The sequence below is a fragment of the Streptosporangium sp. NPDC023825 genome (assembly GCF_040639575.1).
Classification (GTDB): domain Bacteria; phylum Actinomycetota; class Actinomycetes; order Streptosporangiales; family Streptosporangiaceae; genus Streptosporangium.
Genome location: NZ_JBFAAE010000055.1, coordinates 1 through 55703, shown reverse-complemented (window position 1 = coordinate 55703; position 55703 = coordinate 1). Strand labels below are relative to the sequence as shown.

Annotated in this window: 49 protein-coding genes, 4 tRNA genes and 4 pseudogenes (1 of these 57 running past the window's edge); 23 read left to right on the top strand and 34 right to left on the bottom strand. The window is 69.4% G+C overall.

The annotated features are described in order from the left end of the window. From AB0G15_RS33660 to AB0G15_RS33640, 5 genes are all read right to left on the bottom strand, one after another. Positions 1-474, bottom strand: partial view of a response regulator transcription factor gene (locus tag AB0G15_RS33660; RefSeq protein WP_362847695.1) — the 5' portion only. Its footprint begins 204 nt before the window's first position; only the first 474 of its 678 coding nucleotides appear in the window; the start codon lies at positions 472-474; its stop codon lies off the left edge, out of view. After that, the gene (locus AB0G15_RS33655) at positions 471-1751 is read right to left on the bottom strand and encodes a sensor histidine kinase (protein ID WP_362847692.1); all 1281 of its coding nucleotides are present in this window, start codon (positions 1749-1751) and stop codon (positions 471-473) included. The genes AB0G15_RS33660 and AB0G15_RS33655 overlap by 4 nt, the downstream gene beginning before the upstream one ends. 74 nt (positions 1752-1825) lie before the next feature. Next, complete coding sequence (locus AB0G15_RS33650; protein WP_362847689.1) at positions 1826-2611, bottom strand: ABC transporter permease; 786 nt, start codon at positions 2609-2611, stop codon at positions 1826-1828. 56 nt (positions 2612-2667) lie between these two features. Next, entirely contained in the window at positions 2668-3588 is a 921-nt protein-coding gene (locus tag AB0G15_RS33645) for an ABC transporter ATP-binding protein (protein WP_362847686.1), read from the bottom strand. A 560-nt stretch (positions 3589-4148) separates the two neighbouring features. Further along, positions 4149-4817 carry a helix-turn-helix domain-containing protein gene (locus tag AB0G15_RS33640; protein ID WP_362847683.1) on the bottom strand — a complete coding sequence of 223 codons (669 nt, stop codon included), beginning with the start codon at positions 4815-4817 and terminating at the stop codon, positions 4149-4151. A gap of 124 nt (positions 4818-4941) precedes the next feature. Between AB0G15_RS33640 and AB0G15_RS33635 the strand changes: the two genes are divergently transcribed. Then, on the top strand, positions 4942-5577 hold the full coding sequence (locus AB0G15_RS33635; RefSeq protein WP_362847681.1) for a dihydrofolate reductase family protein: 636 nt from the start codon (positions 4942-4944) through the stop codon (positions 5575-5577). A 34-nt stretch (positions 5578-5611) separates the two neighbouring features. Here AB0G15_RS33635 and AB0G15_RS33630 read toward each other — a convergent pair whose 3' ends face one another. Together AB0G15_RS33630 and AB0G15_RS33625 are read right to left on the bottom strand one after the other, a co-directional pair. Next, the gene (locus tag AB0G15_RS33630) at positions 5612-6922 is read right to left on the bottom strand and encodes an FAD-binding oxidoreductase (protein WP_362847678.1); all 1311 of its coding nucleotides are present in this window, start codon (positions 6920-6922) and stop codon (positions 5612-5614) included. Continuing rightward, entirely contained in the window at positions 6919-7818 is a 900-nt protein-coding gene (locus AB0G15_RS33625; RefSeq protein WP_362847675.1) for an LLM class flavin-dependent oxidoreductase, read from the bottom strand. Before AB0G15_RS33625 ends, AB0G15_RS33630 begins: the two co-directional genes overlap by 4 nt. Positions 7819-7883: 65 nt before the next feature. Here AB0G15_RS33625 and AB0G15_RS33620 point away from each other — a divergent pair, with 65 nt between their 5' ends. Continuing rightward, on the top strand, positions 7884-8237 hold the full coding sequence (locus tag AB0G15_RS33620; protein ID WP_362847672.1) for a helix-turn-helix domain-containing protein: 354 nt from the start codon (positions 7884-7886) through the stop codon (positions 8235-8237). A 179-nt stretch (positions 8238-8416) separates the two neighbouring features. Next, complete coding sequence (locus AB0G15_RS33615; protein ID WP_362847669.1) at positions 8417-9343, top strand: hypothetical protein; 927 nt, start codon at positions 8417-8419, stop codon at positions 9341-9343. Between the two features lie 276 nt (positions 9344-9619). On the opposite strand, the gene AB0G15_RS33610 is transcribed toward AB0G15_RS33615, so the two are convergent. Continuing rightward, the gene (locus tag AB0G15_RS33610) at positions 9620-9823 is read right to left on the bottom strand and encodes a hypothetical protein (protein ID WP_362847667.1); all 204 of its coding nucleotides are present in this window, start codon (positions 9821-9823) and stop codon (positions 9620-9622) included. An 80-nt stretch (positions 9824-9903) separates the two neighbouring features. Between AB0G15_RS33610 and AB0G15_RS33605 the strand changes: the two genes are divergently transcribed. After that, positions 9904-10206 (top strand): hypothetical protein, encoded by a 303-nt coding sequence (locus tag AB0G15_RS33605; protein ID WP_362847665.1) that lies wholly within the window; start codon positions 9904-9906, stop codon positions 10204-10206. Between the two features lie 63 nt (positions 10207-10269). On the opposite strand, the gene AB0G15_RS33600 is transcribed toward AB0G15_RS33605, so the two are convergent. Continuing rightward, positions 10270-10665 carry a GNAT family N-acetyltransferase gene (locus tag AB0G15_RS33600; RefSeq protein WP_362847663.1) on the bottom strand — a complete coding sequence of 132 codons (396 nt, stop codon included), beginning with the start codon at positions 10663-10665 and terminating at the stop codon, positions 10270-10272. Positions 10666-10751: 86 nt separating this feature from the next. Here AB0G15_RS33600 and AB0G15_RS33595 point away from each other — a divergent pair. Then, positions 10752-10991 (top strand): annotated as a pseudogene (locus AB0G15_RS33595) (transposase family protein); the annotation flags it as partial. 482 nt (positions 10992-11473) lie between these two features. Here the strand turns inward: AB0G15_RS33595 and AB0G15_RS33590 are convergent. After that, positions 11474-13330 carry a serine/threonine-protein kinase gene (locus tag AB0G15_RS33590; RefSeq protein WP_362847661.1) on the bottom strand — a complete coding sequence of 619 codons (1857 nt, stop codon included), beginning with the start codon at positions 13328-13330 and terminating at the stop codon, positions 11474-11476. 608 nt (positions 13331-13938) lie between these two features. Here AB0G15_RS33590 and AB0G15_RS33585 point away from each other — a divergent pair. The 3 genes and pseudogenes from AB0G15_RS33585 to AB0G15_RS33575 form a co-directional block, all read left to right on the top strand. Continuing rightward, positions 13939-14214 (top strand): annotated as a pseudogene (locus AB0G15_RS33585) (transposase family protein); the annotation flags it as partial. A 206-nt stretch (positions 14215-14420) separates the two neighbouring features. Then, entirely contained in the window at positions 14421-14645 is a 225-nt protein-coding gene (locus AB0G15_RS33580; RefSeq protein WP_362847658.1) for a type II toxin-antitoxin system VapB family antitoxin, read from the top strand. Continuing rightward, complete coding sequence (locus AB0G15_RS33575; protein WP_362847655.1) at positions 14642-15043, top strand: PIN domain nuclease; 402 nt, start codon at positions 14642-14644, stop codon at positions 15041-15043. Before AB0G15_RS33580 ends, AB0G15_RS33575 begins: the two co-directional genes overlap by 4 nt. Before the next feature lie 385 nt (positions 15044-15428). Here AB0G15_RS33575 and AB0G15_RS33570 read toward each other — a convergent pair. From AB0G15_RS33570 to AB0G15_RS33555, 4 genes are all read right to left on the bottom strand, one after another. After that, positions 15429-15502, bottom strand: a tRNA-Phe gene (locus tag AB0G15_RS33570). 28 nt (positions 15503-15530) lie between these two features. Continuing rightward, positions 15531-15605, bottom strand: a tRNA-Asp gene (locus AB0G15_RS33565). A 103-nt stretch (positions 15606-15708) separates the two neighbouring features. After that, positions 15709-15781 (bottom strand) — tRNA-Glu (locus tag AB0G15_RS33560). A gap of 92 nt (positions 15782-15873) precedes the next feature. Continuing rightward, positions 15874-17376 (bottom strand): metallophosphoesterase, encoded by a 1503-nt coding sequence (locus AB0G15_RS33555; protein ID WP_362847653.1) that lies wholly within the window; start codon positions 17374-17376, stop codon positions 15874-15876. A 34-nt stretch (positions 17377-17410) separates the two neighbouring features. Between AB0G15_RS33555 and AB0G15_RS33550 the strand changes: the two genes are divergently transcribed. Then, a complete protein-coding gene (locus tag AB0G15_RS33550; RefSeq protein WP_362847650.1) occupies positions 17411-17761 on the top strand; it encodes a metallopeptidase family protein in 351 nt (116 codons plus the stop codon). A 168-nt stretch (positions 17762-17929) separates the two neighbouring features. Beyond that, the gene (locus AB0G15_RS33545) at positions 17930-19225 is read left to right on the top strand and encodes an MFS transporter (protein WP_362847647.1); all 1296 of its coding nucleotides are present in this window, start codon (positions 17930-17932) and stop codon (positions 19223-19225) included. Position 19226: 1 nt separating this feature from the next. On the opposite strand, the gene AB0G15_RS33540 is transcribed toward AB0G15_RS33545, so the two are convergent. Beyond that, positions 19227-19673 (bottom strand): PspC domain-containing protein, encoded by a 447-nt coding sequence (locus tag AB0G15_RS33540; protein WP_362847645.1) that lies wholly within the window; start codon positions 19671-19673, stop codon positions 19227-19229. 153 nt (positions 19674-19826) lie between these two features. On the opposite strand from AB0G15_RS33540, the gene AB0G15_RS33535 reads away from it, so the two are divergent. Beyond that, positions 19827-20984, top strand: coding sequence for an acyl-CoA dehydrogenase family protein (locus AB0G15_RS33535; protein ID WP_362847641.1), 1158 nt, complete (start codon positions 19827-19829; stop codon positions 20982-20984). A gap of 8 nt (positions 20985-20992) precedes the next feature. On the opposite strand, the gene AB0G15_RS33530 is transcribed toward AB0G15_RS33535, so the two are convergent. Next, the gene (locus AB0G15_RS33530; protein WP_362695556.1) at positions 20993-21616 is read right to left on the bottom strand and encodes a 3'-5' exonuclease; all 624 of its coding nucleotides are present in this window, start codon (positions 21614-21616) and stop codon (positions 20993-20995) included. Positions 21617-21732: 116 nt separating this feature from the next. Between AB0G15_RS33530 and AB0G15_RS33525 the strand changes: the two genes are divergently transcribed. Next, positions 21733-21805: transfer RNA gene (locus AB0G15_RS33525), tRNA-Lys, on the top strand. A gap of 91 nt (positions 21806-21896) precedes the next feature. Here the strand turns inward: AB0G15_RS33525 and AB0G15_RS33520 are convergent. Further along, entirely contained in the window at positions 21897-22121 is a 225-nt protein-coding gene (locus AB0G15_RS33520) for a tyrosine-type recombinase/integrase (protein WP_362847638.1), read from the bottom strand. 320 nt (positions 22122-22441) lie between these two features. On the opposite strand from AB0G15_RS33520, the gene AB0G15_RS33515 reads away from it, so the two are divergent. Further along, positions 22442-22630, top strand: a complete 189-nt coding sequence (locus AB0G15_RS33515) for a hypothetical protein (protein ID WP_362847631.1) — start codon at positions 22442-22444, stop codon at positions 22628-22630. A 145-nt stretch (positions 22631-22775) separates the two neighbouring features. Here the strand turns inward: AB0G15_RS33515 and AB0G15_RS33510 are convergent. Continuing rightward, a pseudogene (locus AB0G15_RS33510) lies at positions 22776-22925 on the bottom strand (DUF3027 domain-containing protein); the annotation flags it as partial. A 78-nt stretch (positions 22926-23003) separates the two neighbouring features. On the opposite strand from AB0G15_RS33510, the gene AB0G15_RS33505 reads away from it, so the two are divergent. Beyond that, on the top strand, positions 23004-23405 hold the full coding sequence (locus AB0G15_RS33505) for a VOC family protein (protein ID WP_362847627.1): 402 nt from the start codon (positions 23004-23006) through the stop codon (positions 23403-23405). 132 nt (positions 23406-23537) lie between these two features. On the opposite strand, the pseudogene AB0G15_RS33500 reads toward AB0G15_RS33505, so the two are convergent. Further along, positions 23538-23633: pseudogene (locus AB0G15_RS33500) on the bottom strand (tyrosine-type recombinase/integrase); the annotation flags it as partial. A 405-nt stretch (positions 23634-24038) separates the two neighbouring features. On the opposite strand from AB0G15_RS33500, the gene AB0G15_RS33495 reads away from it, so the two are divergent. The 3 genes from AB0G15_RS33495 (at position 24039) to AB0G15_RS33485 (ending at position 26042) form a co-directional block, all read left to right on the top strand. Continuing rightward, on the top strand, positions 24039-24326 hold the full coding sequence (locus AB0G15_RS33495; RefSeq protein WP_362847624.1) for a hypothetical protein: 288 nt from the start codon (positions 24039-24041) through the stop codon (positions 24324-24326). Between the two features lie 454 nt (positions 24327-24780). Continuing rightward, positions 24781-25320, top strand: a complete 540-nt coding sequence (locus AB0G15_RS33490) for a DUF6461 domain-containing protein (RefSeq protein WP_362847622.1) — start codon at positions 24781-24783, stop codon at positions 25318-25320. 107 nt (positions 25321-25427) lie between these two features. Next, positions 25428-26042 (top strand): TetR/AcrR family transcriptional regulator, encoded by a 615-nt coding sequence (locus tag AB0G15_RS33485; protein WP_362847620.1) that lies wholly within the window; start codon positions 25428-25430, stop codon positions 26040-26042. Positions 26043-26390: 348 nt separating this feature from the next. On the opposite strand, the gene AB0G15_RS33480 is transcribed toward AB0G15_RS33485, so the two are convergent. From AB0G15_RS33480 to AB0G15_RS33460, 5 genes are all read right to left on the bottom strand, one after another. Continuing rightward, on the bottom strand, positions 26391-28133 hold the full coding sequence (locus AB0G15_RS33480) for a biotin carboxylase N-terminal domain-containing protein (protein ID WP_362847617.1): 1743 nt from the start codon (positions 28131-28133) through the stop codon (positions 26391-26393). A gap of 171 nt (positions 28134-28304) precedes the next feature. Further along, a complete protein-coding gene (locus tag AB0G15_RS33475) occupies positions 28305-29057 on the bottom strand; it encodes a 4'-phosphopantetheinyl transferase superfamily protein (protein WP_362695514.1) in 753 nt (250 codons plus the stop codon). Positions 29058-29146: 89 nt separating this feature from the next. Further along, positions 29147-29794 carry a response regulator transcription factor gene (locus AB0G15_RS33470; RefSeq protein ID WP_362695512.1) on the bottom strand — a complete coding sequence of 216 codons (648 nt, stop codon included), beginning with the start codon at positions 29792-29794 and terminating at the stop codon, positions 29147-29149. Further along, a complete protein-coding gene (locus tag AB0G15_RS33465; RefSeq protein WP_362847615.1) occupies positions 29781-30884 on the bottom strand; it encodes a sensor histidine kinase in 1104 nt (367 codons plus the stop codon). Before AB0G15_RS33465 ends, AB0G15_RS33470 begins: the two co-directional genes overlap by 14 nt. Positions 30885-31215: 331 nt before the next feature. Further along, positions 31216-32895 carry a 2-isopropylmalate synthase gene (locus tag AB0G15_RS33460; protein ID WP_362847613.1) on the bottom strand — a complete coding sequence of 560 codons (1680 nt, stop codon included), beginning with the start codon at positions 32893-32895 and terminating at the stop codon, positions 31216-31218. A gap of 346 nt (positions 32896-33241) precedes the next feature. On the opposite strand from AB0G15_RS33460, the gene AB0G15_RS33455 reads away from it, so the two are divergent. Beyond that, on the top strand, positions 33242-34171 hold the full coding sequence (locus tag AB0G15_RS33455) for a UbiA family prenyltransferase (RefSeq protein ID WP_362847611.1): 930 nt from the start codon (positions 33242-33244) through the stop codon (positions 34169-34171). A 16-nt stretch (positions 34172-34187) separates the two neighbouring features. Here AB0G15_RS33455 and AB0G15_RS33450 read toward each other — a convergent pair whose 3' ends face one another. The 4 genes from AB0G15_RS33450 to AB0G15_RS33435 form a co-directional block, all read right to left on the bottom strand. Further along, complete coding sequence (locus tag AB0G15_RS33450) at positions 34188-36947, bottom strand: AAA family ATPase (RefSeq protein ID WP_362847608.1); 2760 nt, start codon at positions 36945-36947, stop codon at positions 34188-34190. Between the two features lie 212 nt (positions 36948-37159). Further along, complete coding sequence (locus tag AB0G15_RS33445; RefSeq protein ID WP_362847606.1) at positions 37160-37447, bottom strand: DUF5988 family protein; 288 nt, start codon at positions 37445-37447, stop codon at positions 37160-37162. 66 nt (positions 37448-37513) lie between these two features. Continuing rightward, positions 37514-38317 (bottom strand): ABC transporter permease, encoded by an 804-nt coding sequence (locus tag AB0G15_RS33440; protein WP_362847603.1) that lies wholly within the window; start codon positions 38315-38317, stop codon positions 37514-37516. A gap of 56 nt (positions 38318-38373) precedes the next feature. Continuing rightward, on the bottom strand, positions 38374-39219 hold the full coding sequence (locus AB0G15_RS33435) for an ABC transporter ATP-binding protein (protein ID WP_362847600.1): 846 nt from the start codon (positions 39217-39219) through the stop codon (positions 38374-38376). Positions 39220-39425: 206 nt separating this feature from the next. Between AB0G15_RS33435 and AB0G15_RS33430 the strand changes: the two genes are divergently transcribed. The 5 genes from AB0G15_RS33430 to AB0G15_RS33410 all read left to right on the top strand — a co-directional run bounded on the left by AB0G15_RS33430 (position 39426) and on the right by AB0G15_RS33410 (position 45303). Then, positions 39426-40139: an ABC transporter ATP-binding protein gene (locus tag AB0G15_RS33430; protein WP_362847597.1), complete on the top strand. Its 714-nt coding sequence runs from the start codon at positions 39426-39428 to the stop codon at positions 40137-40139. Next, positions 40139-40861 (top strand): ABC transporter permease, encoded by a 723-nt coding sequence (locus tag AB0G15_RS33425; RefSeq protein WP_362695496.1) that lies wholly within the window; start codon positions 40139-40141, stop codon positions 40859-40861. The genes AB0G15_RS33430 and AB0G15_RS33425 overlap by 1 nt, the downstream gene beginning before the upstream one ends. Further along, positions 40858-42078, top strand: a complete 1221-nt coding sequence (locus tag AB0G15_RS33420; protein ID WP_362847595.1) for a sensor histidine kinase — start codon at positions 40858-40860, stop codon at positions 42076-42078. Before AB0G15_RS33425 ends, AB0G15_RS33420 begins: the two co-directional genes overlap by 4 nt. Positions 42079-42081: 3 nt before the next feature. Continuing rightward, positions 42082-42720, top strand: coding sequence for a response regulator transcription factor (locus AB0G15_RS33415; protein WP_362695492.1), 639 nt, complete (start codon positions 42082-42084; stop codon positions 42718-42720). A gap of 105 nt (positions 42721-42825) precedes the next feature. Continuing rightward, a complete protein-coding gene (locus AB0G15_RS33410) occupies positions 42826-45303 on the top strand; it encodes a PEP/pyruvate-binding domain-containing protein (protein ID WP_362847592.1) in 2478 nt (825 codons plus the stop codon). Between the two features lie 135 nt (positions 45304-45438). On the opposite strand, the gene AB0G15_RS33405 is transcribed toward AB0G15_RS33410, so the two are convergent. The 6 genes from AB0G15_RS33405 to AB0G15_RS33380 all read right to left on the bottom strand — a co-directional run. Then, positions 45439-46416, bottom strand: coding sequence for a methyltransferase (locus tag AB0G15_RS33405; RefSeq protein ID WP_362847589.1), 978 nt, complete (start codon positions 46414-46416; stop codon positions 45439-45441). Positions 46417-46476: 60 nt separating this feature from the next. Beyond that, entirely contained in the window at positions 46477-47217 is a 741-nt protein-coding gene (locus AB0G15_RS33400; protein WP_362847586.1) for an alpha/beta fold hydrolase, read from the bottom strand. Beyond that, positions 47214-48248 (bottom strand): Gfo/Idh/MocA family oxidoreductase, encoded by a 1035-nt coding sequence (locus tag AB0G15_RS33395; protein WP_362847583.1) that lies wholly within the window; start codon positions 48246-48248, stop codon positions 47214-47216. The genes AB0G15_RS33400 and AB0G15_RS33395 overlap by 4 nt, the downstream gene beginning before the upstream one ends. Continuing rightward, a complete protein-coding gene (locus AB0G15_RS33390; protein WP_362847580.1) occupies positions 48245-49318 on the bottom strand; it encodes a saccharopine dehydrogenase NADP-binding domain-containing protein in 1074 nt (357 codons plus the stop codon). Before AB0G15_RS33390 ends, AB0G15_RS33395 begins: the two co-directional genes overlap by 4 nt. Next, positions 49315-54705, bottom strand: coding sequence for an amino acid adenylation domain-containing protein (locus tag AB0G15_RS33385; RefSeq protein ID WP_362847577.1), 5391 nt, complete (start codon positions 54703-54705; stop codon positions 49315-49317). The genes AB0G15_RS33390 and AB0G15_RS33385 overlap by 4 nt, the downstream gene beginning before the upstream one ends. Further along, a partial coding sequence (locus tag AB0G15_RS33380) for a non-ribosomal peptide synthetase (protein WP_362847574.1) occupies positions 54702-55703 on the bottom strand: 1002 nt, incomplete at its 5' end. The genes AB0G15_RS33385 and AB0G15_RS33380, both read right to left, overlap by 4 nt.

Sequence of the window (55703 nt, the reverse complement as noted above, 5' to 3'; positions counted from 1 at the left end):
GCTGAGCAGTTGCGGGGCGGGTGTCCTGACCCGGTTCATCAACCGGGCGGCCACCGAGGGAGAGAGGACGCTCTCACCCTTGGCGGCGGCCCGCGCACCGCGCAGCAGGTCCTCCCGGGGAGAGTCCTTGAGCAGGTAGCCGGTCGCGCCCGCCTCGATCGCCGGCAGTACGTGGGTGTCGGTGTCGTAGGTGGTCAGAACCAGCACGCGCGCGGTGACGCCGAGCCTGCTCAGCTCGGTGATCGCGGCCAGCCCGTCCATGCCCGGCATGCGCAGGTCCATCAGGATCACGTCGGGCCGGAGCTCCTTGGCGAGCCGCACGACCGCGGCGCCGTCCCCGGCCTCGCCCAGCACCTCGAATCCGGGCGCGGAGGCGAACATGCTGCTCAGCCCGTCCCTGACGATGGGATGGTCGTCCGCGATCAGCAGCCGGATCGGGATCTCGGCTGTGGGCTCGGCCCTGTGATCGGTCATGCGTGGCTCCTGGCCGGCAGGATGGGGACGCAGGCCGAGATCCCGGTGCCGGCGCCGGGTTCGGACTCGATCCGCAGGCTCCCGGACAGCCCTTCGACGCGCTGTCGCATGATGGTCAGGCCGAACCCGCCGGCGGGGGACGGCGGCCGCGGCGCGCCGTTTCCGGCCGTGCCGGCGTCGAGACCCGCGGGTTCGAAGCCCCTGCCGTCGTCGCGCACGTCCAGTGCCACCTCGTGTTCCAGATAGGACAGCGTCACTCCGACCCTGGTCGCGTGCGCGTGCTTGGCCACGTTGGCCAGCGCCTCCTGTGCCGTGCGCAGCAGCGCGAACTCGGTCTCCGGTGTCATCGGCCGTACCGTGCCGGTCGTCGTGACCTGTACGGCGAGCCCGTGCAACGTCGACCACCGGTCGGCGAGTTCGGTGAGCGCGTCGCTCAGGCGCGCGGTTTCCAGCGGCTCGGGCCGCAGCGCGTCGACCGAACGCCGGGCCTCGGCCAGGCTCTCCCTCGCCAGCGTCTTGACGGCGGCGAAGGGCCGCCGCCACGGCGCCGGGACCTCGTGCATCTGCTCGGCCGCCTGGAGCTGCGCGATGATGCCGGTGAGCCCCTGCGCCAGGGTGTCGTGGATCTCGCGGGCCATCCGCCGGCGCTCGTCGAGCACGCCCGCCTCCCTGGCCTGGGCGAGCAGCTGGGCGTGCAGGCCGGCGTTCTCGGCGAGTGACGCCTCCAGCAGCCGGTTCGTCCGGCTCAGCTCTTCGAGGGTCTGCTCGCGCCGCTCCTCCTCCTTCTCGGCGAGCCGCAGGACCCAGGCGCAGCCGCACATCATGGCGATGTTGAAGGCGACGACGGTCACGTGCATCGCCAGGCCGAGCGCGTCCTCCTTCGGGACGCCGGACGCCTGCGCCGTACCGGCCAGGACCGCCGTGGCGGCCACGCCCAGCAACCGCCACGGCCAGCGCAGGACCGTGAAGGAGTAGATGTAGGCGGCGGGGGTGAAGAGCCCGAAAACGGGGTGACGGGCCACCAGGACCGCGGTGATCACGAGCAGCCCCGCGATGAACACCCCCATGACCCGCGGCCGGTCCCACCAGCCGGGACGCAGGGTGAACATGCCGAGCATCCACGCGGCCGCCAGCCCGCACAGGCCGAGGTCGATGAGCAGGGAGCCGCCCGCCCAGTCCTCCACGATCATCAGGATCGCGACGAGGAGCACCAGCAGCGCGTACGGCACCACGTTGACCAGAAGGAACGGCGGCTGTTGCGAAGTCTTCCTGCTCAAGATTCTCTCTCCCCGCGAGATTCTATTCCCGGCGTCCATTGCGGGCATCTGCTCCCGGCGTCCATCGCCGGCGTCTATTCCCAGCGGAACCAGCGGACCGCGACGAACGCGCACACCACCGCGTAGGCCGCCAGGGTCAACAGCGGCACGGCGGACGGAAAGTGGCCCAGGTACGCGTCCTGGAACGCCCCCATGCCCGCGCCGAGCGGGGTGTAGGGGGCGATGTTCCGCAGCAGCGGCGGCATCTGCGAGATCGGCACCCAGAGTCCGGCGAAGAACATCAGCGGGAAGAACAGGACCGTGCCGATCGCCGTGGCCGGGCCACGGCCGGGCGCGAGCGCGGTGATCAGCAGGCCGATCGCGAGCAGCGCGGCCGCCGCGAGCAGCCAGGCGAGGGCGAAACCGGGAAGGTGCTCCGGCAGGCCGACGCCGAAGCCGAATCCGGCGACCGCGAGGAACAGGGCCATCGCGACGACCGCGATGGCGAAGTTGGCCACGAGCTGGGCGGCGAGCACGCGGGCCGGGCCGACCGGCGTGGTCCGCATGCGCCGCAGCACGCCGTTCTCCCGGTACCCCGCGAGCGTGGTCGGCAGGGAGGCCGTGGCCAGGATGGCCAGATTGAACAGGATCAGAACAGGGACGTAGAGGTCGAAGTACGTCAGGCCGCCGTCGGCCTCCACGGGCTCCCGCAGATCGGAGACGCTGCCGAGGATGATCAACAGGACCAGCGGGAAGCCGATACCCCAGAGGGGGGCGACCTTGTCCCGGACGCACAACGTGCTCTCGGCCTTGATGAGCCGCCACGTCGCGAAACCTCGCTCGGCGGTGACGGGGGATACGGCGGTGCGCGGGGATGGCATGGGTATGAGGTCCTCTCTGCGATTCGTTACCGGGGGCCGGGTCTCTCTGTGATCCGTTACCGGGGGCCGGATTCGAGGCGCTTGCCGGTCAGCTGGACGAACGCGTCCTCCAGGCTCGCCTGCTCGACGCGCAGCCGTTCGGCCACGATCTGGTTGCGGGCCAGTACGGCGGTGACGGCGTTGAGCGCTTCGCTGTTGCCGTTGACGATGACCAGCTCGCCCCGGCGGGTGACGCCGGAGACTTCGGGCAGGCTCGTCAGCAGCTCGTCGTCCATCTGCCTGGACGGGCGGAACTGGATCCGTTGCTCGATACGGGCCCGCTCGGCCAGGCCGGCCGGGGTGTCCACCGTGAGGACGCGGCCCGCGTCGATCAGCGCGAGCCGGTCGCACAGCCGCTCGGCCTCCTCCATGAAGTGGGTGACCAGCACGATCGTCACCCCGCGGGAGCGCACGCCCTCGATCAGGTCCCAGGTGTCGCGCCGTGCCTGCGGGTCGAGACCGGTGGTGAGCTCGTCGAGGATCGCCACCCGGGGGCTGCCGACGAGCGCCAGCGCGATGGAGAGCCGTTGCTTCTGGCCGCCGGACAGCTTGGCGTACCTGGTCTTCGCCTTGTCCGCCAGGCCGAGGCCGTCCAGCAGCGCGCGCCAGTCGGCGGGCTGGGGGTAGAAGGAGCTGTAGAGTTCCAGGGCCTCGGCGACCTGTAGCCGCTCGGGGAGGTGCCCGGCCTGCAGCTGGACGCCGAGCCGCCGGGTCAGCTCGGCGTGGTCCCGGCGGGGATCGAGCCCGAGGATCTTGATCTCGCCCCGGTCCGGCACGCGGAGTCCCTCGATGCACTCCACGGTCGTCGTCTTGCCGGCACCGTTCGGGCCGAGGATTCCGAAGATCTCACCCTCCTGGACGGTGAGCGAGACGTCCTCGACGGCGACCTTGTCCTCATAGCGCTTGTGGAGGTTGCGTACCTCTATGACTGGCGGCATGCGCGTGTCCTCTCGGCCTCGGGCCCGTCAGCGGCTGGCTATGTCCACCCTTCTACGGCGGCACTCGTTCGACCATTGACCGGTGGACGGGACCTGGCCGCCGTTCGGCGGGGAGATCGGACCCATCGGGTGGTGGTCGCCATCCACCGATCGGTTGATCGCGGGCCGGGCGAGCCGTCATCACGGTCACTCGTGACGGGGCGGCGGTTCTCGGCCTCAGCGTCGATGCTCCCGACGACCTGCCGGAAACGCTCAGGCGGGCCGAACAGCTCGTGGAACAGTTTCGGCGACTGTTCTCCGCCCCGGCCGGACTCGCGGGAGCCGAGCCGCCTCCGGCCGCAGAGCGCTCCGAGTGGCACGAAGAAGGTCTCGTACGGCTTCGCACGGGCGAACTCCCCACACCTTGATCCGGCCATCCGCCGTCTGATCAGCGGGGAAGGGCGGACGCCTCGTCAATGACGTCTCGCCCTGGGGTCGATCCGGTTCGGCGGAGCGTTGGTTTCGGGTCGGGGTCGGCTCCGTGGCCCGGCTGTCGTGTTCCGGTTCGCGCGCCGGACAGGTCAGGCGCGCGCCGCCGCGGAGTAGGGCACGGTGAAGGTGGCGACGAACGGGACGAGCAGGGCGGGGTCGCCGTCGAGCTCGACCACGCCGTTCGCGACGGCCGTCCCCGGGTCGAGCACACCGGCGAGGAGGTCCCGGAACCCCGGGCCGCCCGTGATCACGAGGTCGGGTGCGGGGTGCTCGCCCGGGGCGACCTCGACGGTCCGGTCGCGTGTGATCGCGTGGGCGACGGCGCCGCCGACCCTGACCGTGTACGCCAGTCGTCGCCGATCCGGTGCCGCGCCTTTCCCGGCCGCCACGCGCAACGCGGTCACGAGGGACGCGGTCGTGACGATTTCGCCCTCACGAGGCGTGTGCATCCCGGCCGCGCCCCAGCAGGCGAGGGCGTCGAGTGCGGGTGCGAGCTCGGCGCCCCGTGGCGTCAAGGCGTAGACGATCGAGCGGTCGGGGCCGCTGCGGGCCTCACGGGTCACGAGGCCGTCCCGCTCGAGCTCCTTCAGGCGGGTGGCGAGCAGGTTCGTCGGGATGCCGGGTAGTCCGGCGACCAGATCCGAGTATCTTCGCGGCCCGACCAGCAGATCGCGCAGGACGAGCAGCGTCCATCGCTGCCCGACCATCTCGGCGGCGCGTGCCAGCCCGCAGAACTGTCCGTACTCGCGTGTTCGCATGGTTCAACGATAATACTTGACTTGAAAAATTAAAGTGTGCTTGAATAAATGAAGTATCCGGAAGGTCTGGCGCGGTTGCCACGACGGAATCGCCGGGCAAGGACGGAAAGGGTTGCCGTTCGTCATGCGCAAGCTCGTTCTCTTCATTCACAGCACCTTGAACGGAGTCGTCACCGGCGATCCGAGCAAGGACAAGACCGACTTCGCGGCCTGGACGCGCGCGGGCAACATCATCAAAGAAGGCCCCGAAAACAATCTGTTGAAAATACTCGACACGGTCGACACCATTCTGCTCGGACGCGGCACCTACGAAGATCTCGTCCGTAAGTGGCCCTCCGTGAAAGGCGCGCCCGGCGGCGGAGTGGTCTCGCGCCTGGCCGATAAGATCAACAATGCCCGTAAGCTGGTTGCGATCGGCGGGCATCCGGTCGGCGAACTCAAGTGGGGTGATTTCGCCGCTGCCGAGCAGTTGGCCGGAGACGTCGAAGAGCGGATCAGGGATCTGAAGAACGGCGACGGTGGCGATATCGTCATTTTCGGTAGTCCGAAGCTCGTGCGATCGCTTACCGACGCGAACCTGATCGACGAATATCACATACTGGTGCATCCGGTCGTGGTCAACGTGGGCGAGCGGCTGTTCGACGACCTGGCGGCGCAAAAAGATCTCCACCTCGTGGATGTGAAGCCGCTCAAGGAGGGTGCCATCTTGGTGACGTACCGGCCCGCCTGGACCGTGCCGCCCTCATCCGCGGCCACCTGACCGGGGGACTCACCCCAACCGCCCCGATGGCGGGTCATGCCCAGAAGGCGCCGAAGACGCCGTCGGGATCGTAACGCCGCCACACCTCGGACACGCGCTCGCCGACCGCGCCGGGGTAGACGCGCGCGAACGCCTGGCGGCCCGGACGGCTCTCGAATCCCACGTACTCACCCTCGACACGCAGGGCGAGGCCGCGCCAGGCCGCGTCGAGTGCCTTGGCACCCCCGGGCGGGAACATGTTGCCGATGAGGAGGGCACCGTGGCGCCGGTGCGCGAAGGCGGTGACGTCGGGCGGCACGTCGCTCACCGCTCCGCCCATGGAGCGCAGCTGGATCAGGGGGCGGTGCGGCCCCACCGCGGCCCGCGTGATCGCCGCCGCGTCCTCGTCGGTCATGGTGGGAAGGAACCCGCTGGTCGTGACGACGGGCTGCTGACCGACGTTCGCGTGCAGGTGCGCCGTGGAGACCAGCGCCGGGTACGGGATGATCTGCGCGCTCTGATCCAGCAGGTTGACGCCGAGGCCGAGCAGCGGTTCCACGGCCGCCCGTATGCGACGGGGGCTTTCCGAGGCGACCACGGCGGCGATCGAGAAGGCGAGCGAGTTCCCGTACGGCATCAGCATGGTCGCGGTGGTGAGCTCCCTCGGAGCCGAGGCCATGAGGTCGGCCCACCGCCGCAGCGTGCGGCCGTCGCGGTCGACCTCGACGACGATCTGCACGTACCCGACGTTGCGCAGCTCCATCGCCTCGATCTCGAACGCCACGAGGATGCCGGCCCTGGCGCCGGCGCCCCGGACCGCCCAGAACAGGTCCGGCTCGTTGTGCTCGTCGGCCCGCACGACCCTTCCGTCCGCCAGCACCATCTCGACGGCGCGGATGTGGTCGATGGTCAGACCGTACTGCCGAACCATCCAGCCGATGCCGCCGCCGGTGGCCAGGCCGCCGGCGCCGACGTTGCCGTGGTCGCCCGAGCTGATCGCCAGCCCGTACGGCGCGAGGGCCGCCGCGACCTGCGCCCAGCGGGCCCCGGCCTGGATACGGACCGTCCTGGTGCGCCGGTCGAGCACCTCGATGCCGTTCATGGCCGACAGGTCGATGACGAGGCCGCCGTCGTTGGAGGCGCGTCCGGAAAGGCCGTGTCCCCCGCTTCGTACGGCGAGGGGCAGGCCCCGCTCGCGGACGAAGCGGAGCGCGGCGACCACCTCCTCGGTGGTCTCGGGCACCAGGACGGCCGCCGGCCGGGAGACCTTGACGTACGTCGACCTGAGCATGCCGTACCGGCGGTCCTCCGGGGTGACGATCTTGTCTCGCAGCTCGCGGGGAAGCGTGGAGAGGTCCGGTTTCATCGCCGTCCCCTGATCACGCTCACGCGCTCGCGCACGGCGGGAACGACCTCGGCGGCGAACACGTCGAGCTGTGCCCGGGCCTGGGTCAGCGGCCAGAACACGAACGTGTCGAAGCCGAGCCCGACCGCCCACTCGGTGAGCGTGTCGACCCACACCTTCGCCTCGCCGACCAGGCCCTGCCCACTCCGGAAGGGGCCGATCGCGCCGATGACGTTGTAGACCCGGCGGACCGACCGGGGATCGCGCCCGGCCTCCTGGGCCGCCTCGTCGATGATCTGCTGCCGGGCCGGCACCGTGTCCGGAGGCACGTAGATGTTGAGGGGGGAGACCCAGCCGTCGCTGTGGCGTCCGGTGACGGCGAGCATGCGACGTCCCTGGCTGCCGAGCCAGACCGGCACCGGCGCCGGGGGGACAGGCCCGGCGAGGTATCCGCCGATCTCGTGCTGGTCGCCGTGGAAGCTCACCGTGCCGCCCGCCAGCGCCCGGCGCATGATCTGCAGGGCCTCCTCGGTGAAGGAGACCATCTCAGGGCCGTTCCTGCGCACGCCGCCCATCGAGGCGATGCCGTCGGCGGTCGCACCGCCGCCGACACCGAGGACGAACCTGCCCCCGGTGAGCGTGCCGAGCGATGCGGCGGCCTTGGCCAGGATGGTCGGCGGGCGCAACTGCACATCGGCGACGTCGGTGAAGAAGGAGATGCGTTCGGTCACCGCGGACAGGTGGCTGACCAGCGTCCAGGTGTCGAGGTGGCCCGGCTGGTAGGGATGGTCCTGGACGGCCAGGTAATCCAGTTCGGCGTCGGCGGCGGCGCGGGCGAGCGATCTGGTCTCGGCGAGCCGGTCGAGACCGGGATCGAGGCTCAGTCCGAAGGTGATGGGGTGTCCGTAATCGGTCATGCGTCAATCCTCCGGCGGCCCTTCTCACCTTGGCAATTCGCCCATTAGCTACTAACTTTGGGTAAGTGGTTAATCAAGCACTGCCGGGGCATCCGGATATCGACGAGGCCGGCTGCCGGACCTTCCCCGACGCGCTCGAACTGGTCGGCCGCCGGTGGACGGGGGCGATCCTGCTCGCCGCGCTACGGGGCGCCCGCCGGTTCGGCGAATACCGGACGACGGTGGTCGGGATCTCCGACCGTTTGCTCTCCCAGCGGCTCAAGGAGCTCGAGGCGGACGGGTTCATCGACCGCACGGTCATCCCGAGCACGCCGGTGCAGATCCTCTACACGCTGTCTCCGGACGGCGAGGAACTCATGTCCGTCCTGCAGCCGCTGGTCGACTGGGGCGCCCGCCGCCAGGCGAAGAGCCACAGGTAGCCCAGGAAGGCGTCTTGTCGTTCTCAAGCTGTTCAGCGGCGACTACCAATAGAGGTCGCTTATGTGTCCTGCTTCGGTTGATGCTCTACAGGCAGTCTCGCGCCTTGTCCCATTCACCCCGCGTCCGAACAGGGACGAGCGAGGCGAACCGATCGGCTGGGAAGCGACGTCTATGAACTATGAAGCTTTCCACGTCGATCGCTCTCGGCCTCGCGGCGGCCGGGGTGTGCGGGGCGGCCGTGCTGCTCTCCGGAGCGGTCGGCGAGTCACCGCCCGTACCGGCCACCTGCCCGCAGCGCTGGGACAGCGACGCCATCGGCGGCTGGGTGCCGGCTGCCGCCGACATCGATGGGGTGGAGAAGTCGCTTGTCCCCGGTTCACCGGTGAAGGCTCTTATCTGCGCCTACCCCGGGGACAACACGCGTCCGGGTGGTGAGCGGCTGGCCGGTTCGCGGACGCTGACGGACCAGGCGGCGGCGATGGCCCGTGACCTCGCCTACTTCCCGGTGGCCGGCGCCGACGTGGACCGTATGTGCACGGCGGTGGGGGGACCGATGACCAACTACCTCATCCGGTTCGCCTACGCCGACGGCCGTGCCCTGTGGGTGGGCAGCGCCGAGGAGGTCAACCGCTGCGTGAAAACCACCAACGGCACGGCCGACAGCAACTCGTACGCCGGACCCGCCATCACCACCGCCTACAGGGACGGGATCTGGCGGCCCGTACCACCCGGGGACCCCTGCCGGGGCCCTGGCGACCGCCGAGGGCAGGACGAGCTGATGGTTCCTGGACGCCCCGGCCGACTCACCGTGTGCAGGGACGCCACGTACGCGAGGCCGCCCTACCGCAAACGGCACAACAGGGACATCGCCCGCGCACTGGCCGTGACGCTGAACTCCCTGGACACCGTGCCGAGCGACAACACCTGCAAAGGACTCGGAGGCGCCACCCAGCGCGGCATCCGGCTCATCTTCGACTATCCACAGGGACCGGCCGCCGCGGTGAACATCTCGATGGACTGCGCCCCCGCCGTCAACAACGGCCTGCTCCAAGCCGACCTGGACGACCCCGTCCGCGACCAGATCCTCCGCCTCGCCCCGCCATGACAATGGAACATGTGACAACGATCAGCCACTCTTCTCTGTCCGCCCCCACGTAGCCGGCCCACTGGTTGATCCGGTCGGGCCTGGCCGTACGCCAGCGCTCCCACACATGCCGTGTACGAGAAGAGGGGACGTAATCCCCGCAGCGGACGACCAGGTCCACCCGTTCACGGCCGAGCGGTGAGGGCCGCCAGCCGATGATCTCGCCCATCCAGAACTCCGCGAGCGGATTCCCTGCCGTATCGAACATCCGGAGCGCACCCGGCCCCAGCGGATTCCTCAGGCGGTGGCGCTTGGACCCGCCGAGGTAGCCACGCATCCGCGGGAGGGAAGGCACCCCAGGATTTCGACGGTCCTGAGTTCGTCGTCCTCCGGCGCCTCGACGAAGACGCCTTCGGCATCAAGGCAGGGACCACAGATTTGCTCGTCCGCGTCGATCAGCAGGAATTTCGGCTGGACACCACCCCAAAAGGCCACGTCCACGCACAACCGTCGCCGACCCCGCACCTCCCTCCTTCGCAACCCACACGGAGAAGCCCGCGTTCCTACCACCGACGAGCTTGATGAGGCAGCTGACCATGGTGAACGTTACCGTCAAGATCCACCTCGGCGTTCAGCGGGGAACGACCTGCGCCCGGACTCCGGGAAGGTCGTCGAACACGGCGGACGAATCCATCGTGATCACGATTCTGGCGGTGGCGGCCGCCGTCGCGGCGATCAGCAGATCGTACGCTCCCCGCGTCTTTCCCGACCGGCGCACATACGCCCACGTCTCCCTCGACGTCAAGCGCAACGCGCTCGGCAAACTCGGTGACGCCCTTGGTTGGTCTTCCCCGCTCAGTATCAGTGAGCCCATTTCATCCTGACGACACAGATCGCAGGGCTGCCGCGGATCCCGAGCCGGAAAGCGACTGCCGTGTCGTGCTTGCTCATAGAGCGATGAGGCCGGCATGCGTCGGCTGAAACCCGCAGGCCCCGAAGTAGAAGTCCCCCACGTCATCATCGAAGTCGACGTGGAGCCATTCACACTTGGCTGCGCGAGCCTCTCTGACGGCGACGGCGATGAGTTCGGTCCCGACACCGTGCCGCCGGGCTCTTCCCGTCACGAGGGTGTCGAGGATGAAGGCATGGGCGGCGCCGTCCCATGCCACGTTGACGAAGCCGACGAGCTCGCCGTTCTCCGTTGCGCAGACCCATCCGAGGCTGTGCCGGTTGACCTGAGCCCACCAGTCATCCCTCAGGGGCGCATGGCCGAAGCCCTCTGCGTGCAGGGCGTTGATCGCCGTATTGCCGAAGTGGCCTCGCCACTCGTATGCAATGGTCACGGAGCGACCGTAGGAAGAGACCCGCGCCATCGGCAATGAGTTTTCGGTGATCACATCCCAACCCGGCAGCGCAGGTCGCGGGCACCGTCGCCCTGCTCGCCCAGCGCTCACCCACCCTCGATCAGGCACTGCGGACGGCCAAACGCGCCGGATACGCCTTCGTCGTGCTGGACGGCACGCCCATCCCCATCGACCGGCCCTACTACTCCGGCGATCACAAGATGCACGGCATGAACATCCAGGTCCTCGCCGCCCCGGACGGCACTCCGCTCTGGACTTCCGGTTCCCTGCCCGGTTCGGTCCACGATCTCAAGGCGATCCGAATTCGACTCGGCCGTGGGTGTGGTCAGGCCATGGCAGTACGGCATCGCGACCAACCTCATCGGTCGCCACCGGCGCGCCGAGGTAGTACGCAGGTACCGCGCCATGACCCGGACGGGGCCGCCACCTGACGACGTTTGCGGTGGAGAAGAGCTTTGGAGAAGAGAGGTCAAGACAATCATCTGGCCATCGACCGAGATTTCTGATGTCCGCTGGCCTGGACATCCATGTCCGTCTGCCTGGACACAGACGTCCGCTGACCAGGACGTCCTCATGGCCGCTTGACAGCCCGGCAGTGGCGCGGAGTTGCTGCTCAACGGGGTGACGCCGTACGGGACGAGCAGGATGCGTGACGCGGTGTTGCTGCGCTCCCCTGGATGTGCGGATCGCGGCGACGGTGAGCAGGGCGACGGCCACACAGGTGTACGGCCTGGAGCGGGCGAAAGCCTGCGGTGGAACACACCGCGTCGATATCGGTCTGTCCAGCTCACGGGAGGAGGTTGTGCAGCCAGACCGTGCCGTCCCTGCTTGCCGACAGCGCGATGGTCCTCCCCTCGACCTGGCCGAGCGCCACATCACAGACAGCGCCGGTGTGGCCGGTGAGCGGCCTGCCCAGTGGCAGGCCGGTGGCGAGGTCCCACACTCCGATCGTGTTGTCCTCGCTGCCCGTGATCGCGATGTCCTTCTGCCCCAGCGTGCCGGTGGCGACGGAGGTCACGCCCTTGGCATGCCCGACCAGGGACCCGATCAGTCCGGCCTGGGCCGGATCCCAGACGCGGACCGTACCGTCCGCGCTGCCGGACAGCAGGACGGCCCTGTCGCCCACGTGGCCGAACGCCACCGACCTGACGGCTTTGGTATGGCCGGGCAAGGGCCAGCCGACCGGTCGGCCCGTCTTCAGATCCCAGATGCGTACGTTGTTGTCCGCAGCGCCGGAAAGCGCTACGACCTTGTCGTCGAGTCGCCCGACGGACACGGCGTTCACAGAACCGGCGTGACCAGCGAGTGGTCTGCCGATCTGCGTGCCGGTCGCGGGATCCCACAGGCGTAGCGTCATGTCCGCGCTGGCCGACAGGACAACGACCCTGTTGCCGAGCGCGCCCAAGGCCACGTCCCAGACAAAGCTGGTGTGACCGGTGAACGGCCTGCCCATCGGCGCACCGGTCGCCAGGTCCCACACGCGCACGGTCCCGTCGAAGCCGCCTGAGACCACTATCGAGGTTCCGTCGCCGAACTCGCCGATCGCCACCGCCTCGACCGACTCTCTGTGGCCGACGAAGGGTCTGCCGACCTGTGCCCCGGTCGCCAGGTCCCATACGCGTAAGGTGCCGTCCGAACTGCCGGATACCGCCACGGCCTTTCCGCGCAGCACTCCGAGCGCCACCGCGTTGACGGCGTCCGTATGCCCGGTCAGTGACCGCTCCGTCAGAGCGGCCGCTGCCTGAGCAGTGGACGGATCGGGCAGGGTGGGCGCTGTGCGAGAGGTCGGGTACGCATCGGGTACGGAGGTCGCTGTCGGTGGCAGCACCTTTGTCAGCGGGACGGCATGACGGCCCGTCAGACGCGCCAGAGCGTCGGCCGTGGTCGGCCGTGCCGCGGGATCCTTGCTAAGACAGGAGGAGAGCAGGGGTGCAAGATTGCCGGGTACCCCGGAAAGATCGGGCTCACGGGTGAGGAGCGCATTGATCACGGCAGGCACTGTGGTGCCGGGGAAGGCCGGCCTCCCGGTCGCGGCGAACACCATCGTGCAGCCCCAACTGAAGATGTCGGAAGCAGGACTGACGGTGTTGTGCTCGATGTGCTCCGGCGCCATGTAGGCCGGCGTTCCGATCGCTCCGGACCGCGTCGTGGGATAATCGTCTGTCTTGGCGATGCCGAAGTCGATCACCACGGGTCCTTCGGGACCGAGCATCACGTTGCCGGGTTTGAAGTCGCGGTGCACGATGCCGGCTCCATGGATCGCTTCGAGCGCGGTCAACGTGATGACGGCCAGGCGTTCCAGCCCGCTGCCGCGCCGTGGGCCGTCGCTCACGACGAGGTTGTGGAGGGAGACCCCGGAAATGTATTCGCTGACGATGAAGGGCCGATCGGCGGCCACCCCCATGTCGAGGACCCGGGCGGTGCAGAAAGGAGCGACGCGGCTGGCGATCTCCGCCTCCCGGAGGAAGCGCCTGTGCACGGAAGCGTCTCGAGTGGGATGAAGCACCTTGACGGCCACCTGCTCCCCGGAAGAGGACTCCCCGAGATAGACGACACCTTGGCCGCCTTCCCCGAGGGCACCGACCAAGCGGAAACCGCCGATCTGCTCGGGCTCTCCCTGATAGAGCGGGCGAATACTCGGCATCGGCACCTCTGTCTGACGATGATGGCGTGACGCGACGGGACAGGCAGCCTCATAAGCGGAGACACCTGCCCATATTGTCGGCACCATCGAGAACAGATCAACCGATCTGATCAGGCCATGAAGCGGTCCCGGGTAGGCAGTGCCGGGTGCGGACGAAGATTCCGGGGCCCACCCGGCACTTCGCATCCCGCGTGACCTCGTTCACGATCACGCTTCTCCCCTGGCACATCCATGGCAGGGCGGTCGCCTCGCGGAGGCCGCCGACGTCCGCCAGTTCGTGACGTCGCTTCGGTCCGGCTGCCAATGCTGCCAGCGCGGATGGGACAAGGTCCGGAAGCCGTCTGAGTGCTGTGCCAAGAAGGGCGGCCAGTACTGCGAGTGCAGGATCGAAGCTCGGATGGTCCAGTCAATCCACGCGGCTCTTCGTAACGCCCTGGAGAGCGCGGTTCGCGAGGAGGCCATTCACCGGAATGTCGCCAAGCTCGTGAAGATCTCGCCGCCCAAGTACAAGGTCGATCGGGGCCCGACGGTCGCTCAAGCCAAGGCGACTCTCAAGGCGGCTCCGGGGCCTCGGCTCGGCGCGCTGTACGTCCTGGCCGCGGCGCACCCCCGGGCAACAGGCCCTGCTCGTGCTCGTCCACCTGCGCAAGGGCGAGACATTCACCGAGATCGCCGCCGGATTCGGCGTCTCGACCGCCACCGCCTGGCGATACGTGCAAGAGACCGTGCTGCTGCTGTCGGCCCGCTCCCCGAAGCTCGACCGGGCACTACGCACGACCAGGCGGGACGGGCTGCACTACCTGGTGCTGGACGGCATGCTTATCCACACCGACCCGATCAAGGCCGACCGGCCGTACTACTCGGCCAAGCACCGCGTCCACGGTACGAGGGGCGGGCCAGGTGAAGTGTGATCGCGTAAGGCGGTGTTGCTGTGCACCACCTCCGTGGACCCAACCCCTCGGCAACCGGCGGCCCCGACCTCACGATAAGAACCCGATCCTCCTTTTCGCGCGTTCAGGTTGCGAACAGCGTCTCCAGATCAACATCGTTGATATACTAATCTCAGTTCGTATATACAGGTGGGGGCATCATGACCAAGACCCTGATCGACCTCGATGACGAAGCTCTGGCGGAGGCCGCGAAGTTGCTCGGCACCTCGTCCAAGAAAGACACGGTCAACGCCGCTCTACGAGAGATCGTTGATCGACGCAAGCGGGCCGCGGCCGTGGCTCGCATGCGCGAGATGGTGGCTGAAGGTGAGATCGACTTCTCAGCCATCGACAAGGGTGACAGCGCACACCAGGCCGTGGCGTGACAGAGCTCTATCTCATAGATACCAGCGCCCTGGTCCGCTTCTACCGCGGCCAGGTCGGGACAGAATGGGACCAGACGGTCTCTGCCGGACTCGTAGGTATCTGCGAGCCGGTCAGGCAGGAGTACCTGCGAGCTGTCGGCGGCCGACCAGCCTTCTACGAAGCCAGCAATCTGCTCCAGGAAACCTTTCCGCACTATGTCATCCCCGAATCGGCCTGGGACGAGACGAGCGGATTGCAGCGCGATCTCGCCGACAAGGGGTGGCACCAGAGCGCCTCTCCGATCGATCTCCTCATGGCGGTGACGGCTCGGCATCACAAGCTCACCGTGCTGCATGCCGACGCCGACTTCGACACCATCTCCCGCCTGACCGGACAACCGGCGCGCTGGATCGGCTGACGCGCCGACAGAAGATCTTCAGGGGTTATTGAGCACGTCTTGTCCAGCCGGGTCGGATCGAGCATCCGGAGCGCCTCCAGGCCCAGCGGATTCCTCTGGCGGCGGCGCTTGGACCCGCCGAGGTAGTCACGCATCCGCTGCGAGGGAAGGCAACCCAGGATTTCGACATTCGCGGGTTCGTCGCCCTTTGGCGCCTCGACGAAGATGCCTTCGGCGTCAAGACAGGACCACAGATTTGCTCATCTGCGTCAATCAACAAAAATTTCGGCTGGAAATCATCCACATCCCTCACGCTCACCGGTAATCGGATGACGTTACTGTCACTGAAGATCAAAAAAAGCCCCGAACGATATTCGCTCGGGGCGTTTGTGCTGCTCAGCTGCTGTGGTCAGGGGCGGGGTCGAACCGCCGACCTTCCGCTTTTCAGGCGGACGCTCGTACCGACTGAGCTACCTGACCTCGGTGGTGGATCGAACACCTACCAGAGCGGTCCTGACGGGACTTGAACCCGCGACCTCCACCTTGACAGGGTGGCGAGCACTCCAAACTGCTCTACAGGACCTTGCTTCCGGGGTTTTTGTCCCGGTCTTTCTTGCCTTGCTTAGCTTACCAGTTTTCCGGAGGTCTTCGACCTGCCGTTTCCCTGGCGAGCCTTCGCTCGGCCGTGCCCCCAACGGGATTCGAACCCGTGTCGCCGCCTTGAAAGGGCGGTGTCCTAGGCCACTAGACGATGGGGGCTCGAGACTCTCATCTCGTTCCGTCGCCGTCTTCCGCTGGAGACCTCTGAAGCATAGGGGACTTTTGCCCCTGATGCCAAAGCGGTTTGCGGCCTACGGCGTCGGTGTGACGGTGATCGACCCCGTTGGAGACGGGGCGATCGTCGGCACAGGAGAAATTGTACGGCCAGGGTCGGTCTCAACGTGACGCTGGATCTGAACCGACTGCTCACCGAGCCCTCCCAGGGTGATGTCGTCCCAGGCCCGCAGGCGATGCGTGTTGGCGTCGAAGTACAGAACGGAGGCCGCGACGGGGGTGGGTTCGTCGTGTTCGAGGGCCCGCAGACCCGCTCCGCCCGTGGACCCCTGGACCAGGAGGCGGGTGCCCGAGGGCAGCAACTCGGTGGATCTCTCGTGGGAGTGACCGGTGAGGACCATCGGGACCACGCCGGAGAACCCCTTGGCGATCGTCGGGTCGTGGACGGCGACCAGATCGACCTGCTTGGGCAGCTTCGCCAGCTCGGCGGCGCGCGAGCGGCCGAGGGCGCCGAGCGATTCGAGGTTGGAGTCGACGGGGACGGACTTGTCCGGGGTGAACCGGGGGTCGCCCATGCCGTAGATGCGTAGTCCCGCCACGGTCTTGGTCTCGTTGTCGAGGACGACCGCGCCCTTCTGCCTGGCCACGGCCCGCTGGGTGGTCATGGAGTCGTGGTTGCCCCTGACGAAGACGTACGGGACGCCGAAGGTGCCGATCTCCTCGGTGAACCTGTCCTCGGGTCCGGTGCCGTGGTCGGTCAGGTCGCCGGTGTCGATGATCGCGTCGATCTTGAACTGGGTGGTGACCGAGCGGATGAGGTTCCAGGCGATGGGGCTGAGATGGATGTCGGAGACGTGCAGCACCCGGATGGAGGTGGGGTCGGCGTCGTAGACCGGCAGGGCGGAGACGACGTCGTAGAGCTGGGAGACGTTGTTGACGAGCTTGGCGAGCTGGACCCGGTAGGACTCGAACCTGGTCACGATCGACTCGGCGTCGCCGACGAGGGACGGCGCGCCGGCCAGCAGGCCGGTGTACTTGGGTTCCACCACGGAGTCGGGCCGGAAGGTCAGGGCGATGGCGGCGCCCGTACCGGCGATCGCGAGGGTGACGCCCATCAGGCCCGCCAGGGCCGGTCCCGGCCGGCGGAAGACGATCAGGGACGTGAGCAGGGCACCCACCAGGCCGCAGAGCGCGGCGCGCAGGATCAGCGTCCTGACGCCGGTACCCAGTTCCTCCTCCAGGAGCGCGGGGAGCCGGTCGGCGGAGAATCGCGGGTCGTCCAGGAATCCGCGGGCCCGGTCGGGGTTGATGTTCTCCAGGGTCACGCGAAGGCTGACCGGGGCGTCGTGGGTGTCGAACAGAAGTGTGCCGAAAGGGTGAGCGTCCACGACGGTCTCCCCCGCCCACGAGGGCTCCGCCGACATGCCGAGCTCCACCGGGCCGACGTTGGCCCGTACGGCCCCGCCCAGCATGATGCCGAGCCACGCGCCGGCCAGGGCGACGGCGGCGACGACCAGGCCACGGGCGATTCGCCCGGTGGCGACACGACGGGCTCCCTGGGTCCAATCAGCGAATTTCATGCGCCTCCATCTCTACCCGGGATCGCGGGGCAGAATGACGGGTGTGATCGAGATCTCGCGGGAGAAGTTCGAAGAGCTCGTGGCCGAGGCTCTGGACACCATTCCCCCCGAGCTGACGAAAGTCATGGACAACGTGGTGCTCGTCGTCGTCGACGATCCTCCCGAACCAGATCTTCTAGGTCTCTACACGGGTATCCCGCTCACCGAGCGGGGCGACTGGTACGCAGGAGTGCTACCCGACCGGATCGAGATCTACCGCAACCCGATCTGCTCCATCTGCGAGACCGAGGAGCAGGTCGTCGAGGAGGTGCAGATAACCGTCGTCCATGAGATCGCCCACCATTTCGGCATCGATGATGACCGGTTGCACGAGCTGGGCTGGTAAGTAACCCCGCACGGCATGTCAAAGACCTCCTTTCCGGAATGTCGCCGCTTATCATTACAGTTTGCATGCGCTTGATTGCTTTCGGTTGCGCAGCAGCCTTGCAGCAGGCACCGTAGGTTACACAGTGAACACCCACAGTCAGTGTGCCTGCGAGCTCAGCGGAGTCCTATGGCGGCGACCAAGTCCGGCCGACTACCCGGGCGGCATCGCCGTCCGGCGGAACGCCAAGCGACCTACGGCGAGGTCATCGCCATCAGGGAGTTCCGCGCGCTCTGGCTCGGCCAGGGGCTTTCCCTCCTCGGCGACCAGCTCTCACGGGTGGCGCTGTCCGTCCTGGTCTTCGAACGGACGGACTCGCCCCTGGCGACGGCGTCGGTCTATGCCCTGACCTACCTGCCGCCGATCATCGGCGGACCGCTTCTCGCGGGGCTCGCCGACCGTCACGCCCGACGGCGCATCATGATCGCCTGCGACCTGCTCCGGGCCATCCTGGTCGCGCTCATGGCGATTCCCGGGGTCTCGTTCGCCGCACTGTGCGTGCTGGTCTTCTGCGTCGTGCTGCTCAGCGCGCCGTTCTCCGCGGCGCGGGCGGCCCTGCTGCCGGAGTTGCTGGAGGGCGACCGCTACGTGGCGGGTTCCGCCCTGCAGAACATGACCAACCAGGGCGCGCAGATGCTGGGCTTCGCCGTCGGAGGCTTCCTGATCATGGGAATGGGGCCGTACCGCGCGCTGGCGCTGGACGCGGCCACCTTCCTGGCCTCCGCGCTCATCATCGTCTCGGGGGTACGGCGGCGTCCCGCCCCCATCCCCGCCGACGAGAACCGGCCCTCGATGTGGACCATGACCCGCGCCGGTGCCAGGCTGGTCTTCGGCGACCCCCGGCTGCGCACGCTGGTGCTCTTCGCCTGGCTCTGTGGCTTCTACGTGCTGCCCGAGGGGATCGCGACCCCGTACGCCGACGAGCTGACCGGGAATCCCCAGGAGCTCTCACTGGTCACCGGCCTGCTGATGGGCGCCATGCCCACCGGCACCGTCGTCGGCGCGTTCCTGTACAGCCGCTACGTCAGCCCATCGAACCGGTTACGGTCGATGGGCTGGATGGCGATGCTGACCTGCGCGCCGCTGATCCTGTGCGCCGCGCAGCCACCGCTTCCTGTGGTGCTGCTGTTGTGGTTCGTCTCCGGCCTGGGCGGGGCCTACCAGCTCGCGGCCAACGCCGCCTTCGTGCAGTGCGTCCCCGCCGAGCAGCGGGGACAGGCCTTCGGCCTGGTCCAGTCGGGTCTGCTGGCCTCCCAGGGCATCGGCATCCTGGTCGGCGGGGCCGTGGCCGACCGGCTGGGCCCCGAGACGGTGGTCGCACTGGCCGGCGCGACCGGTCTTGCCCTGGCGGCCGCGCTGGCCGTGCTCTGGAGGGGTTCCCGCAGGGAGATCATCGAGAGGGTTCGCGCGGAGGCGACCTCCTGACTCACACCTGGGGGCGGGTGTCGTCGTCCTGCCGCGGCGCCGTGCCGTACGGGGCCTGGGGAGCGACGGGCGGGGCGGGCGGGAAGGGGGTCTCGTGGGTGGGGTACTCCGGAGCCGGCTGGTGCGGCGCGCGGTGCTTGTTGGTGGCCTTGGCCCAGCCCTGCTCGGCCTTGGCCCTGGCGTCCACCCAGATCGGGTTGTCCTTGTTCTTGTCGATCACGTCCTGCAGGACCGACCTGTCCTTGTTCTCGTCGGGCAGGAGTACCCAGCCGACCGCGTAGACCGCCACACCGAGGCCACCGAAGAAGGTGGCGATGGCGAGGGCGGCGCGGATGATGTTGGGGTCCACCCCGATGTAGCGTCCGAGACCGGAGGCCACACCCGCGATGATGCGCCCGTCCCTGGTCCTCTGGAGCTTCTTGACGCCGGTGAAGTCGTTTTCGTTCATATCCTCAGACTGCCCGAGAGGGGACCTTCCTCACATCGGGATTCCCCCTGGCACGACCCTGACATACACCCCGCCCCTGTCCGAACACGACCCTGACCCCCGTCCCCACCGCACCGGTAATACCCTGACAGGGCCGAAGAGAGAGGGAATCTCATGGACGATCTCCTGCGCATCGACGACACGCTCTCCGAGGAGCAGCGCCTCATCCGCGACACCGTGCGGGACCTCGTCGCGGACCGGATCCTTCCCCACGTCGGCGACTGGTTCGAGAGGGCCGTCTTCCCCGCCCGCGAGCTCGCCCCGGCACTCGGCTCGCTCGGCGTGCTGGGCATGCACCTGGAGGGGTACGGCTGCGCGGGCCTCGACTCCGTCTCGTACGGCGTGGCCTGCCGCGAGCTGGAGGCGGGAGACTCCGGGCTGCGGTCGTTCGTGTCCGTGCAGGGCTCGCTCGCGATGTTCCCGATCTGGAAGTACGGCTCCGCGGAGCAGAAGGACGAGTGGCTCCCCCGGATGGCCGCGGGCGAGGCGATCGGCTGCTTCGGGCTGACCGAGCCCGACCAGGGCTCCGACCCGGCGGGCATGCGCACCCACGCCAAGCAGGACCCCTCGGGCGACTGGATCCTCAACGGCTCCAAGATGTGGATCACCAACGGCTCCATCGCCGACGTCGCCGTGGTCTGGGCGCAGACCGAGGACGGCGTCCGCGGCTTCGTGGTGCCCACGGCCACCCCGGGCTTCACCGCCCCGGAGATCCACCGGAAGATGTCCCTGCGGGCCTCGGTGACCTCGTCGCTGTACTTCGACGACGTCCGGCTGCCCGCCTCCGCCGTACTGCCCGAGGTGCGCGGCCTGAAGGGCCCGCTGTCGTGCCTGTCGGAGGCCCGTTTCGGCATCGTGTGGGGTGTGGTGGGCGCCGCCCGCGCCTGCCTGGAGTCGGCCGTCGACTACTCCACCTCCCGCGTCCAGTTCGGCAGGCCCATCGGCGGCTTCCAGCTGACCCAGGAGAAACTCGCCTGGATGTACGTCGGCCTGGGACAGTCGCAGCTCACCGCCCTCCACCTGGGCCGCCTCAAGGACGCGGGAACCCTCACCCCGCGCCAGATCAGCTTCGGCAAGCTCGCCAACGTCCGCGCCGCCCTGGACATCGCCCGCCAGGCACGCTCCGTCCTGGGCGGCAACGGCATCACGCTGGAGTATCCGGTGATCCGGCACATGAACAACCTGGAGAGCGTCCTGACGTACGAGGGGACCGAGGAGATCCACACGCTCGTGCTCGGCGAGGCCCTGACCGGCATCCCCGCCTACCGCTGATCTCCCGCCTACCGGCGGCGAGGGTGCCGCTGGGGCAGCCCGGAGGGACGCCATTCGGGGGCGCGGGCGGCCCTGTCGAGCTCCTCCTCCCAGGAGACGCCCGTACGCAGGTAGAAGCGGAGCAGCTCGGCGCCGGCGCGGGCGTCGGCCAGCGCGGCGTGCGCGCCGAGGAGCGGGATGCCGGCGCGCTCGCAGCACGCGGCGAGCGTCCACCTGCCGTCGGGGAGGAAGGCGGGCGCCAGCCGCTGCGTGCACAGGGTCTCGGTCACCCACTCGCTGCCGGGGAGACTCCGCAGGAAGCGCAGGTCGAAGGAGGCGTTGTGGGCCACCAGGACCCGGCCGGCGACCCGCCGCCAGATGTCGTCCAGCAGTTCCTCGATCACCGGAGCGCCCTGGACCATCGCGCTGGTGATGCCGTGGACGTGGACGGCCCCGGTGCCGCGCCGGGGGTCGACCAGCGAGTGCCACTCGTCGATGATCTCGCCCCGCGCGTCCAGCGAGACGAGCGCGATCTCGCAGATCCGGTCGCCCCTCGACGGGGAGAAACCTGTGGTCTCCACGTCGACCACGACATACCCTGGGCGCGTGGAGACGGGAGAGGTGAAGGCGGGCTCAAGCCCCGAGCTCGTCATGCCTGTCACTCTAGGAGCCGTTCCCGCCCTCCACCGGCCGTTCCGCAAACAGATGACCATGAATGGGCCTGGCGACGGACGTTAGTGGACACTATCCTCGGTACGCTGTCACCTGCGGGGCGTTAGCTCAATGGTTAGAGCTGCGGACTTTTAATCCGTAGGTTCTGGGTTCGAGTCCCAGGCGCCCTACCCAAACGACCTGGGCAGACTCCCCATTTCCTGTTCGGGAAGTCTGCCCAGGGTTGCAATAAGGGTTGCAACGGTCGCCGTCAGGTTGCCGTCAGCCGTCCCACAGCGCCCGCCCCGTCCGGCCCGCCGCCTCGATCGCGAGTGTCTCCGTGATGTGGGTGTACCGCTTGGTCGTGGTGAGCTGGGAGTGTCCGAGGACCGCCTGAATCACTCGGATGTCCACCCCTTGTTCGAGCAGGAGCGTTGCGGCCGTGTGGCGCGCGTCGTGAACGCGGGCGTCCTTGTCGATCTCGGCGAGCTGCAGCAGCTGCTTCAAGGCGGCGGCGCGGCGCGCCGTCGCACTCCCGGCCCTCCGCCCGCCCGCCGTCCGGGCGTGCGGCCCAGGGGCCGGTCCCGGACGGCGCGGGACACCGAGCCGGGCGCCGCACATGCCGCGCCGTACTGACCGAACGCACCGACCAGGGTTGCCACGCCGCCGCTCAGATGCAGCCCTTACGATCGCCACAGCGTGGCCGGCCGCCGTACGTGCTTGGGGCGATCGACGATCCAGGGTTCGTTCCTCGCCCTGGATCACCGGGTAACGTGGCTGATCGACGAGCCTGTCCCCTGGACTGGCGGATTGCAGGATGACGAACCATGGGCAGGAGGCGCTACGTCGCCAGAGGCGTTCCCGGCGGCTACCGGATCTGGGACAACAAGGCGCGTCGCTGGTGGGGCGACCTCTACGAGTTATGCCCCGACGACTTGCTCAACGAGCTGAACGGCGCGCGTGACTACGACAAAATCACGGCCCTCCTCAAGCGTTACCGAGCCATGAAGCGGTAGGCGGCGCTCCACGCCAGGTGAACGTTCTGCTCGATGCCGGCTGGCAAGCGCTGACAGCGACGGCATGATCAGCCAGCGGGAGCGAACCACTGATGAGAACCTGCGCGACGTAGTGATCCGGGTCCAGGCCACCTGACCGGGGCTGCTACCCGAACGAGCCGTCCTCGCGGCCGACGAACCGCACGCAGCCGTCGTGCTCGAACCGCACCCGCCCGTCGAACGACGAGGCGGGGTTGGTGCAGGCCCCGTAGTCCAAGCCGAGCTGACCGCTCAACGCGATCCAGAAACTGCATCCTCCGCACTGGGCGTAGTACCACTCCTCCAGGTACTGTGGCCAGGGCCTATACCAAAGATCTTGTGAAAAGATCTCGGGATGCTGCGATTCACCGATTTCATCATCGACTGCCCGGACACGATGAAGCTGGCGACCTTCTACTCCGAGGTGACTGGCCGCCCCGTCAAGGAAGACAGCCACGAGAACTGGGCCAGCATCACGTTCGGCGAGGTCGAGCTGGCCTTCATCCGGGTGGACGACTACCGCGCTCCGCAATGGCCCGACAGTGAGCACCCCAAGCAGTTCCACCTCGACTTCGAAGTGGACGACATCGAGTCCGAGCAGCGTCGCGTCCTCGACCTCGGCGCGACGCTGCAGCAGGACTTCATCGGCCCCGAGGGCTACGGCTGGCGGGTCTACACCGACCCGATCGGCCACCCCTTCTGCCTGTGCCGCAACAAGGGCGTCATCTGGACCGACCAGGGCCTGATCTGGTCCTAGCCATGGGTCACCCACCGCTCCCGTACAGGTCGCGATCGCGCTGTGGCCGATCAGCGAAGCGGTTGACGGCGATCGAAGGGCCGGGCTTCCTCTGTCAGCCCGGCCCGCCGCCTCGATCGCGAGCGTCTCGGTGATGTGGGTGTACGGCTTGGTCGTGGTGAGCTGGGAGTGTCCGAGGAATGCCTGGACAACCCGGATGTCCACCCCCTGTTCGAGCAGGAGCGTTGCGCCCGTGTGGCACGCGTCTCACCGCGTGCCGTACAAGGTGGTTCGAGGTTCTCCTCGGGGCCGACAGGAGCATGGGAAGAACGGGGCGATGACCGGACACAGGACTGGTGCGCATGCCCGGCACAAAAGACGAGCAAGGGGTGCCCTCTGAGGTCCCGCTTTGGCGAACCTCGGACTCGGTGTGCCCGCGATCATGTCGCTTGGACGGGTCGCGGAAACAGATACGGCCGCCGACTGGTTCGAGGCGTTACACTCTCGCGTCGAACATACCTCTTCATTATGGTTTCAGGATGAGGTCCGGAGCCGTCGCAGGCAGATGATGCCGAATGCCAGGCCGAGCATTGAGAAAGCCGATTCCAGCCTGCCTTGGTACAGCTCCGATAAATCTACCAGAATGGAAGATTTATGATCTACGACGTGATCGGAATGCTGTATCAGACCCTGCCCTTGACTCTCGGCGGATTGATATTCGTGGCGCTCTACCTGGGCCTACGTCGCACGCGACCGGGGTCTCGCCATCTGCTGTTACCGGCTGCGGCCTGGTTCTTGGCCGCCCTTGACCAGTGGTACATGAGCACCTACCAGCCGCAAATGAATATCCGTATCGACATGCTGCCCTTCCTGGCGCTGATAGCCGTCACCACACCAGTCGGCATTCTGTCGGCGGCCCTGGGCGAGCGTTCATCACGTTGATCCTGCCGGCGGCCTTGGGCAAGCGTTCACCGCATTGATCAACGGACGCCGCGCCGCCGTTTCGTGACAGCTCGGCAAAGGACTGACAAGACTCACTGCGATCCTCACGATCGCCATACGTGGCTGGGGGTCATCGACGGTCCGGGACTTCGTTCCCCGGCCCCTGCCTACCGAGCGACAGGGCGACGAAGACACAGACGTTTCCCGCGCCTGTCGCGTGCCCGCCGAGAGGGTGATGTTGCGTGCCCGCCAGGAGGGTGATCAAGAAGGACTCACGGGGAGACGCGGATATTCGGGGCACTCCCCCGCAGGTCAGCGCTTCCCAGCTCAGCACTCGACCTGGCCGGAGGCTTCCCCAGCTGACAGCTCAAGGACGGAACACCCCGGACCGGACAGATGTCGGTCTCCTCTGCGAAGATCATCGCAGGTTTGCCCCTTCAGGAAAGGCGTGTTGATGAGCGGTGCGGCGGCAGGGGAGTACGAATGGCTCTATCAAGAGTTCACCGATGGTGCCGGTGACACCTGGCTCTGTGCCAGCTTCGTGCAAGGCCTCACCCCTCGCGAAGTTCTGCACCGGATCGACGTCGTTCCTGGAACCGTCGGCGATTTCGGAGTCGAAGCTTACGCGGCCGACGGAGGAACAGTGCTGATCGACTATGGATGGGGCACGTCGGGGGGCACGGCGCCGGGGTTGCTGTCGTCGGGCACGACGATGGCCACGGTGTTCGCCAACATCAAGGGCGAAGATTTCAGCCTCCTCGTCGACGGGGATCTGATCACCGAGTTCAGTCTGTACGGTTACTCCTATCGCTCCGGAGAGGTCCCCGAACATCTTCTTCCCGACCTTCACGAACTGGGCCTCGACCGTGATGACTTCACCGAGAACGCCGTCCCCGCGGCTCTCGCCTTCGCCTCCCGTGCCACCGGCGTGCGTTTCTCACGGAGAAACCACGCCCGGGACGCCCTGATCGGCGCAAGCGACCATCTCCAATGACCTGCATCCACAACCGCTGCCGTGTTCTCCCCCTGTAGACGACCCAGCCTTGATCACGTGCCGGACGCGCGCCGATACCGAACGTTCTATCTGCTAAACTCCCGGCAATGGTGCAGAACACTCGAGGTCAGGTGTCCGAAGCGCGAGCGCGGCTGCTCGGGACTGCCACCCGGCTCTTCTACGCGGAAGGTCTCCACTCCGTGGGGATCGATCGGATCGTCGCGGAGGCGAAGGTGACCCGCGCGACGTTGTACCGGCATTTCCCCAGCAAGGACGAACTCGTCGTCGCGTATCTGCAAGGAGCCGACCAGGCCATCCGCGATCGGGTCGGCGAAGCCCTCGGCAGCGGCAGGCCGGCGGCCGACATCGTACGAACCATCGCCAGGTCGATCGCCGAGGACATCGAGTCGCCCGGATTTCGCGGCTGCGCCTTCCTCAACGCCGTGGCGGAGTATCCAGACCCCGGGCATCCCGTGCACAAGGCCGTCCTCGCGCACCGCCAGTGGTTCCTGCGCACCATCGTCGATTTGCTCGCGCAAACCGGAGAGACGCCGTCCGAGCCCGCGGGCCGGCATTTCGTCATGCTGCGAGACGGCGCGATGGCGGCGGGCTGCCTGTCCGACCCTGCGGCGGTCCGCGAGACGTTCATCCAGGGAATCGAGGGAATCCTGCGGTTCCGTGCCGGCTCCACGGCTCCTCGACCCGGGGCAGGAACCGTCTGAGCGCCACGGACCGTGGGGTCTCCTCTTCGCAACCGGCCTTTGAGGTCACCCCCAGCGTGCTCATGGGTGCGGGGGCGTACCCGGGCGAGATGACCGTCCGAAACAGTGAATCAACCCGTTCGGCTCCTCCCGTCACCGGGAACGGCACGCGGCCTCGCGCGAGAAGCCGCACGGCTCGGCACGGCTCACCGGATCACCGTTTGCGGGCCAGCAGTTGCACTGCTCGCGCTGGGTGGCCGTTCATCGTGACAGCGGAGATCCGGCGCTCTTCCACGAGATCGAACTCAGGCAGTCGCGTGCGGGGCGGGCGGGCCGCCCGCGAGCGGGTCCCCGGCCCCGGCGCCGGGGTCACATGTCGACGATCTCGCAGATGACGGCGCCGGAGGCGATGGTCTGGCCCGCGGTGACGCCGAGGTTGGTGATCATGCCTGGTTTGTGGGCGGTGATGGCCTGCTCCATTTTCATGGCCTCGATGACCACCACGAGGTCGCCGGTGTCGACCAGGTCCCCGTCGATCCTGGCGACCATCGCGACGGTGGCCTGCATGGAGCTGACCAGCGCGTCTCCCCCCGCCGGCGCCTGCCTGGCCATGCCGCCGCCGCGCCGCGGCGTCCTGGGCGCCGGAGCCTGTGCGGCGGAGCCGAAGCCCGCGGGCAGCACCACCTCCAGCCGCCTGCCGCCGACCTCGATGAGGACCTTCTCGCGAGGTCGCGCCACCTCGATGTCGCCGGTTCCGGAGTGGGGCGGGATGGTGTTGTCGAACTCGGTCTCGATCCAGCGGGTGTGGACGGTGAAGGGTTCGGAGGTGAACGCCGGGTCCGCCACGATCGCGCGGTGGAAGGGCAGCACGGTCGGCATCCCCTCGATCTCCAGCTCCGCCAGCGCCCGCCGCGACCTCTCCAGGGCCGCCGCGCGGCTCTGCCCGGTCACGATGAGCTTGGCCACGAGCGAGTCGAAGGTCTGCGGCACCGTCTTCCCGGCCTCGTAGCCCGCGTCGAGGCGGACTCCGGGGCCCGACGGGGTGCTCATGCGCGTGATCGTGCCGGGGGCGGGCAGGAAGTTGCGGCCGGCGTCCTCGGCGTTGATGCGGAACTCGATCGAGTGGCCGCGCACCGCCGGGTCGGTGTAGCCCAGCGGCTCCCCGTCGGCGATGCGGAACATCTCCCGCACCAGGTCGATGCCCGTCACCTCCTCGGAGACCGGGTGCTCGACCTGCAGGCGGGTGTTGACCTCCAGGAAGGAGATCGTGCCGTCCTGGCCCACCAGGAACTCGCACGTGCCGGCGCCGACGTAGCCCGCCTCCTTCAGGATCGCCTTGGAGCTGGTGTAGAGGATCTCGGTCTGCTCGGCGTCGAGGAACGGCGCGGGCGCCTCCTCCACCAGTTTCTGGTGGCGGCGCTGCAGCGAGCAGTCGCGGGTGGACACCACGACCACGGTGCCGTACCTGTCGGCCAGGCACTGGGTCTCCACGTGCCGGGGACGGTCCAGGTAGCGCTCGACGAAGCACTCGCCCCTGCCGAACGCGGTGACGGCCTCCCGGACCGCGCTGTCGTACAGGTCCAGGATCTCCTCGATCGTCCTGGCGACCTTCAGCCCGCGCCCGCCGCCGCCGTACGCGGCCTTGATCGCGATCGGCAGTCCGTGCTCGCGTGCGAAGGCGACGACCTCCGCCGCGCCCTGTACGGGCTCCCTGGTGCCCGCCACCAGTGGCGCGCCCACCCTGGCCGCGATGTGCCTGGCCTGGACCTTGTCGCCCAGTGCCGCGATCGCCTCGGGGGGCGGCCCGATCCAGGTGAGCCCCGCGTCGATGACGGCGCGGGCGAAGTCGGCGTTCTCAGCCAGGAAGCCGTAGCCGGGGTGGACCGCGTCGGCGCCGGACCGCGCGGCGATCCGCAGCAGCTTGGCGATGTTCAGGTACGTCTCCGACGGCGACTGACCGGTCAGCGCGTACGCCTCGTCCGCCATCCTGACGTGGAGCGCGTCCAGATCCTGCTCGGCGTAGACCGCCACGCTGCACAGCCCGGCATCCCTGCAGGCACGGGCCACCCTTACGGCGATCTCACCGCGATTGGCGATCAGGACCTTCCTCATCACGCGTTCCTCCGTGAACGTGGTGACCGACGACCTCGGGTGTGGCTCGGACTCCGCACCGCGCTCGGTCTCTGCGCCGTGCCCGGACTCCGTACTTCGCTCGTTCTCTGTGCTTCGCTCGTTCTCTGTGCTTCGCCCGGTTCCCTGGCCGCGCCCGGTCCCCGCCGCCGCTCAGACTCTGTACGGCGCGCGCTCCCTGTAGCGCGCCTGTTCCCTGTAGTGCGCCCGGTCCCGGTGCTGCACGCGGTCGGAGCGCGCCGATATGGCGATGGCGGTGAGGATCAGCCCTTCACTGGCCATCCAGCGGCCGCGGAACCCGGTCAGCGGGCGGCCGAACACGCTGGGCCCGTTCACCAGCAGGCGCGCGTAGAAGGTGCCGCGCAGCGGGTCGAACGTCACCGTCGCGCTCTCGAAGTCCAGCCAGCGTCTGGTCAGCGGGAACCACGCCTTGTAGACGGACTCCTTGGCGCTGAAGAGCAGGCGGTCCCAGGACGGGCCCGGGTGGTCCCGGTTCAGGGCCCGGATGGCCTCGCGCTCCTCGGGTTTGGAGATGGCCTCCAGCACCCCGCTGGCGATGCCCTTGTCGGGTTCCGCGTCGATGCCGATCGTGAGCCCCTCGCTGCTCGCGCCGACCACGGCCGCGCGGTAGCCCGTGCAGTGGGTGATGCTGCCGACGACGCCCTTGGGCCACTGGGGCTCGCCGCGCACGCCGGGCAGCACCTGCTGCGGGGGCAGGCCGAGCGCACCCATGGCCTTCCTGGCGCACATCCGGGCCGTCGCGAACTCCGCGCGCTTCTGCGCCACGGACCTGCTGATCACCTCTGCTTCCGCGGGAAAGAGCATGGCATCGGCGTGGTCCTCGAAGGTGTCGGCAGCCATCGCCCATGGGGGCAGAATGTTCGCGATCAAAGCCTCGGCGTTCACAATTTCACTGTAGGGAGGCCCTCAACGCAGGAGAATCGCCACGACGCCCTTCTGGGGTCGCGCAGAACTTGATCAGGGGGCGGACGGGGTCATCGTGTCGGTGTGATCAGCGAGGCGTCGATCGCCCGGTTGACGGCGTCGATGCGTGAGGCGGCCCCGAGCTTCACGAAGATGTTGCGCAGGTGGCGCTTGACCGTGGCCTCCGTGGTGTTCAGCCGGGAGGCGATCTGCCTGTTGCTGTACGCCTGGGCGACCAGTTCGAGCACCTCTCGCTCCTTGGTCGTCAGAACCTCGGTGCGCGCGGTCTCCATCTGGGCGAGGCTCTCCGGGGAGATGACCAGGATGAGGCGGTCGGGTTCGTAGTGCACGCTCCTGATCGCCGCGACGAGTTCGTAGCGGTGCACGGTCTTGAGCAGGTAGCCCCGGATGCCGGCGGACAGCAGTTGCCGCAGGAGATGCGGCCCGTCGTACATGCTCAGGATGATGATCTGGGTAGCCGGCGAGATCACGCGCGCCCGGGAGACGGTGTGCGTGACCGCGTCACCGGGGATCTCGACATCGAGCAGGAGCACGTCGGGGCGCTTCTGCGAGACCAGTTCCAGGGCGGTGAACGAGGTACCGGCCTCGCCCACGACCACCAGGTCCTCCTGCGCCTCCAGGATCTCTCGCACCCCCTCGCGGAACAGGGCGTGGTCGTCGACTATCGCTATTCGGATGGGGTGGTCACTCTTGATCATCGAAGGACCCCGGTAATGGCACGGCGAGATCGATTCGGGTGCCCCGTCCCACTTCGGTACTTATGGTGACCATGCCGCCGAGCAGGGCGGCGCGTTCCTGGATCGAGGCCAGCCCGAGACTGTGATGTGCGGGACGAGTGTTGACGTCGAAGCCGCAACCGTCGTCGATCACCGACGCCCGCAACTCGTGCGGCGCGATGTCGACCCTGATGTAGATGGCCGACGGCCGGCCGTGCCTGAGCGCGTTGCGTATCGCCTCGCTCAGGATCAGCAGGCACTCCTCGCTGATGGCCGGCGTCGCCCAGACCTCGTCACCGTTGACCACCAGCTCCGCCGTCATGTCCTCGACGCCGATGGCCTCGAGATGCGCGAGCAGCGCCTTCTCCAAACTCTGTATCGGTTCGAGGGGGTGGAGGTCGGAGGTCAGTTGCCGTAATCGCCACATGGCCTCCTGGATGGCCTCCTGCACCCGCTCCATCTTGACCACTGCCTGGGCGGGGTCGCTGGTGCGGTACATGACGCAGAGTTCGGCCTGCCGGTGGGCGACGCTGAGGCTCTGCCCGATGCGGTCGTGCAGTTCCCTGGCGATGCGCCCGCGCTCGGCCACGTGCGCCTCGTGCACCTTGCTGAGCAGGAAGCCCGCGTAACTGGTCGCGGCCTCCCGGATACGGAGCGAGACGGACTGCTCCAGCGTGGTGACCACGTTCCTGAGCAGGCGGTCAGTCTCGGAGTCGTCCTGGATCCACTTGCTCAGGATGGTGAAGGCCGCTCGGAAGAACACCGAGGCGGCCAGCAGGGACTCTTTCGGATGGACGCCTGTGGCTGCTCTGGTCAGGCCGATATCCCAGGACAGGAAGCGGAACGACTCGTCGGAGTGGGGAAGGCCGTTGTCCAGCGCGGCGGCGATATCGGTCAGGATCTGATTGGCGTTCGCCATGACCTGGGCTTTCGCCTGCTCGTCCTGGACGAGGACGCTGCCGACGACTTCCAGATCCTGTTCGTACTTGGCGAGGATATCCGCTCGGCACTCCTCGATAAGAGCAGCTGACGGACTCTGCGTGCGGGCTACTCCATCGTCGTCTTCCGCCATCCTGCCCCCTGCTTCCCTGCTGCCCCCTGCTGCGTTTCCGGGTTTTCCCCAGATGTTCACATCATGGTTCATGGATGGCGAGTAGGCAACCGACACCGGGTGAACAGGGCAGTCAAGCGGCAAAACCCGAGCCTAACTCAATTATCCCGGGCCCTTTACTGAATATCTCACAAATAGTCAGCATTTTTATATTGGAAGCAACTCGGCGGCGGCGAATGTGAGGCCGTCGCAATGCCGCGAAGCGCGAACCGCGCACCCGCGGCCGGGGCCGGGAGTGCGCAGTCCCTGATCAGCGGTCCCTGATCAGCGGTCCCTGATCAGCGGTCCCTGATCAGACGTGCGGCGTGACGACGGCGGTCGCCTGCTTGCCGCCCCGCCTGAGGGCGACCCCGACCGCCGACAGGGCCGCGCCCACGGCGGAGGTGTCCACGCCGACGCCCCAGACCGTCGCACCCCCGGCCCGATACTCGGCGTAGACCGCGGCTCCCGTGAGCGCGCCGCCGGCCGGGTCCACCTCTGCCGCGCGGTGCACGGTGCGTACGTCGATGCCCCAGGGGGCGAGCTTGGCGCCGATGGTCCTGGCGTCGTGCTCCCCCGCGCCGTCGAGGTGGAGTGTCGCGGCGACCCGCCCGCCGGCGATGTACGGCTCACCGACCGGGCCGTCGGAGGAGATGTACTCCTTCTCGAACAACTCCCAGACCTGTTCGGGCGAGAGCTCGCTGCCGAGTAGTTCCGCGCTCGACTGGACCACTGTCGCGAAGTCCTTCTGGAGCTCCTTCGGCAGCCGCATGCCGTACCAGGCGCTCATGATGTAGGCGACGCCGCTCTTGCCGGACTGGGTGGTGATCCGCACGATCGCCTCGTAGGTGCGTCCCACGTCCTTGGGATCGACCGGCAGGTACGGCATCTGCCACGGCTGCTCGTCGATGCTCCCGCCGGCCTCGACCGCGCCGCGCTCGAGGTCGTCGAAGCCCTTCTTGATCGCGTCCTGGTGGGAGCCGGAGAAGGACGTGTAGACCAGCTCGCCCCCGTAGGGGTGCCTGGGGTGCACGGGGATCTCGTTGCACCACTCGACGGTGTCGCGGATCCTGTCGATGTCGGAGAAGTCGATGCCGGGGTCGACGCCGTGGCTGAACATGTTCATCCCCAGGGTCACGAGGCAGACGTTGCCCGCCCGCTCGCCGTTGCCGAACAGGCAGCCCTCGATGCGCTGGGCGCCGGCCAGGAGGGCGAGCTCGGCGGAGGCGACCCCGGTCCCCCGGTCGTTGTGCGGGTGGATGGACAGGCAGACGTGCTCCCGGCGCGACAGGTTCCGGTCGAGCCATTCGATCTGGTCGGCGAAGACGGAGGGCAGTGAACGCTCCACGGTCGTGGGGAAGTTCAGGATTATCGGCCGGTCGGAAGCGGGCTCCCACGCGTCCATGACGGCTTCGCAGACCTCCAGGGAGAAGTCGGCCTCGGTCTCGTTGAACAACTCAGGGGAGTACTGGAACCGGAAATTGCCGCCACGGAGCTCTTTTTCGGCATATTTCTTCACGAGTTCCGTGCCCCGGACGGCCAGGTCCTTGCACTGCTCCCGGTCCATTCCGAACACCACGCGCCGGAACAGCGGGGCCGTCGCGTTGTAGAGGTGGAGCGTGGCCCTGGGCGCTCCCGACATGGAGCGGATGGTGCGCTCGATCAGTTCGTCGCGCGCCGGCACCAGAGCCGATATCCATACGTCGTCCGGGATCCGGTCCTCCTCGATGAGGAGGCGGACGAAGTCGTGGTCGTCCTGGCTCGCGACCGGGAATCCGATCTCGATCTCCTTGTAGCCGATGTCGACCAGAAGCTCGAACATCCGAAGCTTCCTCGCCGGGGACATCGGGTTGGCGAGCGACTGGTTACCGTCTCGGAGGTCGGTGGACAGCCAGCGCGGCGACGAACTAATCCGCCCGTCCGGCCACGTCCGATCGGGAAGAACGAGGGGAGTAAAATCGGAATAACGCTCCACAGGCCGGTTCGCGCCCATTCCCCAATCTCCTTCACTGAGATTATCCGACTGCCTCGGATGTTCACCATTACCAAATAGCCATTGAATTCCCCGGTCAAGACAAGTGGTCAGGAGTATTCCCCTCCCGCACCGAAGGATCATTTCGGGTATCGAAAGTTCGACCCGGTGCGCCCGTCCGACCGCTCCTGGGTGAAACATCGGATGTCTGCGCGGGGGTGCCGTGTGTGACACTAGGTCGAAACCTGGCGTCGATCTGCGACGACCCCTCTATCGGTAAGCGCTTGCCACGAATGCGTCCCGGGCGAGGGACACGACTGGAAACGATCACTCATCGATCTTCAGTTTGGCGGAAGGGCTGACAGTGATGACGACGAGCATCAGTTCCCCGACTGGGTTTCTCCCCCTCAGGCACACCGGGCTGTGCCTGGCCGAGGCCCGTCCCTCCGTGCAGTTCAACTTCCTGCTGCGCTTCCTCACCGGGGCGTCGCTGAGCTCCGCCGTCGCCGGCGAGGGCGACCTGGGCAGGACCGCGTGGGGCGCGCTGACATGGACGCTGGCCGTCTTCGCCGTCTATCTCTACAACGGCGTCACGGACGTGTGCGAGGACCGGCTCAACGGCTCGCGCCGGCCCATAGCGAGGGGCGAGCTACCGCCGGCCTTCGCCACCGCGGTCGCGGCCGGGGCCGCGGTCGCGGCCGTCGCGATCAGCGTGGCGCTGGGGCCGGTGAACGTGGGGATGGTCGCCTTCATGCTGGCCCTCGGCTACCTCTACTCCGGTCCGCCCTTCCACCTCAAGCGCAGGACCAGCGGAACGGTCGCGATCGGGCTGACGGCCAGCATCCTGACCTACTACGCCGGCGCCCACGCCTACGCGGGGGGAATCGACCTCGGGACGACGCAGCTGATCGTGTTCGTCCTCGCCGCCTCGCTCTGGACCGGTCTCGTGGGTACGACGACCAAGGACCTGCCCGACCTGGAGGGCGACGCGGCGGCCGGCCGCGTGACGTTCGCCGTCGTGCACGGCGAGCGTGCGCTGCGGCTGGCCGTCGTCGGCGTCTCGCTCGCCCTGCCCGCCGTCGTCGCCGGGGGGGTGCTGCTGCTGGGGGATCCGTCGCTGTACCCGCCGGCGGCCGCCATGTGCCTGGGCGGGCTGGCCGTCGCCCTGCTCTGCCGCGCCCCGATCCCGCCCGGGCCGCGCCGGCGGCGGCCGTACGCCGTCTTCATGGTCACCCAGTACGTGCTGCACGCCTGCGTGATCGTGCCGCAGGTGGTGCGTGACTGGCCGCTCCTGTGAGCGGCCGGTCACGCCGCTAGCGGCCGGCGGCCGGCCTGGCCGGGTGTGCCCCCTCGCGGGCGAGACCGGGAACGCGGCCGGGCTGGGCCGTCAGGTCCGGCGGCAGGTCCGAGCGCTGGGTGATGTTCAGCTTGCGGTACACGCGCGTCAGGTGCTGCTCGACGGTGCTCACCGTGATGAACAGCTTGGCGGCGATCTCACGGTTGGAGTAGCCCACCGTGGCCAGGCCGGCCACCCTGCGCTCGGCGTCGCTGAGGATGGCGACCACCCTGCTCGTCTCGCCGTCCCCGTCCTCCGCGCCGCCGTCGTCGGCGAGCGCCTGGCTCAGCGGGCGGGCACCGCACTCCTGGGCCAGGGCCCGCGCGCGGCTGGCGATGATGCCCGCCCTGCGGAACTCGCCCACGCCGTGGTAGGCCTCGGTGAGGTCGATCAGCGACCTGGCCAGCTCGTAGCGGTCTCCGCACGCCTGCAGATGCTCGGAGGCCTGGCGCAGGAACATCGGCCGGTGCCGTACCTCGCTGGTGGCGGCCAGTACCCGCAGCGCGACGCCGTCGGTGCGCTCCGAGCCGGCGCCCGACCGGCTCAGCTGCTCCTCGACCAGGTCGCGGGCCTCGTCGTGCCTGCCCAGCGCGATGAGGGCCTCGGCCACGTCCGTGCGCCAGGCGACGAACCCCGGGGCGTCCATCTTCCAGGCGGTCAGCAGCTCCCCGCAGAGCCGGAAGTCGCGCAGCGCCGCCACCGGGTTGTCGACGGCGAGCTGGTAGCGGCCGCGGGCCTGCAGGAACCGCACGCCGCACCTGGTCTGCAGCATCGCCTCCGGGAACGCCTGGTTGAGCTGGGCGAGCGCCTCGTCGTAGCGTCCCATCGCGGTGGCGGCCAGCATGAGGGTGGCCGCCGGTCCGCCCACGGCCACACCCCAGCTGCCCGGAGGAATGATCTCCAGGGCCAGGCGGGCGTACGACGCGGCCTCCTCGAGCTCTCCCTGGCGCAGCGAGATCTCCGCCCGGATCGCGGTGAGACGCGCCCGGCGGGCGGGCGAGCCCCCGGAACGCAGCTCCGCGATCAGCGCGTCGCACCGCGGCGCCGCCCGGTTGGACCGCCCGGCGTACACGAGGGCGAGCAGCGCGCTCTCCACCGTGTCCATGGACATCTCGTCCAGGTTGGAGCCGCGCAGGATCCGCTCGGCCGTGGCCACGATCCGGTCGTGGGGACCGCCGGTGAGCACGCCGACCAGCGCGTTGATCGACTCCAGGCGCCGGCTCACCTGGAACGGCAGCACCGCCTCGCTGATGTTCTTGCCCGCCCAGCTGTTCATGTGGGACAGGAGCGGCGGCGCGGAGCAGCGCAGCCACATCCTGGTGCTCACGCCCTCGGCGACCGTGTGCGGGTCGGTGTCGCCGAACTCCGCCGTACGCTCCAGGACGTCGCAGGCGACGTCCATCCTGCCGTGCCACAGCAGCGCCCTGGCCAGGATGATCGCGTCACTGCCGCGCAGGCTCCCGTTGTGCAGCGCGTCGGTGAGCTCCTCCATGTGGCTGATCGGCGCCTTCGGGTCGATACGCCACTCGGCGCGCATCAACATGGTCGCGATCGACGTGCGCTCCTGGTCGTCCAGGCGGCCGCGCAGGGCGAGCTTGAGATAGTCGACGGCCGACTCGACCTCGCCGTCGGTCAGCCTGCGGCGGGCCGCCGACCGCAGCACGGACACGGCCCAGGGCGTGTCGGCGTCGTCGGCCTTGCTCAGCTGCTCGGCGATCGCCAGGTCGGAGGCGCCCTCGCCGTTCAGCAGTTCGGCCGCGCGCCGGTGCATGTACTGGCGCTTGTCGGCTCCGAGGTCGGCCAGGACCGCCTCCTCGCCCGCCTCGTGGTGGAACCGGCCGTCCTTCAGCAACCCCGCCGTCTCCAACCAGCGGATCGACAGGGGCACCGACGGCGTGTCCGCGCGGGCCAGCCGGTGGACGAGCGCCGGATCGTCGATCGCCGCCGCCCACCTGGCCACGTCCAGCAGGGGCGGATCGACGCGGTGCAGGCAGGACAGCACGGCCTCGCCGTACCTTTCCGCCGGCGCTCCCGTGCCGTTCCTCGCGAAGTCCTCGAGCAGCCCGGCCACGAGGATCGGGTTGCCACCGCTGAGGTCGTGCCACTCCGGCGCCAGCCGCTCGGCCGTCTCGTGCCCCAGGTGCTCGCCCACCATGCTCAGCACGGCGCCGCGCGAGAGCGGATGCAGCCGGATGGCGGTGCAGTGCGGCTGTCTGATGATCTCGGTGGGGAAGAACCTGTCCGTCTGGTGGGGGTAGTCGGCGTGCCCGAACACCGTCATCACCGGCGACGATCTGGCCCGGCGCATGAAGTAGGACAGGCACATCTGCGAGGCGCGGTCGGAGTCGTGGACGTCGTCGACGACGATCACCAGCGGGAGCTGTTCCGCCAGCGACAGCAGCACCCCGCAGAGCCCCTCGACGACCTGGGTCTCCAGTTGCCCGCCGCCCTCGCGCAGAAGGTCCATCGCGCGCTCGCGCAGCCCCTCGCCCAGGGGTGCGTTGTGGAAGAGCTGTCCCAGCACGCCGAGCGGGAGGTCGCTCTCCCCCCTCGACGCCGTCGCCACGAGCGGGAGCGCCCCGCGGTCGTAGACCTGCTCGGCGAAGGCGTGCAGCAGCTCGCTCTTGCCGGTGGCGACCACTCCGGTCACCATCGCGACCCTGCTCCTCCCCTCGATCGTCTCGGTGAGCAGCCCCTGCAGGGAGGCCATCGCCGCGTCTCTCTCAAAGAACCCCATACCGAACACCCCTCACGAGAGTGAGAACGATTTCCCATGGTCCGCAGAACCGGTTCACGATTAATAAGCTACGCCGCCCCTTATAGACCCACAACGGGGTGACCCTTAATAGCATCCGGTCTACAACTTTCGATTCCCAGGTCGACCAAAAAAGCGCCGCGCCCGGATTTCAGGGGGCGCGGCGCACGGAATCGGGCGTCTGTTGTCCTTGATTATTCAGCGATCCTCGTCCTGGTCGTCCAGCGGTAGATCAGCCCCTGGCAGTCGCCTCCGAGGTGATAGTGCTCCTCGGTGCGCTCGAAATGCTCGTAGCCGCTCCGGTACTGGATCTTGACCTTTCCGTCGGCCCTGTCCAGCCGTCGGGACCGGGCAGTCTCCGGAAAGTCGGCGGGTCCGCCGAGGAGAAAGACGTTGACATCGTACGGGCCGTGGTCGGAAATTGTGCAATCCGCGTGAACCTCTCGTGTCGAGCCGGGGGCTATAGTCACTGGCACCTCCATGGATTGACCTTTACAACATATTAAAAAAACAGTTTTCCAGAAGGCACCCCCGACCGGCCCCTAGGACTAGGCGCTGTCGCGCGCGGTCCAGCGGAACGTCCTCAGGCACAGGAGCAGGCCGACGACGCACCACACGCCCAGCGCCAGGGCCACCATCGGGAGCTCCCAGGTGCCGGCCGGTTCCAGGACCACCGCCTGCTCGGGCAGGAACACCGACCGCATGCCCTGGGTCATCCACTTGAGCGGGAAGATCGACGCGAAGATCTGCAGGATCCACGGCACGTCGGAGAAAGGGATGTAGACACCGGAGCAGAACTGCACGATGAGGAAGGGCAGCGTGATCACCGCGTTGGCCCCGCGCGTGGACTTCGGCAGGCTGCCGATCGCGATGCCCAGGAAGGTGCAGGCCATGCCGCCGAGGAGGAGGACCCAGGTGAACGTCAGCCACTGGTGGACGGTGGTGGGCAGGTTGATGCCGAACATCAGCACCCCGACCGCGATCAGGAGGATGACCTCGGCGATCATGCACACCAGGACCTGGATGATCTTCCCGCCGAAGTAGGCCGTGCGCGGCATGGGCATGCCGTACAGCCTCTTGAGCGTCCCGTCGTGGCGCTCCAGCGTGATGTTGATGCCCAGGTTCTGGAAGGACGTGCCCATGATGCCGGCGCCGATCATGCCGGCGGTGAGGATCTGGGCACCCGTGACGCCGGGCAGTCCCTGCCTGCTGCTCGACATGGCGCCCAGCAGCATCAGCATGATCGCCGGGAGCGAGAAGATGACGATGAACTGGCTCTTCGTGCGGAAGAAGCCCTTGAGCTCCATCGCGCCGCGTTTGAGGGTCAGCCGGCCGGCGCTGGGCAGTCGCACCGCCTGCACCGGTCGGATGTCGGGTGGTTGCGTCGGTTGCATCGGCAACGTGGTTGTCACAACTGTTCTCCGATAAGGCCTAGGTAGGTGTCTTCGAGAGTCGGCCGCCTGACGGTCAGGTCGGGGATCTCCCCGTCGAACTGCGCGATGAGCTCCGCGACGACCTTCGTGGGCGTCGGGGTCTTCACGCGGCGTTCCCCGTCCGGGGTGGACCAGCTGACCGTCGCGTCCGCCTCGGCGCGGCCGGCCAGCGTGGCCGGCTCGCCGAACGCGACGACCCTGCCTCTCGCGATCACCCCCACCCGGTCGGCCAGCGCCTCGGCCTCGTCGAGATAGTGCGTGGTCAGCACGATGGTGGTGCCCTCGTCGGACAGCAGCGAGATCAGGCCCCAGAACTGGCGGCGGGCCTCGGGGTCGAATCCGGTGGTCGGCTCGTCCAGGAAGAGGAGCTCGGGGTTGCCCACGACGCCCAGGGCCACGTCGACCCTGCGCCGCTGGCCGCCGGAAAGGTGGCGGATGTGGGCGTCCGCCTTGCCGGACAGGCCCACCAGCTCGATCACCGAGTCAGGGTCGCGCGGGCGCGGGAAGTAGCTCGCGAAATGGTGCACCGTCTCGCGGACGGTGAACTCGGCGGCGTCGGTGGCCGACTGCAGCACGATTCCGAGCTTGGACCGCCACAGGCGGCCGGCCCGGCCCGGGTCCTCGCCGAGCACGCTGACCTCACCGCCGTCCCGGCGGCGGTGCCCTTCCAGAATCTCGACAGTGGTCGTCTTGCCGGCGCCGTTGGGGCCCAGGAGCGCGAAGACCTCACCCCGGGCGATGTCCAGGTCGATGCCGTCGACGGCGGATACGTCGCCGTATTTCTTACGCAGCTCACGTACACGTACTGCTGTGTCGCTCATGCTCCATAGGGTTCGAGATTGGCAGGATTTGCGATATTCATCCTTCGGAACCCCGTATCTACTCCCTTCGATACCCCTACGGCGATCCGCGCCTGCTCAACGGCCTGATTCGCCGCCTTCGCCGACGGAACCCCGACTGGGACGGCGAACCCCCATCAACCGTTCGGTGGATTACGAAGGCCCGGTGGAGCGGGGATTCTCGACACATGACAGTCATCGAGATCAACGGCCTGCAGAAGAGTTACGGGACACACAAGGCACTGGACGACGTCACCCTGACGGTCGAGCGAGGTGAGATCTTCGGCATCCTCGGCCCCAACGGAGCCGGCAAGACCACCGTGGTGGAGTGCGCGTCCGGGCTGCGCAGGCCCGACGGCGGCACCCTGCGCGTGCTCGGCATGGACCCGCAGACGCAGCGGCGCGAGCTGCTCCAGCGCATCGGCACCCAGTTGCAGGAAGCCGCCCTGCCCGACGCCATCAGGGTCGGCGAGGCGCTGAGGATGTACGCCTCCTTCTATGACAAGCCCGCCGACTGGAACGCCCTGATGGAGGAGTGGGGGCTGACCGAGAAGAAGCGTGCCCGCTTCTCGGGGCTGTCCGGTGGCTGGAAGCAGCGCCTTTTCATCGCGCTGGCCCTGATCGGCAACCCCGAGGTCGTCTTCCTCGACGAGCTGACCACCGGCCTGGACCCCTCCGCCCGCCGGATGACCTGGAACCTGATCCGCGCCATGCGCGACCGCGGCGTCACCGTCGTGCTGGTCACCCACTTCATGGACGAGGCGGACGCCCTCTGCGACCGCATCGCCGTCATCGACCAGGGGCGCGTCGTCCACCAGGGCAGCCCCGGCGAGCTCCTCAGCAGGGACTCCTCCGGCTCCCTCGACGACGCCTACTTCGCACTCATCGAGAGGACCGTGTAATGAAGGGTCTCGGCAACGTCATCGCGATCGAGCTCAAACTGGCCATGCGCGACCCGATGGCCGCCTTCTTCGCCGTGGCCTTCCCCCTGGTCATCCTGTGGATCAAGATGCGCAACGGCGGCTCGCTGCCCAGCGGGCTGCCCATCATCGAGGCCATCGTCCCGATGCTCAGCGTCTTCGTCATCGGCATGGCCTCCCTGGTCGTCCTGCCGGCCACGCTGGCCCAGTACCGCGAACGCCGCGTGCTCAAGCGGCTGCGCGCCACCCCGGCCGCCCCCACCATGATCTTCGGTGCCCAGTGGGTCGCGCACATGCTGCTGGCCGTGCTCGGCGGCCTCCTGCTCGCCGTCGTCGGCCTGGTCGCCTACGGCATGAGCGGGCCGGCCGACCCGGTCGGTCTCGTCCTCGCCTGGGTCCTCGGCGCCCTCAGCCTCGGCTCCATCGGGCTGCTCATCGGCGCCCTGGTGCCCAGCGGCCGCGCCGCCACGGTGATCGGGCTGGCCGCCTTCTTCCCCATGGTCTTCGTCTCCGGCGCCATGAGCGCCCGCGAGACGCTGCCGGAGTCGATGCGCTCCGTCGGCGACTTCACCCCCATGGCCCCCGCCGTCCAGGCCGTCCGCGCCGCGTGGGAGGGCCAGCCCGCGTCTCCGCTCACCCTGGCCGTGCTGGTCGCGATCACCATCGTCGCGGGCGGGTTCGCGCTGAAGGCGTTCCGCTGGTGACGACCATCGAGCCCAACGTCTCGCGATGGGACCGCGCCTGGCCGGCCCTGCCGTACCTCTTCATCCTGCTGCCCACCGTCTTCGCCCTGCTGCGGGACTGGCGGCCGGACGTGGTGGTCCTGGCGGTGTGCACCGGGGTCTGGCACTGGTTCATGGTCTCATCGCGATTCAGCCGGATCGAGCGGCCGGCGGTGGCGATCGTCTACTTCGTCGTGATGCTCGCCTTCATCGCGGCACTGATCAGGATCGACCCGGTGTTCACGGTGGCCGGCCCCGGCGCGTTCATCCAGGCCTTCACCCTGCTCCGAGGATGGACGGCCTACGTGGGGGTGGCCGCCACGGCCGCCGTCCTGGTCGGTGTCCGTCCCGAGTCCCGGCCGCCGGCGGAGCTGATCTTCTCCTTCCTGGTCGCCGTCCTGATCGCCTCGACCGTCGGCCTGTTCATCCAGACCATCTCGAAGCAGAACCAGCAGCGCAAGGTGATGATCGCGCAGCTGAAGGCGACCGGCACCAAGCTGGCCGCCATGGCGGAGGAGAACTCGAACCTGCAGGCACAGCTGCTGACCCGGGCCCGCGAGGCGGGCGTGCTCAGCGAGCGCCAGCGGATGGCCAGGGAGATCCACGACACGATCGCCCAGGGGCTGACCGCCATCCTCACCCAGCTCGAGGTCGCCGAGAACGTCATCGACGACGTGCCCGCCGCCCGCTCCAGGCTGAACACGGTACGCGCGCTGGCCAGGGACAGCCTCAACGAGGCTCGCCGGTCGGTGCTGGCGATGCGTCCCGCCCCGCTGGAGGAGGCCCAGCTCGCGACCGCTCTGGAGGACGTCGCGGCCACCTGGTCGCAGACGTCGGGCGTGCCGGTCCCGGTGTCGGTCACCGGCGACGCCAGGCCGCTGCACGCCGAGGTGGAGATGACCCTGCTGCGGGTGGCCCAGGAGGCGCTGGCCAACGTCGGCAAGCACGCCTCGGCCAGCAGGGTCGCCGTCACCCTGTCCTACATGGAGGATGTGGTGGTGCTCGACGTGCGCGACGACGGATCCGGGTTCGACCCCAAGACGGTGGAACCGTCCATCGCGGGTGGATTCGGGCTCGTCGCGATGCGTCAGCGCGTCACCCGGCTGGCCGGGGACTTCGAGATCGAGACCGCTCTCGGCCAGGGAACGGGTGTCTCTGCTACGGTGCCCGCCATCACCGCCGACTCCAGAAATGCGTGAGGCATGCCGATTCGTATCATCGTCGTGGACGATCACCCGGTCGTCCGCGACGGGTTGCGCGAGATCTTCTCCACCGACGAGGCCTTCGAGGTCGTCGGCGAGGCGGCCGACGGGCCGGAGGCTCTCGTCCTGACACGCCAGACCAACCCCGATCTCGTGCTGATGGACCTGCGGATGCCGAAGATGAGCGGCACCGAGCTGATCCGCCGCCTGCGCCAGCAGACACCGGACATCAAGGTGCTGGTCCTGACCACGTTCGACAACGACGCGGACGTGCTGCCCGCCATCGAGCAGGGCGCCACCGGCTACCTGCTCAAGGACACCCCGCGCGTCGAGCTGCTCCGCGCCGCGCAGGCGGCCGCCCGCGGCGAGACGGTGCTGTCCCCCACCGTGGCAGGGCTGCTCATGCAGAAGGTGCGCGCGCCCGAACAGCAGACGCTGAGCCGGCGAGAGCTCGAGGTGCTCGGGCTGATCGCCCGCGGCGCCACCAACCGCGAGGCCGCCGCGAAGCTGTTCATCACCGAGGCGACGGTCAAGACGCACCTGCTGCACATCTTCTCCAAACTCGGCGTGAACGACCGGGCCGCGGCGGTGGCGACGGCCTACGAGACCGGGCTGCTCAAACGGGCCTCCGAGACCTGACTTAAGGGCGCCTAGGGGTGGGCCGTCCCGGCCGGTGCTCCGTAGCGTGAACGTGTCTGCCCTGTTCATGCGAGTGGACACCCCCGGGACGAATGGAGATGGTCCATGAACACGCTTGCGCTGGCTGACCCTCGTACCGAGCTGGCGACCGTCGGAGGCAAGGGCGAGTCCCTCGCCCGCCTGGCTCGGGCCGGGCTGCCGGTTCCACCGGGCTTCCACGTCACCACCGCCGCCTACCGCGCCTTCGTGACCCATCACGATCTGCGGGAACGGATCCTGTCCTGCGACGCGGCGGAGACCGCCGCCCTGTTCGCCGCCCACGAGATGCCGCGGGACATCGCCGACGACATCCGGGCCGCCTACCGCGAGATGGGTGACGAGCCGGCGGTGGCCGTACGGTCGTCGGCGACCGCCGAGGATCTGCCCGGGATGTCGTTCGCGGGGCAGCAGGACACCTACCTCAACATCAGCGGCGCCGAGCGGGTCCTGGACGCGGTCAGGCGCTGCTGGGCCTCGCTGTGGACCGAGCGGGCCATCGCCTACCGCGAGCGCAACGGCGTCCCCCACGACGAGGTGGCCCTCGCCGTCGTCGTCCAGGAGCTCGTGCCCGCCGACGCGGCGGGCGTGATGTTCACCGAGGACCGCGATCACCTGAGCATCAACGCCGCGTGGGGGCTGGGCGAGGCGATCGTCGGCGGGCTGGTCACGCCCGACACGATCACTCTCGACCGCGCCGACCACACGATCGTCGAGGAGCACATCGCGGCCAAGACCGTGATGACCGTCCGCGTACCCGAGGGCACCCGCGAGGTGCCGGTGCCGGAGACCGGGCGCGACCTGCCCGTGCTGTCGCGGGCGCAGGCCGTACGGCTCGCCGAGCTGGGCATGGCGATCGAGGAGCTGTACGGCCACGCCGTCGACGTCGAGTGGGCCGTCCACGAGGGCCGGCCGTACATCCTTCAGGCCAGGCCCATCACCGGGCAGCGCGAGGTGTGGAACGACTCGCTCAAGGGCGACTACCTGTGGACCAACGGCAACCTGGGCGAGGCGATCCCCAGCGTGATGACACCGTGCACCTGGTCGCTCGTGCAGGCGTTCATCAGCGAGATCATGGTCGCCGGGCACCTCGGCGGCCACCCCCAGTGCGGCAACATCGGCGGCCGGGTCTACATGAACATGAGCCTGACCGCCTCGCTCGGCAGGGCCCTGGGCATGACCAAGAAGATCAGGGACACCCAGGAGCCGGTGTACGGGCGGCTGCCGGAGGGGGTCGAGACGCCGCTGCTGCCGATGTCGCGCTGGCAGACCCTCAAGGCGGCCAAGCCGCTGCTGGGGGGTCGCCGCGCCATCCAGCAGCTCGTGGGCCGGATTCCCGAGTACGTCGCGTCCGCGCCCCGGACCACCGAGGCCGTCCGCGCCAGGGTCGCCGGGGTCGCCACCGCCGAGGAGCTGGCCGCGCTCTGGGAGAGCGAGGTGGAGCCGAGGTTCCGCGAGTGCAACCGCATGCTCGCCGCCGCCGCCCGCCAGGACGCCGGTTCGCTGATCTACCTCGGCTCGCAGCTGACCAAGCTCGTCGGGGAGGCCGACGCCGCCGTGCTGATGTCCGGGATCCAGGCCGCGGACGGCCGGCTGGAGAGCCTCGGCCCGCTGCTCGGCCTGGCGCGGTTCAAGCGCGGCGAGATCTCCCGCGAGGAGTATGTCCGCAGGTACGGCCACCGGGGCCCGGACGAGTTCGAGGTCTCCGTGGCCCGGCCGGTGGAGGACCCGGCCTGGCTCGACAGGCAGATCGCCGGGCTCACGGTCGACCCGGCCGAGCTGCTGACCCGCCAGGACGAGGCGAGCGACGCCGCCTGGCGCAGGTTCCGCGAGCGGTATCCGAGGCAGGCCGAGAAGTTCCGCCGCAAGATCGACCGCTGGGAGGAGATCGTCCGCGCCCGCGAGGAGACCCGCTCGGAGATGATGCGCGGCTTCTGGATGGTGCGCGGCTTCGTCGTGCGGGCCGGCGAGGTGACCGGGTACGGCGACGACCTGTTCTTCCTGACGATCGAGGAGATCCTGGACGTGCTGCGCGGCTCGCGCCGCCCGCTCTCGCAGGTGGCCAAGCGCCGGGCGACCTACGAGCTGTACAGGGCGCTCCCGCCGTACCCGGGCATCATCCGCGGCCGGTTCGATCCGGAGCGCTGGGCAGCCGACCCGAACCGCCGCGGCGACGTGTTCGACGCCGGCGCGACGGTGGCGCCCCCCTCGCAGACCATCAGCGGCTTCCCCGGCGCCGCGGGCGTGGTCGAGGGCATCGCCCGGGTGATCTCCTCCGTGGCGGACGGCGACCGGCTCGCGGAGGGCGAGATCCTGGTGACGACCGTGACCAACGTGGGCTGGACGCTGCTGTTCCCGCGCGCCGCCGCGGTGGTCACCGACGTCGGCGCGCCGCTGTCGCACGCGGCCATCGTGGCGCGCGAGCTGGGCATCCCGGCCGTCGTCGGCACCAGGAACGCCACCATGCTGATCCGGGACGGCGACCTGATCCGGGTCGACGGCGGCCAGGGCAGCGTCGAGGTCGTCCGGGTGCCGGCGGTGGTCTGACCCGCGGAAAAGGCCGCGGTCCCGGCGGGACCGCGGCCTTTTCCTTTTCCTTTTCCCTGCCGTCGGCCGGTTTCCCCGCCCTCGGACCAGCGGGTCGCGTTTCCCGCCCTCGGACCGGCGTTCCCCGCCCTCGGATCAGCGGGTCGCGGTGAGCATCCGCATCCCGAGCGGGAGCTCGACCAGCTTGCCGGGGAGCAGGCCCGCGCTCTCCAGCAGTGCCCGGTACTCCTCCTCGGTCCGCTCCCGCCCGCCGGTCATCACCATCATGTGCAGGTCGTAGGCGAGCGGCAGGTGGGTGTCCGTGGAGACGACGCGTTCGATGATCAGCAGTTCCGCCCCCGTCGCCATCACCCCGGCGCAGTTGCGCAGCAGCCGGACGCACCGGTCGTCGTCCCAGTCGTGCAGGATGCGGGAGAGCAGGTAGACGTCCCCGCCCTCCGGGACGGACTCGAACAGGTCGCCGCCGACCAGCTCGCACCGGTCCAGCACCTCCATCCGGTCCAGGTGGGCGGGCGCCTTCGCGACGACCCCGGGCACGTCGAACAGGATCCCCCGGGCCTCCGGGTGGTCCCGCAGGATGGTGCCGAGCAGGGCTCCGGTGCCGCCCGCCAGGTCCACCACGGTCCGGGCGCCGGAGAAGTCGTGCGCCATGGGGACCTCGCGGAAGAACGCGGCGCCCGCCGCCATGCCGGCGTTGAAGACGGAGGCCCTGCCGGGACGGCCCGTCAGGTGCGCGAAGACGGGCTTGCCGAAGACGTGCTCGAAGGCCGTCTCGCCGGTGCGCAAGGTGTGCGGCAGCCCTCGCCACGCGGCGCCGAAGTAGTCCTCGCCGTAGAGCGCGGCGAGCGGGCCCAGCTCGTCGCGGCCCAGCAGGGCGCCCATCGGGGTGAGGCCGTACCTGCCGTCCTCGTCGGTGTCGACCAGGCCGACCCCCGCCAGCAGGCGGAGCAGGCGGCCGAGCGCGTCAGGGTGCGCGCCGACCGTCTCCGCGATCTCACAGGAGTACAGGCGGCGTTCCGCGATCGTGTCGGCGACCCCGAGCCGGACGGCGGCGAAGGTCGCCTCCGCCACCCATCCGCCGGTGAGGATCCTCATGAGCTCGTGTTCCATCATCGAATACCTCCGGCGTGGAATCCCCCGGCTCCAGCCGCGGGGAGGAAGTCAAGGCGTTTCCTACGGTGTGGAGGGCCAGGCCATGGAGACGGTACGGAGCACGTGGGCGACCACGTCCGTCCGCCGTGGCACGAGGTAGAAGTGGTCGCCGTCCAGCACGCGGGCGGCGAACCGGTCGCGGGTCAGCTCGCTCCACCGGGCGGCCTGTTCCGGGGTCACCTCGGGATCGCGGTCGCCGAGGATGGCGGTGACGGGGCAGTGCAGCGGGCCGCCCGGACGGTGCCGGTAGGTCTCGTCGACCCGGTAGTCGTTGCGGACCACCGGCAGCGTCAGCTCCCTGATCACCGGATCCGCCAGGTGCGCCTCCTGCACGCCGCCGAGGCGTACCAGGTCGGAGATCAGGTCGTCGTCGGTGGTGTGGGCGTCGCCCGGCCGGTGGTCGTGCGGCGCGTGCCGCCCGGAGGCGAACAGGTGCACCACGCCCCGGCCGCGCGCCTCCAGCTCGCGCGCCACCTCGTAGGCGATCAGGGCTCCCATGCTGTGCCCGAACAGCGCGACCGGCCGGTCGAGGAGGGGCGCCATCGCGTCGGCGACGAGCTTGGCGATGTGGTGGGCGTCGTCGATCAGCGAGTCGGCGCGCCGGTCGGCGCGTCCCGGGTACTGCACGGCGCGCACCTCGACGGCCGGCGGCAGGGTGTGGTGCCAGGGCCGGTAGAAGTTCGCCGAGCCGCCGGCGTGCGGGAAGCAGAACAGCCGCAGTCCCGACCGCGGCCTGGGGTCGTAGCAGTGGAACCAGCTCATGAGATCTCCGCTGCGGAAAGAGGGCGGGGGGCGTCCTGGACCAGCAGTTCGGGACGGCCGATCGCCGCGGTGGCGTCCAGCCAGAGGCGGCTGAGCGTCAGGTAGTACTGGCCCTGCCGCATCGGGTCGGCGGCCTCTTCGGCGGCCTGGCGCAGGTCGGTCAGCGCGCGCCGGACACCGCTCGGCCACAGTGATCCGACGATTTCCTGAAATGTCGGTGCCTGTTCCGGTCCGAGGAGCGTGGCGCTCGGCAGGCGGAGATGATCCTCCTCGAGGGCGAAGCGGTCGTCGGCGTCGCGGCCGACGTACATGCGGGGGCTCCACACCATCGGCCCGTGCGTGTTGACCAGTGTGAGGTTGCCGCCCTCCGTGCCGAGCGTGATGCGGTGCAGCAGGTGCAGGTGGGCGTCGGGGTCGTTGGGGGCGATCTGGTTCTGCACCCGCAGGGTCAGCGGCACGCCGCCGATCGTGCCGGTGAGGCAGCTGAACGGCGTCCCCTGCGCCACCGGGCCGAACGTCCACGGCCGCAGCCCGCCGAGCGCGCGGCCGAGGATGTCGAACAGGGCGTAGGCGACGTGGACGCTGCAGGCGGCGTCGACGTAGAGGGGCCGCTGGAGCTCGCACAGCCGGCGGGCGGCGTCGACGAACCGGCGCACCGGCTCCAGGTGCACGTAGAGCGTGTTCACGTGGTGGACCGCCGAGGCGGCCCGCGCGGTGCGCAGGCACCGGGCCAGCTCGTCCGCGTGCAGGGGGTGTTCCTGGAGCACGTGGACGCCGCGGGCCAGGAGCGCCCCGGCCAGCTCGCTGCCCTCTCCCCCGACGACCCCGGAACGCACGACGACGCAGGCCAGGTCGGCCAGGTCGGGCACCTGGTCGGGATCGGTGAGCAGCGGCACGCCGTACGCCCTGGCGTATCCGGCGGACCGGGCGCTCCCGCGGGCCAGGATGCCCGTCAGCTCGAACGGCCCGTCCGCCAGGGCCGACAGGTAGACCTGGCCGAATTTCGTCCCGCAGACCACGACCCGCTTCACAGCGCGCCCTCCTCGAACGCCGGCGCGGCCAGGTCGATCCTCGGGATGTCGTCGGAGATCTCGATCTTGGCCACGGGTTCCAGGTCGGCCAGCATCCTGGCGGGGTCGAGCACCGCGTCGGCGTGGTGGAGACCGGCCTCGACGTCGCCCCGCAGCACGGCCTCCGTGGCGTGCGCCACGACCGCGGCGGTGAGCTCGTAGGAGTCGTCCACTCTCAGCGCCATCGTGCGGGTGGTGTCGGGGCCGCTGAGCTGGAAGAGCAGGACGTAGTACGGGGTGCGCCCGGCCAGTTCCAGCTCGGCCACGCGCATCAGGTCGGCCGCCGAGACCGCCGCGCTCATCGCGGCCATGACGCGGTCGCCGGTGATGACGTTGTACCAGCGCGCCTCCTGCAGCCCCAGCTCCCCGGCCACCCGTGCCGCCTCGGTGCCGAGGAAGGGGTAGGCGGTGACCGGTCCGTGGAAGTAGGGCAGCTCGACGCCGTACGCCGGGGACAGCGCCCGCGAGACCGTGGCGCCGCCGCGCCAGGCGGCCAGCGCCTCACCGTGATCTCCCCTGCCGCTGAGCAGGACGTCCCCGGCGGCGGCGGGGGTGAGCCGGTCGAGGCCGCCGGTGTACACGTCGAGCCGGTGCGGGCCGGCTCCGGCGAACCGCGCGAGGTGGCGCGGCAGCAGTCCGGTGAGGCCGGGCAGCATCCCGGCCGAGAGCACCGCCGTCGCGTCCGCCGTGCCCGTGCTCGCGAGCCCGGAGAACGCCGGGCCGTCGCCCGCGGCGTCCACGTAGTCGGCCCCGGCGAGGAACGCGGCGCGCGCCACCCGGTCGAGCAGCAGGTAGGAGGGGCCGGCGCAGTTGACCACGACCGTGCAGCCCCGGCAGAACCTGGCCAGGGCGGCCTCGTCGTAGGCGTCCACCTGCCAGGCCTCGCCGCGGCCGCCCAGCTCCTCGCCGACGAAGCGGCGGGCCGCCTCCAGGTCGCGCCCGCCGACACGGACGCCACCGACGCCACGGCCGGCGAGCAGCCGCGCCGCCGCACCGCCGACCGCGCCGTACCCTCCGACGATCCCGATCATGCCGAGCCGCCGGTGATCAGCCGGGCCACGCCCGGGGCGTGCGCCTGGTCGAGACAGCTGAAGTGGTCGCCCGCCACGTCGATGACGGTGAGCCGGCCCAGGCAGAGTTCCCGCCAGAACTCGGTCATGTCGTCCTGGAGGGTCGGCACGACGTTGGTGACGCCGCGCTGGCGCAGGAACGTGATGTCACCGGCGTAGGGCTCGGGGTCGTAGTGGGTGACGGCCGCGAAGCTCTGCCTGAACACCCGGTGGGCGAGTTCCACCCGCTCGGGCGGCTGCCCCAGCTCGCGGGCGAGGGCGGCGAGCCGTTCCCGGTGCGGGGGCAGGGCGAGCGCGGCGAAGCGGCGGCCGACCTCCGCGAGCCCGGGGTCGGGGTCGTCCGCGAGGGCGGCCAGGCCTCCCTCGGGCACCTGTCCCGGCGAGCCCTCCTGGACGGCGTGCAGCGCCCTGGCCAGGTCCCCGCCGGGGTAGCCGAGCCGGACCGGGTCGACGCCGCACGCCTGGGCGAAGCCGTACTCCAGCATGAGCTCGTCGGTGATCCGGTAGGGGAACCGCGAGCTGCTGATGACGGTGAGGTCCTCGACGACCGCGCCGCTCTCGGTGAGCTGGCGGGCGAGCTCGGTGGCGATCAGCCCGCCCATGCAGTAGCCGACGATGCGCACGCGCGTCACGCCCTCCTTGAGCAGGAGCCGCGCGTAGGATCCGGCCAGCGTCTCGGCCGCCGTGTCGGGGTCCAGCTCCAGGTAGCGCTCGGCGTCGTCGATCGCGAGGCCGAGCAGCGGCGTGCCGGCGAGCTCGGCGGCCAGGGCCCGGTAGGGGGTGAGGGTCCCGGTGCCGTCGTGGACCAGCACGCGGGCCGTCCCCTCGCCCTCCGACAGGCGCACCAGCGAGCTGGCGTGCGTGCGGGTCAGCCCGTGGTCGCGGTCCTCGCGCGCCTGGCGGAGGTGGGCGGCCAGCGCGGCGACGGTCGGCTGGTTGACCAGCTGGCGGACGAGGCTGTCCCAGTAGAAGTTGCCCGCCTCGGGCAGCTCCTCGCGGACCCGCCCGGCCAGCCGGGTGACCAGCAGGGAGTCGCCGCCCAGGGCGAAGAAGTCCTGGTCGCGGCCGACGCGCGGGAGGCCGAGCAGCTCCGCCCAGAGCGCCGCGAGCCGCTGCTCGAGGTCGTCGCGCGGCTCCTCGCCCGCGGGCGCTGCCTCCCCCGCGGCCCGCGGGAGCAGGGTGGCCAGCGTGGTCCTGTCGATCTTGCCGTTGTCGGTCAGCGGCAGCTCGTCGACCACCTGGATGTGGGACGGGATCATGTAGTCGGGCAGCCGTTCGGCCAGGAAGGCCCGCAGCTCGGCGAGGTCGACGTGCTCGCGGTCGGCGGGGAATCGGGCGGCGAGGACGCACTGGCCCAGCGGCGCCAGCGGGTCGGCGGGCTCGGGCAGGCAGGCCAGGGTCTCCGCCCCCGCCGCGGCCAGCAGGCCGAGCCACTCCTCGCGGGTGATGAACGTGCGGTCGCGTCCGCGCCGCACGTCGTCGTAGTCGCGCGGGCTCATCAGGAACTCCATCGAGCTCATGATCTGCACGTGCTCCCGGGTGGTCTCGATGAACACCAGCCAGCCGCCCGGTACGAGCAGCTCGCGGAACCTGTCCAGGACCACGCCCGCGTCGTGGGCGTTGTGCAGGACGTTGGCGCAGAGGATGACCTCGAAGGAGTTGGGCTCGTAGCCCTGGTCGCGGTAGTCGGCGTTGATGTCGAACAGGCCGTAGCGCACCCAGGGGTGGCCGGCGAACCGCTCGGCCGCCCGGGTGAGGAAGAACCTGGACAGGTCGGTGAAGAGGTAGTCGACCCGGTGGCCGGCCAGTTCGGGGATGAGCTCGGCGCTGGTGCCGCCCACGCCCGCGCCGGCCTCCAGCACGCGCAGCGGCCCGCCGGTGTGCTCCTCCGCCACGCGGCCGATCACGGCCCGGACGACGCGGTTGACGTAGCGGCTGAGGACGTTGTCCTTGTACGCCCCCTCGGCCGTCTCCACCCCCGCCTCGGGGAACAGCAGATCGCGCGCGTCGAGCTCGCCGCGCATCAGCTCCGGCAGGTGCGTGGTGCTGACGCGCAGGAAGCCGATCAGCTCGGCGCCGTAGTCGAGCCCGTCCGCCAGCTCGCCGACCCGGCGCCAGAGCGCGTCCAGGTCGGCGCCGGTACGCAGGTTCCGGTACCGGCCCTCAGGGTCGCGGTCGAGCAGGCCGTGCTCGCACAGCGCGGTGAGCCAGCGGCGGACCAGCCGGTGGTGGTCGGGCCTGACCCGCGCGGTCTCCAGGATCTCGGCCGCCCCGTACGCGTCGTCCTCGAAGGTGAACAGCCCCGAGGCGCGCAGCGCGGCCGCCATCGACGCGAGCGCGATCTCGTCGAGCGTCTCGGCCACCGCGATCACCCGTGGCAGGTCGACGCCGGCGGTCGCCGCGTCCGCCGCGTCCCTCGCCGCCGCGCCGACGTCCGGTACGGCGTCCTCCTCCTGTCCGGGGACGGCCTGCTGCCTGTGTGCGGCCTGCGCGAAGGCGATCAGCCGCCGGTCGAGCCCGCGGTCGCCGTCGACGATCACGGTGCCGGCGGCGACGGCCGGGTGGGCCTGCAGCTGGGTCTCGACCTCGGCCAGCTCGATGCGGTGGCCCCGGATCTTGACCTGGGAGTCCTCCCTGCCGAGGAACTCGATGTTCCCGTCCGGCCGGTACCGGCCGAGGTCGCCGGTGCGGTAGAGGCGCTCGCCGCGATGGTGGACGAACCGCTCGGCGGTCTTCGCCTCGTCGCCGAGATAGCCCAGCGCCACGCCGGCGCCGCCGATGTACAGCTCTCCGGGCACCCAGTCGGGGCTCGGCCGCATGCTCGCGTCGCAGACGTGGAAGCTCTGGTTGGCCAGCGGCCTGCCGTAGGGGATGCTGGCCCAGCCGGGCAGGTCCTCGCCGATGGGGTGGTAGATCGACCAGATCGCGGCCTCGGTCGCCCCGCCGAGGCTGACCAGCTCCAGGCCGGGCAGCCGCCGCCGGATCCGGCCGGGCAGCGCCACCGGGATCCAGTCGCCGGAGAGCAGGGCCAGCCGCAGCGTGGGCAGCTCCGCCTGGGATTCGGCCTCGAGGTAGTGCTCCAGCATCTGCAGCTGCGCGGGCACCGAGTTCCAGACCGTTACCCCGTGCTCGGCGACGAGCGCGGCCCAGTGGGAGGGGTCTCCCCGGCGCAGGGCGTCGGGCAGCACGAGGGCGGCGCCGGTGGCGAGGGGGCCGAAGATGTCGTAGACCGACAGGTCGAAGCCGAGGTTGGCCAGGCCGAGCACCCGGTCCCCGGCGCCGATGCCGAAGCGGGCGCCGATGTCGTCGACGGTGTTGCGCGCCGCCCGGTGGCTGATCACCACGCCCTTGGGCGTCCCGGTCGAGCCGGAGGTGTAGATGACGTAGGCGGGCTCGTCCGGGTGCCGCTCGACCGCCGGGCCCGGGGGCGCGGGCGGCAGGGTGTCGACCGCGATCCAGCCGTCCTCGGCCCGCCAGGACTGGGTGAGCACCAGCCGCGCGGAGGCGTCGGCGAGGATGCGGTCGCGCCTGCCCGGCGGCTGGCCGGTGTCGACCGGGAGGTACACGCCGCCGGCCAGCAGCGTGCCCAGCACCGCCACGACCTGCTCGACGCCCTTGTCCATCACCACGGCGACGATCTCGCCCGGTGCGTGCCCCGCCTCGCGCAACGCCCGCGACACCCCCGACGCCCGTGCCAGCAGCTCGCCGTAGGTCAGCGAGCGGTCGCCGACGACGGCGACCCGTTCGGGGGTACGCCCCGCCTGGGCCACGACCTCGTCGTGCAGCAGGCCGTACGGGAGCGGCGCGACGGTGTCGTTGACGTGGTCGCGGCGGCGCCTCTGGATCTCGGGCAGCTCCACGGGAGACGCGGACGCCCAGGTCTCCTCCCTGGTCAGGCGGCCGAGGAGGTCGGTGAACGCGGCGAACATGTCGTCCACGAGACCGTCGGGGAACACTCCCTCGCGGACGTCCCAGTTGGTCAGCAGCGCTCCGCCGTACTCCTTGACCTGGCAGTCGACCCACACCTGGGGGGTTTGGCTGATGCCGTACACCGGCATGCCGTGCTCGGCCTCGTCCTGGCCGATGCCGATGGCGCTGGTGAACACCACGGGCATCAGGGCGGCGGCCCTGCCCCGCTTGCGGGCCAGCTCGCGGATCACCTCCATGCCGCCGCAGCGGCGGTGTTCCAGGTCGGTGAAGAGCTGCCGGCCGATGGCGGTGGCGCGGGCGGCGAACGGGGCGTCCGGCGAGGTGTCGACGGCGAGGAGGTTGAGCGAGGTGAAGTCGCCCACGACCTCGTCGATCTGCGGGTGCAGCGGCGGGCGGTCGAGCAGCGTCAGGTTGAGCGTGAACCCGGGTCTGCGGCTCCATCGCCCGATGACCTCGGCGTAGGCGGCCAGCACGGCCTGCGAGGGGGTGATGCCCGCCGCGCTCGCGCGGGCGCGGAGCAGCGCCCATTCGCGCGGTTCCAGCGTGGCCTCCCAGCGGGTGAACCTGGCGCCCGCGTCCTGGCCGAGCGCGGGCAGTTCGGGGGCGGGGGGCAGGTCGTCGATCCTGGCCCACCAGTAGGCGCGGTCCCGGTCGTACCGGCTGCTCTCGCGCTGGGAGCGCAGGCCGAGCACGCAGTCGCGAAAGCTCAGCGGCACCGGCGGCAGGACGGTGCCCGGGTCGTCGAGCAACAGGTGCAGCTCGGCGAGCAGCAGCTGGATGCTGACGTAGTCGGCGATGAGCAGGTCGATCGAGGCGTGCAGCAGGGCCGCGCCGTCGGTGTGGGTGATCCGCAGCTCGAACAGCGGCCAGGCGCCCGGCGGGTAGACCTTGTGCGCCATCTCCTCGCGGATCGCGGCGAGGCTCTCCTCCGGGTCGGTGCCGCGAAGGTCGGTCACCCGGATGTCGTAGTCGGGGACCTCCGCCTGGACGTTCTGGTGGCCGTCGGGATGGATCACGGCGCGGAGCATGTCGTGGCGGCCGATCAGGGTCCGCCAGGCGGCCTGGACGCGGTCCGCGTCGAGCTCGGCGAAGGCGACCTCGACGTAGCCGTGGCAGGCGACGCCGCCGTAGCCGAACGCGTCGTTGCGGCCCACCAGGTAGGCCTGCTGGACGTCGGTGAGCGGGAAGGGGTCCAGGCGCCGTTCCGGCTCCGGCCGTACTGTCTCCGACGCGGTCTCGCGGCGCAGCTGCTCGATGATCTCCGGTTTGGCGTTCAGCAGGACCGCGCGCCGGTCCTCGGTCAACGCCCCCTTGGGGGCGCGGAACCTGAGCCGCCCCTCCTCCTCCCACAGTCTGATCCCCGCCGACTCCATGTCGGCGATCAGTTCGCGTACGGCAGGTGCCTGGGCCTGGGTCACAGCACGCCCTCTTCCGTGTCATGGTCGTCGTCGATGGACAGGGCGCAGTCCGCGATGGTGGGAGCGGCGAAGAAGCGCCGCAGGGTCACCTCCACGCCGAGCCGCCGCCTGGCGACCTCTGCGAAGCGGGTGGCGAGCAGCGAGTCGCCCCCCAGGGTGAAGAAGCTCCGGTTGCGGCCCGGCGCCGGGATCTCCAGGAGTTCCGCCCAGATCTCGGCGAGCAGCTGTTCGGTTCCCGGCCGAGGCGGATCGTCGTCGGGTGGGGGTTCGAGGGTGGTGGTGAGGGCGGATCTGTCGATCTTTCCGTTGGGGGTGAGGGGGAACTCGTCCAGCGGGGTGATGGTCGGGGGGATGGCGTGGGTGGGGAGGCGGTCGGTCAGGAAGGTGCGGATCTGGTCCGGATCGGCGGTCGCGGGGGTGACGAACGCGGCCAGGCGGCGCTGGCGGCGCTCGCCCACCGCGACCACCACCGCGCGACTCACCGCGGGGAAGGCTTCCAGTGCGGCCTCGACCTCGCCCAGCTCCAGCCGATGACCCCGGATCTTCACCTGGTGGTCGGCGCGGCCCAAAAACTCCAGCGTGCCATCGGCCCAGTAACGGCCCAGGTCCCCGGTGCGATACCAGCGCTGCCCGCCGTAGCGCACGAACTTCGCCGCCGTCGTCACCTCATCACCCCGGTAACCCGACGCCACCCCGGCGCCGCCGATCCACAACTCCCCGGCCACCCAGTCCGGGCAATCCCGGCCCTGGCCATCGACCACCCGAAACCTCTGGTTACGCAGCGGAAACCCGTACGGCACCGACGTCCAGTGCGCCGGAACGTGCGCCACCTCCCAGATGTTCGACCAGATCGCCGCCTCCGTGGCACCGCCCAGCGCTATCAGCCGGCACCGGCCGCCGCTGCCGGCCGCCAGCCGCGCCTGCAGATCCAGCCCCACCCAGTCGCCCGACACCAGCGCCACCCGCAACCGCGGCGGAACCCGGTCCACGACCGACAA

What these genes read in the sequence shown, in the direction of transcription:
- AB0G15_RS33535 (WP_362847641.1), top strand. Translation starts at nt 19,827, where the DNA reads ATGGACGATCTCCTGCGCATCGACGACACGCTCTCCGAGGAGCAGCGC.
- AB0G15_RS33425 (WP_362695496.1), top strand. Translation starts at nt 40,139, where the DNA reads ATGAAGGGTCTCGGCAACGTCATCGCGATCGAGCTCAAACTGGCCATG.
- AB0G15_RS33545 (WP_362847647.1), top strand. Translation starts at nt 17,930, where the DNA reads ATGGCGGCGACCAAGTCCGGCCGACTACCCGGGCGGCATCGCCGTCCG.
- AB0G15_RS33400 (WP_362847586.1), bottom strand. Translation starts at nt 47,217, where the DNA reads ATGAGCTGGTTCCACTGCTACGACCCCAGGCCGCGGTCGGGACTGCGG.
- AB0G15_RS33615 (WP_362847669.1), top strand. Translation starts at nt 8,417, where the DNA reads ATGAAGCTTTCCACGTCGATCGCTCTCGGCCTCGCGGCGGCCGGGGTG.
- AB0G15_RS33590 (WP_362847661.1), bottom strand. Translation starts at nt 13,330, where the DNA reads ATGCCGAGTATTCGCCCGCTCTATCAGGGAGAGCCCGAGCAGATCGGC.
- AB0G15_RS33430 (WP_362847597.1), top strand. Translation starts at nt 39,426, where the DNA reads ATGACAGTCATCGAGATCAACGGCCTGCAGAAGAGTTACGGGACACAC.
- AB0G15_RS33530 (WP_362695556.1), bottom strand. Translation starts at nt 21,616, where the DNA reads ATGACGAGCTCGGGGCTTGAGCCCGCCTTCACCTCTCCCGTCTCCACG.
- AB0G15_RS33515 (WP_362847631.1), top strand. Translation starts at nt 22,442, where the DNA reads ATGGGCAGGAGGCGCTACGTCGCCAGAGGCGTTCCCGGCGGCTACCGG.
- AB0G15_RS33505 (WP_362847627.1), top strand. Translation starts at nt 23,004, where the DNA reads ATGCTGCGATTCACCGATTTCATCATCGACTGCCCGGACACGATGAAG.
- AB0G15_RS33490 (WP_362847622.1), top strand. Translation starts at nt 24,781, where the DNA reads ATGAGCGGTGCGGCGGCAGGGGAGTACGAATGGCTCTATCAAGAGTTC.
- AB0G15_RS33480 (WP_362847617.1), bottom strand. Translation starts at nt 28,133, where the DNA reads ATGAGGAAGGTCCTGATCGCCAATCGCGGTGAGATCGCCGTAAGGGTG.
- AB0G15_RS33625 (WP_362847675.1), bottom strand. Translation starts at nt 7,818, where the DNA reads ATGACCGATTACGGACACCCCATCACCTTCGGACTGAGCCTCGATCCC.
- AB0G15_RS33550 (WP_362847650.1), top strand. Translation starts at nt 17,411, where the DNA reads ATGACGGGTGTGATCGAGATCTCGCGGGAGAAGTTCGAAGAGCTCGTG.
- AB0G15_RS33460 (WP_362847613.1), bottom strand. Translation starts at nt 32,895, where the DNA reads ATGGGCGCGAACCGGCCTGTGGAGCGTTATTCCGATTTTACTCCCCTC.
- AB0G15_RS33450 (WP_362847608.1), bottom strand. Translation starts at nt 36,947, where the DNA reads ATGGGGTTCTTTGAGAGAGACGCGGCGATGGCCTCCCTGCAGGGGCTG.
- AB0G15_RS33640 (WP_362847683.1), bottom strand. Translation starts at nt 4,817, where the DNA reads ATGCGAACACGCGAGTACGGACAGTTCTGCGGGCTGGCACGCGCCGCC.
- AB0G15_RS33485 (WP_362847620.1), top strand. Translation starts at nt 25,428, where the DNA reads ATGGTGCAGAACACTCGAGGTCAGGTGTCCGAAGCGCGAGCGCGGCTG.
- AB0G15_RS33605 (WP_362847665.1), top strand. Translation starts at nt 9,904, where the DNA reads ATGAGGCAGCTGACCATGGTGAACGTTACCGTCAAGATCCACCTCGGC.
- AB0G15_RS33630 (WP_362847678.1), bottom strand. Translation starts at nt 6,922, where the DNA reads ATGAAACCGGACCTCTCCACGCTTCCCCGCGAGCTGCGAGACAAGATC.
- AB0G15_RS33650 (WP_362847689.1), bottom strand. Translation starts at nt 2,611, where the DNA reads ATGCCATCCCCGCGCACCGCCGTATCCCCCGTCACCGCCGAGCGAGGT.
- AB0G15_RS33495 (WP_362847624.1), top strand. Translation starts at nt 24,039, where the DNA reads ATGATCTACGACGTGATCGGAATGCTGTATCAGACCCTGCCCTTGACT.
- AB0G15_RS33635 (WP_362847681.1), top strand. Translation starts at nt 4,942, where the DNA reads ATGCGCAAGCTCGTTCTCTTCATTCACAGCACCTTGAACGGAGTCGTC.
- AB0G15_RS33470 (WP_362695512.1), bottom strand. Translation starts at nt 29,794, where the DNA reads ATGATCAAGAGTGACCACCCCATCCGAATAGCGATAGTCGACGACCAC.
- AB0G15_RS33580 (WP_362847658.1), top strand. Translation starts at nt 14,421, where the DNA reads ATGACCAAGACCCTGATCGACCTCGATGACGAAGCTCTGGCGGAGGCC.
- AB0G15_RS33410 (WP_362847592.1), top strand. Translation starts at nt 42,826, where the DNA reads ATGAACACGCTTGCGCTGGCTGACCCTCGTACCGAGCTGGCGACCGTC.
- AB0G15_RS33435 (WP_362847600.1), bottom strand. Translation starts at nt 39,219, where the DNA reads ATGAGCGACACAGCAGTACGTGTACGTGAGCTGCGTAAGAAATACGGC.
- AB0G15_RS33465 (WP_362847615.1), bottom strand. Translation starts at nt 30,884, where the DNA reads ATGGCGGAAGACGACGATGGAGTAGCCCGCACGCAGAGTCCGTCAGCT.
- AB0G15_RS33390 (WP_362847580.1), bottom strand. Translation starts at nt 49,318, where the DNA reads ATGATCGGGATCGTCGGAGGGTACGGCGCGGTCGGCGGTGCGGCGGCG.
- AB0G15_RS33645 (WP_362847686.1), bottom strand. Translation starts at nt 3,588, where the DNA reads ATGCCGCCAGTCATAGAGGTACGCAACCTCCACAAGCGCTATGAGGAC.
- AB0G15_RS33455 (WP_362847611.1), top strand. Translation starts at nt 33,242, where the DNA reads ATGACGACGAGCATCAGTTCCCCGACTGGGTTTCTCCCCCTCAGGCAC.
- AB0G15_RS33555 (WP_362847653.1), bottom strand. Translation starts at nt 17,376, where the DNA reads ATGAAATTCGCTGATTGGACCCAGGGAGCCCGTCGTGTCGCCACCGGG.
- AB0G15_RS33415 (WP_362695492.1), top strand. Translation starts at nt 42,082, where the DNA reads ATGCCGATTCGTATCATCGTCGTGGACGATCACCCGGTCGTCCGCGAC.
- AB0G15_RS33445 (WP_362847606.1), bottom strand. Translation starts at nt 37,447, where the DNA reads ATGGAGGTGCCAGTGACTATAGCCCCCGGCTCGACACGAGAGGTTCAC.
- AB0G15_RS33405 (WP_362847589.1), bottom strand. Translation starts at nt 46,416, where the DNA reads ATGATGGAACACGAGCTCATGAGGATCCTCACCGGCGGATGGGTGGCG.
- AB0G15_RS33540 (WP_362847645.1), bottom strand. Translation starts at nt 19,673, where the DNA reads ATGAACGAAAACGACTTCACCGGCGTCAAGAAGCTCCAGAGGACCAGG.